Origin of the sequence: Pseudomonas sp. CH235 (assembly GCF_004368175.1) — a bacterium.
GTDB lineage: Bacteria > Pseudomonadota > Gammaproteobacteria > Pseudomonadales > Pseudomonadaceae > Aquipseudomonas > Aquipseudomonas paraglycinae.
On the sequence record NZ_RRZJ01000006.1, the window covers coordinates 57,276 to 114,946 of the forward strand.

Annotated in this window: 47 protein-coding genes (2 of these 47 cut by a window edge); 29 read left to right on the plus strand and 18 right to left on the minus strand. The window is 61.6% G+C overall.

Annotated elements, in window-relative coordinates; translation table 11 throughout:
* The 7 genes from aspA to EIY71_RS08805 form a co-directional block, all read left to right on the plus strand.
* On the plus strand, window positions 1-117 hold the 3' end of the coding sequence (aspA, locus tag EIY71_RS08775) for an aspartate ammonia-lyase (protein WP_039765095.1). The gene continues 1,308 nt to the left of window position 1, outside the view; the window shows 117 of its 1,425 coding nt (coding positions 1,309-1,425); the start codon falls outside the window, past its left edge; the stop codon is at window positions 115-117.
* 442 nt (window positions 118-559) lie between these two features.
* Window positions 560-2,005, plus strand: a complete 1,446-nt coding sequence (locus tag EIY71_RS08780) for a sodium:alanine symporter family protein (RefSeq protein WP_085747953.1) — start codon at window positions 560-562, stop codon at window positions 2,003-2,005.
* A gap of 99 nt (window positions 2,006-2,104) precedes the next feature.
* The gene (locus tag EIY71_RS08785; protein WP_134021388.1) at window positions 2,105-3,109 is read left to right on the plus strand and encodes an asparaginase; all 1,005 of its coding nucleotides are present in this window, start codon (window positions 2,105-2,107) and stop codon (window positions 3,107-3,109) included.
* An 88-nt stretch (window positions 3,110-3,197) separates the two neighbouring features.
* On the plus strand, window positions 3,198-4,196 hold the full coding sequence (locus EIY71_RS08790; RefSeq protein WP_134021391.1) for an AraC family transcriptional regulator: 999 nt from the start codon (window positions 3,198-3,200) through the stop codon (window positions 4,194-4,196).
* A 131-nt stretch (window positions 4,197-4,327) separates the two neighbouring features.
* Window positions 4,328-5,353, plus strand: a complete 1,026-nt coding sequence (locus tag EIY71_RS08795) for a histone deacetylase family protein (RefSeq protein ID WP_134021394.1) — start codon at window positions 4,328-4,330, stop codon at window positions 5,351-5,353.
* Window positions 5,350-6,453 carry a polyamine ABC transporter substrate-binding protein gene (locus EIY71_RS08800; protein ID WP_129972441.1) on the plus strand — a complete coding sequence of 368 codons (1,104 nt, stop codon included), beginning with the start codon at window positions 5,350-5,352 and terminating at the stop codon, window positions 6,451-6,453. Before EIY71_RS08795 ends, EIY71_RS08800 begins: the two co-directional genes overlap by 4 nt.
* A gap of 117 nt (window positions 6,454-6,570) precedes the next feature.
* A complete protein-coding gene (locus EIY71_RS08805) occupies window positions 6,571-11,184 on the plus strand; it encodes a dermonecrotic toxin domain-containing protein (protein ID WP_134021397.1) in 4,614 nt (1,537 codons plus the stop codon).
* On the opposite strand, the gene EIY71_RS08810 is transcribed toward EIY71_RS08805, so the two are convergent.
* Entirely contained in the window at window positions 11,181-12,734 is a 1,554-nt protein-coding gene (locus tag EIY71_RS08810; protein ID WP_134021400.1) for a PLP-dependent aminotransferase family protein, read from the minus strand. The two genes, EIY71_RS08805 and EIY71_RS08810, sit on opposite strands and share 4 nt — an antisense overlap.
* 92 nt (window positions 12,735-12,826) lie before the next feature.
* On the opposite strand from EIY71_RS08810, the gene EIY71_RS08815 reads away from it, so the two are divergent.
* From EIY71_RS08815 to EIY71_RS08835, 5 genes are all read left to right on the plus strand, one after another.
* Complete coding sequence (locus EIY71_RS08815; RefSeq protein WP_134021403.1) at window positions 12,827-13,450, plus strand: FMN-binding negative transcriptional regulator; 624 nt, start codon at window positions 12,827-12,829, stop codon at window positions 13,448-13,450.
* A gap of 10 nt (window positions 13,451-13,460) precedes the next feature.
* The gene (locus EIY71_RS08820; protein WP_085747959.1) at window positions 13,461-13,907 is read left to right on the plus strand and encodes a GNAT family N-acetyltransferase; all 447 of its coding nucleotides are present in this window, start codon (window positions 13,461-13,463) and stop codon (window positions 13,905-13,907) included.
* A 12-nt stretch (window positions 13,908-13,919) separates the two neighbouring features.
* The gene (locus EIY71_RS08825; protein WP_102688441.1) at window positions 13,920-14,591 is read left to right on the plus strand and encodes a GNAT family N-acetyltransferase; all 672 of its coding nucleotides are present in this window, start codon (window positions 13,920-13,922) and stop codon (window positions 14,589-14,591) included.
* 221 nt (window positions 14,592-14,812) lie between these two features.
* Window positions 14,813-17,770, plus strand: coding sequence for an autotransporter domain-containing protein (locus EIY71_RS08830; protein ID WP_134021406.1), 2,958 nt, complete (start codon window positions 14,813-14,815; stop codon window positions 17,768-17,770).
* Between the two features lie 200 nt (window positions 17,771-17,970).
* Window positions 17,971-19,437 (plus strand): autotransporter domain-containing protein, encoded by a 1,467-nt coding sequence (locus tag EIY71_RS08835; protein ID WP_134021409.1) that lies wholly within the window; start codon window positions 17,971-17,973, stop codon window positions 19,435-19,437.
* A gap of 104 nt (window positions 19,438-19,541) precedes the next feature.
* Here the strand turns inward: EIY71_RS08835 and oadA are convergent, their stop codons facing one another.
* Together oadA and EIY71_RS08845 are read right to left on the minus strand one after the other, a co-directional pair.
* Window positions 19,542-21,350: a sodium-extruding oxaloacetate decarboxylase subunit alpha gene (gene oadA, locus EIY71_RS08840; RefSeq protein WP_011336637.1), complete on the minus strand. Its 1,809-nt coding sequence runs from the start codon at window positions 21,348-21,350 to the stop codon at window positions 19,542-19,544.
* An 11-nt stretch (window positions 21,351-21,361) separates the two neighbouring features.
* Window positions 21,362-22,777, minus strand: a complete 1,416-nt coding sequence (locus tag EIY71_RS08845; protein ID WP_007954255.1) for an acetyl-CoA carboxylase biotin carboxylase subunit — start codon at window positions 22,775-22,777, stop codon at window positions 21,362-21,364.
* A gap of 190 nt (window positions 22,778-22,967) precedes the next feature.
* Between EIY71_RS08845 and EIY71_RS08850 the strand changes: the two genes are divergently transcribed.
* Window positions 22,968-23,930: a LysR family transcriptional regulator gene (locus EIY71_RS08850; RefSeq protein ID WP_039765068.1), complete on the plus strand. Its 963-nt coding sequence runs from the start codon at window positions 22,968-22,970 to the stop codon at window positions 23,928-23,930.
* Here the strand turns inward: EIY71_RS08850 and EIY71_RS08855 are convergent.
* The 3 genes from EIY71_RS08855 to EIY71_RS08865 form a co-directional block, all read right to left on the minus strand.
* Window positions 23,872-24,078 carry a PA3496 family putative envelope integrity protein gene (locus EIY71_RS08855; RefSeq protein WP_007954251.1) on the minus strand — a complete coding sequence of 69 codons (207 nt, stop codon included), beginning with the start codon at window positions 24,076-24,078 and terminating at the stop codon, window positions 23,872-23,874. The two genes, EIY71_RS08850 and EIY71_RS08855, sit on opposite strands and share 59 nt — an antisense overlap.
* A 108-nt stretch (window positions 24,079-24,186) precedes the next feature.
* Complete coding sequence (hexR, locus tag EIY71_RS08860; RefSeq protein WP_007954250.1) at window positions 24,187-25,053, minus strand: transcriptional regulator HexR; 867 nt, start codon at window positions 25,051-25,053, stop codon at window positions 24,187-24,189.
* Window positions 25,054-25,203: 150 nt separating this feature from the next.
* Window positions 25,204-28,077, minus strand: a complete 2,874-nt coding sequence (locus tag EIY71_RS08865; RefSeq protein ID WP_102687944.1) for a bifunctional diguanylate cyclase/phosphodiesterase — start codon at window positions 28,075-28,077, stop codon at window positions 25,204-25,206.
* Between the two features lie 259 nt (window positions 28,078-28,336).
* On the opposite strand from EIY71_RS08865, the gene uvrD reads away from it, so the two are divergent.
* The 4 genes from uvrD to EIY71_RS08885 all read left to right on the plus strand — a co-directional run bounded on the left by uvrD (window position 28,337) and on the right by EIY71_RS08885 (window position 32,614).
* The gene (gene uvrD / locus EIY71_RS08870; protein ID WP_007954248.1) at window positions 28,337-30,520 is read left to right on the plus strand and encodes a DNA helicase II; all 2,184 of its coding nucleotides are present in this window, start codon (window positions 28,337-28,339) and stop codon (window positions 30,518-30,520) included.
* A gap of 53 nt (window positions 30,521-30,573) precedes the next feature.
* Window positions 30,574-31,014: an EamA family transporter gene (locus EIY71_RS08875; protein ID WP_064379739.1), complete on the plus strand. Its 441-nt coding sequence runs from the start codon at window positions 30,574-30,576 to the stop codon at window positions 31,012-31,014.
* A 175-nt stretch (window positions 31,015-31,189) separates the two neighbouring features.
* The gene (locus tag EIY71_RS08880) at window positions 31,190-32,068 is read left to right on the plus strand and encodes a Tim44 domain-containing protein (protein WP_085653924.1); all 879 of its coding nucleotides are present in this window, start codon (window positions 31,190-31,192) and stop codon (window positions 32,066-32,068) included.
* Between the two features lie 138 nt (window positions 32,069-32,206).
* Window positions 32,207-32,614 (plus strand): SMI1/KNR4 family protein, encoded by a 408-nt coding sequence (locus EIY71_RS08885; protein ID WP_007954245.1) that lies wholly within the window; start codon window positions 32,207-32,209, stop codon window positions 32,612-32,614.
* 21 nt (window positions 32,615-32,635) lie between these two features.
* Here EIY71_RS08885 and EIY71_RS08890 read toward each other — a convergent pair whose 3' ends face one another.
* Window positions 32,636-34,399, minus strand: a complete 1,764-nt coding sequence (locus EIY71_RS08890; protein ID WP_134021412.1) for a cation:proton antiporter — start codon at window positions 34,397-34,399, stop codon at window positions 32,636-32,638.
* 282 nt (window positions 34,400-34,681) lie between these two features.
* Here EIY71_RS08890 and EIY71_RS08895 point away from each other — a divergent pair, with 282 nt between their 5' ends.
* Window positions 34,682-35,164: an acyl-CoA thioesterase gene (locus tag EIY71_RS08895; RefSeq protein ID WP_003229693.1), complete on the plus strand. Its 483-nt coding sequence runs from the start codon at window positions 34,682-34,684 to the stop codon at window positions 35,162-35,164.
* A 102-nt stretch (window positions 35,165-35,266) separates the two neighbouring features.
* Here the strand turns inward: EIY71_RS08895 and pdxY are convergent, their stop codons facing one another.
* Window positions 35,267-36,139, minus strand: a complete 873-nt coding sequence (pdxY, locus tag EIY71_RS08900) for a pyridoxal kinase PdxY (protein WP_134021415.1) — start codon at window positions 36,137-36,139, stop codon at window positions 35,267-35,269.
* Between the two features lie 117 nt (window positions 36,140-36,256).
* Here pdxY and EIY71_RS08905 point away from each other — a divergent pair, with 117 nt between their 5' ends.
* Window positions 36,257-36,670, plus strand: coding sequence for a DUF3301 domain-containing protein (locus EIY71_RS08905; protein ID WP_007954242.1), 414 nt, complete (start codon window positions 36,257-36,259; stop codon window positions 36,668-36,670).
* A 1-nt stretch (window position 36,671) separates the two neighbouring features.
* On the opposite strand, the gene EIY71_RS08910 is transcribed toward EIY71_RS08905, so the two are convergent.
* A complete protein-coding gene (locus tag EIY71_RS08910) occupies window positions 36,672-37,643 on the minus strand; it encodes a GTP-binding protein (RefSeq protein WP_129972448.1) in 972 nt (323 codons plus the stop codon).
* A gap of 25 nt (window positions 37,644-37,668) precedes the next feature.
* On the opposite strand from EIY71_RS08910, the gene EIY71_RS08915 reads away from it, so the two are divergent.
* Window positions 37,669-38,025 carry an NADH:ubiquinone oxidoreductase gene (locus EIY71_RS08915; RefSeq protein WP_129972449.1) on the plus strand — a complete coding sequence of 119 codons (357 nt, stop codon included), beginning with the start codon at window positions 37,669-37,671 and terminating at the stop codon, window positions 38,023-38,025.
* A 4-nt stretch (window positions 38,026-38,029) separates the two neighbouring features.
* Here the strand turns inward: EIY71_RS08915 and EIY71_RS08920 are convergent, their stop codons facing one another.
* Window positions 38,030-38,680, minus strand: coding sequence for a DUF1826 domain-containing protein (locus EIY71_RS08920; RefSeq protein WP_134021418.1), 651 nt, complete (start codon window positions 38,678-38,680; stop codon window positions 38,030-38,032).
* A complete protein-coding gene (gene zigA / locus EIY71_RS08925; protein ID WP_134021421.1) occupies window positions 38,680-39,885 on the minus strand; it encodes a zinc metallochaperone GTPase ZigA in 1,206 nt (401 codons plus the stop codon). The genes EIY71_RS08920 and zigA overlap by 1 nt, the downstream gene beginning before the upstream one ends.
* A gap of 224 nt (window positions 39,886-40,109) precedes the next feature.
* Between zigA and EIY71_RS08930 the strand changes: the two genes are divergently transcribed.
* Complete coding sequence (locus EIY71_RS08930; RefSeq protein ID WP_134021424.1) at window positions 40,110-40,484, plus strand: glutamine synthetase; 375 nt, start codon at window positions 40,110-40,112, stop codon at window positions 40,482-40,484.
* Here the strand turns inward: EIY71_RS08930 and EIY71_RS08935 are convergent.
* Window positions 40,481-41,680, minus strand: coding sequence for an N-acetylmuramoyl-L-alanine amidase (locus tag EIY71_RS08935; protein WP_134021427.1), 1,200 nt, complete (start codon window positions 41,678-41,680; stop codon window positions 40,481-40,483). The two genes, EIY71_RS08930 and EIY71_RS08935, sit on opposite strands and share 4 nt — an antisense overlap.
* Before the next feature lie 84 nt (window positions 41,681-41,764).
* Here EIY71_RS08935 and folE2 point away from each other — a divergent pair, with 84 nt between their 5' ends.
* Genes folE2 through EIY71_RS08965 form a run of 6 tightly spaced genes read left to right on the plus strand, consistent with a single transcriptional unit; the run spans window position 41,765 to window position 46,977 of the window.
* The gene (gene folE2 / locus EIY71_RS08940; protein WP_134021430.1) at window positions 41,765-42,661 is read left to right on the plus strand and encodes a GTP cyclohydrolase FolE2; all 897 of its coding nucleotides are present in this window, start codon (window positions 41,765-41,767) and stop codon (window positions 42,659-42,661) included.
* Window positions 42,658-43,326 (plus strand): metal ABC transporter ATP-binding protein, encoded by a 669-nt coding sequence (locus tag EIY71_RS08945; protein ID WP_134021433.1) that lies wholly within the window; start codon window positions 42,658-42,660, stop codon window positions 43,324-43,326. Before folE2 ends, EIY71_RS08945 begins: the two co-directional genes overlap by 4 nt.
* Window positions 43,326-44,192, plus strand: a complete 867-nt coding sequence (locus EIY71_RS08950) for a metal ABC transporter permease (protein WP_129972453.1) — start codon at window positions 43,326-43,328, stop codon at window positions 44,190-44,192. Before EIY71_RS08945 ends, EIY71_RS08950 begins: the two co-directional genes overlap by 1 nt.
* Before the next feature lie 11 nt (window positions 44,193-44,203).
* Window positions 44,204-45,079, plus strand: a complete 876-nt coding sequence (locus tag EIY71_RS08955; protein ID WP_134021436.1) for a metal ABC transporter substrate-binding protein — start codon at window positions 44,204-44,206, stop codon at window positions 45,077-45,079.
* On the plus strand, window positions 45,076-45,636 hold the full coding sequence (locus EIY71_RS08960) for a carbonate dehydratase (RefSeq protein WP_011336655.1): 561 nt from the start codon (window positions 45,076-45,078) through the stop codon (window positions 45,634-45,636). The genes EIY71_RS08955 and EIY71_RS08960 overlap by 4 nt, the downstream gene beginning before the upstream one ends.
* Window positions 45,637-45,639: 3 nt before the next feature.
* Window positions 45,640-46,977: a dihydroorotase gene (locus EIY71_RS08965; RefSeq protein ID WP_134021439.1), complete on the plus strand. Its 1,338-nt coding sequence runs from the start codon at window positions 45,640-45,642 to the stop codon at window positions 46,975-46,977.
* 45 nt (window positions 46,978-47,022) lie between these two features.
* On the opposite strand, the gene EIY71_RS08970 is transcribed toward EIY71_RS08965, so the two are convergent.
* On the minus strand, window positions 47,023-47,541 hold the full coding sequence (locus tag EIY71_RS08970) for a DUF3617 domain-containing protein (protein ID WP_007954220.1): 519 nt from the start codon (window positions 47,539-47,541) through the stop codon (window positions 47,023-47,025).
* A 146-nt stretch (window positions 47,542-47,687) separates the two neighbouring features.
* On the opposite strand from EIY71_RS08970, the gene cls reads away from it, so the two are divergent.
* The gene (gene cls, locus EIY71_RS08975; protein ID WP_011336657.1) at window positions 47,688-49,127 is read left to right on the plus strand and encodes a cardiolipin synthase; all 1,440 of its coding nucleotides are present in this window, start codon (window positions 47,688-47,690) and stop codon (window positions 49,125-49,127) included.
* Between the two features lie 2 nt (window positions 49,128-49,129).
* Here the strand turns inward: cls and cfaB are convergent, their stop codons facing one another.
* The 5 genes from cfaB to hflK (EIY71_RS09000) all read right to left on the minus strand — a co-directional run bounded on the left by cfaB (window position 49,130) and on the right by hflK (EIY71_RS09000) (window position 56,442).
* Window positions 49,130-50,317, minus strand: a complete 1,188-nt coding sequence (gene cfaB / locus EIY71_RS08980) for a C17 cyclopropane fatty acid synthase CfaB (RefSeq protein WP_085747978.1) — start codon at window positions 50,315-50,317, stop codon at window positions 49,130-49,132.
* Between the two features lie 191 nt (window positions 50,318-50,508).
* On the minus strand, window positions 50,509-52,401 hold the full coding sequence (locus EIY71_RS08985) for a heavy metal translocating P-type ATPase (protein ID WP_134021442.1): 1,893 nt from the start codon (window positions 52,399-52,401) through the stop codon (window positions 50,509-50,511).
* On the minus strand, window positions 52,398-53,456 hold the full coding sequence (hflK, locus tag EIY71_RS08990; protein WP_064600576.1) for a protease modulator HflK: 1,059 nt from the start codon (window positions 53,454-53,456) through the stop codon (window positions 52,398-52,400). Before hflK (EIY71_RS08990) ends, EIY71_RS08985 begins: the two co-directional genes overlap by 4 nt.
* Window positions 53,453-54,499 carry a protease modulator HflC gene (gene hflC / locus EIY71_RS08995; protein ID WP_134021445.1) on the minus strand — a complete coding sequence of 349 codons (1,047 nt, stop codon included), beginning with the start codon at window positions 54,497-54,499 and terminating at the stop codon, window positions 53,453-53,455. Before hflC ends, hflK (EIY71_RS08990) begins: the two co-directional genes overlap by 4 nt.
* Window positions 54,496-56,442 (minus strand): protease modulator HflK, encoded by a 1,947-nt coding sequence (gene hflK, locus EIY71_RS09000; RefSeq protein WP_134021448.1) that lies wholly within the window; start codon window positions 56,440-56,442, stop codon window positions 54,496-54,498. The genes hflC and hflK (EIY71_RS09000) overlap by 4 nt, the downstream gene beginning before the upstream one ends.
* A 209-nt stretch (window positions 56,443-56,651) precedes the next feature.
* On the opposite strand from hflK (EIY71_RS09000), the gene lpdA reads away from it, so the two are divergent.
* Window positions 56,652-57,671: the 5' portion of a dihydrolipoyl dehydrogenase gene (gene lpdA, locus EIY71_RS09005; RefSeq protein ID WP_085747982.1), read on the plus strand. Its footprint extends 381 nt past the window's final position; the window shows 1,020 of its 1,401 coding nt (coding positions 1-1,020); the start codon lies at window positions 56,652-56,654; its stop codon lies off the right edge, out of view.

The window sequence follows — 57,671 nt, forward strand, 5'->3', positions numbered from 1 at the left end:
GGCCGCGGCGTGCTGGAACTGGTGCGCGAAGAAGGTCTGCTCGACGAAGCCATGCTCGCCGACATCCTGCGCCCGGAAAACATGATTGCTCCGCGTCTGGTGCCTCTGAAGGCCTGATTCGACGCGTTACTTGTAGCACCGCTCACCAGGTCGAGGGACTAGACACCTCTCACCTTTTGAGGGCTTGGGGAGCATTCCCCGAGCCCTTTTTTTTAACTGTTTGAACCTGAGAACCGTATGTATGGAAGCTGGCTGCAAACCGGCTCCCAGACAAGCCCGACGCCGGTAACGTCGGGTGTTTCAAAGCTTCGTTTCGTCGCTTGCACCACAACCGTGCAGACGGGCGCCGCACTGATCGGTATAGTGCCGCCCCTCTTCGCGTGAGCGGTCGTCGGTAACGAGGCCATAACCCATGCGAAACCCGAACTAATAACAAACCCGCGATATGGATCCGGGACGAAACCCTCGCCTCGCCCGTTGTGCCGCACGCACACCGGTGTAACGCGATGTTTCCGACCATCCAGCATTTGCTTACACAATAAACAGCGAGGAAAAATCCATGCTCGAAGTCATCAACGACTTCCTCTCAGGGAAAGTACTGATCGTGCTCATTGTCGGGCTCGGTAGCTACTTCACGATTCGCTCGCGTTTCGTTCAATTGCGCCACTTCTTCCACATGTTCGCGGTGTTCCGCGACAGCCTCAAAGGCAGCGCCGGGCAACTCAGCTCGTTCCAGGCCCTGATGCTCAGCCTCGCCGGCCGCGTCGGTGCAGGCAACATCGCCGGTGTCGGCATCGCCGTGACTCTCGGTGGTCCGGGTGCGGTGTTCTGGATGTGGGTGACCGCTCTGGTCGGCATGTCCAGCAGCTTCTTCGAATGTACGCTGGCCCAGGTCTACAAGCGCGCCGATGGCGATGGCCTGTACCGTGGCGGTCCGGCTTACTACATCCAGCACGGCCTGAAACTCAAAGGCATGGCGGTGGTGTTCTCGATTCTGCTGCTGGTCACTTACGGATTCGCCTTCATCGGCCTGCAGTCCTACACCGTGACCCACTCGCTGCAAAACGCCTTTGCCTTTGATCCGCAACACACCGGTATCGTCCTGGCAGTGCTGCTGGCCATTACCTTCATCGGTGGCATCAAGCGCATCGCTTCGGTGTCCGACCTGCTGGTACCGATCAAGACCCTGGCCTACATCGGCGTGACCCTGTACGTGATCGGCACCCAGATCGAACACGTACCAGCCATGCTGGAAACCATCTTCAAGAGCGCCTTCGGTCTCGACCCGGCCTTCGGCGGCCTGCTCGGCAGCGCAATCGTGATGGGCGTGAAACGTGGCGTGTTCGCCAACGAAGCGGGCCTGGGCAGTGCGCCGAACGTCGCCGCCGTGGCCGCCGTGAAGCATCCTGGCGCTCAAGGCGTGGTTCAGGCGTTCAGCGTGTTCCTCGACACCTTCGTGATCTGCACCTGCACCGCGCTGCTGATCCTGCTGTCGGGCTTCTACACCCCGGGCTTCGAAGGTGACGGCATCGTCCTGACCCAGAACTCGCTGGCCGCCGTGGTGGGTGACTGGGGCCGCATGTTCGTCAGCGTCGCGCTGTCGCTGTTCGTCTTCACTTGCATCCTCTACAACTACTACCTGGGCGAAAACAGCCTGCAGTTCCTCACCCGCAACCGCGCGGCGCTGATGACGTTCCGCGGCCTGGTGCTGGCGCTGGTGGTCTGGGGTTCGATGCAGGATCTGTCGACCGTGTTCGCCTTCGCCGACATCACCATGACCTGCCTGGCCTTCGTCAACCTGGTGGCCCTGGCCATGCTGTTCAAGGTCGGCATGCGCGTGATGCGCGACTACGATGCGCAGCGTCGCGCCGGCGTCGACCAGCCGGTGTTCGACTCCAGCAAGTTCAGCGACCTGGATCTGGACCTGAAGGCCTGGCCTGCCAATCCGTCGGCCGACACCCAGGCCGACGCTCAGCCGCAAGGCATCCCTGCAGCGCAACGCTGATCGGGTAAAAACCGGGCGCAGGTCTTGCGCCCGGCGTGACACAGGCGGCGGTCGGCGTCATGCTCGACCGCATGCTGTCCTCGTTCAGGAGAACTCCCCATGAATTCCTCGACCTACCCTGCCGCCCAGCACGTCATGGTGCTGTACACCGGCGGCACCATCGGCATGCAGGCCAGCGCCAATGGCCTGGCCCCGGCGTCCGGTTTCGAAGCGCGGATGCGCGACTACCTGCACAGCCAGCCTGAGCTGGTCGTACCGCAGTGGCGCTTTCGCGAGATGTCGCCGCTGATCGACAGCGCCAACATGACCCCGGCCTACTGGCAGCAACTGCGTGAAGCCGTCGTCGATGCCGTCGATGTGCAAGGTTGCGACAGCGTGCTGATCCTGCACGGCACCGACACCCTGGCCTACAGCGCCGCCGCCATGAGCTTCCAGTTGCTCGGCCTGCATGCCCGCGTGTGCTTCACCGGTTCGATGCTGCCGGCCGGCGTCACCGACAGCGACGCCTGGGAAAACCTCAGCGGCGCACTGGTCGCCCTCGGCCACGGCCTGGCGCCGGGCGTGCATCTGTATTTCCACGGCGAACTGCTGGCGCCGACCCGTTGCGCGAAAGTGCGCAGCTTCGGCCGTCATCCGTTCAAACGCCTGGAGCGTCAGGGCGGCGGCTTGAAGGCCACGTCCCTGCCGGCAGCGCTGAACTACAACCAGCCCAAGCAACTGGCCAAGGTGGCGGTATTGCCGCTGTTCCCGGGCATCGGCGCCGAGATCATCGACGGCCTGCTCGACAGCGGCATTCAGGGTCTGGTGCTGGAGTGCTACGGCAGCGGCACCGGGCCAAGCGACAACCCGCAATTCCTCGCCAGCCTTGGTCGGGCGCGGGACAACGGCGTAGTCGTGGTTGCGGTCACGCAGTGCCATGAAGGCGGTGTTGAGCTGGATGTCTACGAAGCGGGCAGCCGCTTGCGTGGCGTTGGCGTGCTGTCCGGTGGCGGCATGACCCGTGAGGCGGCGTTCGGCAAGTTGAACGGATTGCTTGGTGCGGGTCTTGAGAGAGCTGAAGTGCGGCGACTGGTCGAACTCGACTTGTGCGGCGAGCTCATCTGATCGCAACAAGCTGTGGGAGCACCTCTGCTCCCACAGCCCGGCATGCAACTTGCTGCCGTTTCCAGCATCCCAAGGCTGGAAGTTCGCGATGCTCCACTCCCACCTCACCACCCTCAACGCCGTCTCCCTGGTGCTCAACACCTTCAGGGATCAGGGCCTGTCCAGCGAAGCGCTGCTGGCCGGCAGCGGCATCAGCGCGGCGGATCTGAGCCGGGCCGACACCCGCATCACCACCAATCAGGAGATGCAGGTCTGCGCCAACGCGGTCGCGCTCAAACACGACATCGGTCTGGAGCTGGGCCGGCGCATGCATGTTTCCTGCTACGGCATCCTCGGTTACGCGCTGCTGACCTGTGCCACCTTCGGTGACGCTTTGCGCCTGGCGATCCGTTATCCGGCGCTGCTGGGAACACTTTTCGAGCTGAGCCTGGAAGATGACGGCGAGCGCGTCTGGTTTGTCGCCGCCGATTATCGCGAGAGCCCGGCGATGGCGGTGTTCAACGCCGAGTTCTGTCTGGTGTCGCTGAAAGTCATCTGCGATGACTTGCTCGGCCATCCGCTGCCATTGCTGGCCGCGCGCTTCGAACACGCCGCGCCGGATTACCGCGACAGCTACGCCGAACACTTCAAGGCGCCCCTGCACTTCGGCGCCAAGGACAACGCCTTCGCCTTCGACCGGCGCTGGCTCGACCAGCCGCTGCCGCTGGCCGACATCATCACCCACCAGGCCATGGCCGAGCGTTGCCGCAAACAGAACACCGAGTTCACCGGCCGCCAGGCGTGGCTGGGGCGGATCCGCCAGTTGCTCAGTGCGCAACTCAATGCCGCACCGGGGCTGGAAGGTCTGGCGCAGCAGATGAACTGCTCGCCGCGCACCTTGCGCCGACATCTGAAGGACATGGGCTGCAGCTATCAGGAACTGCTCGACGAACTGCGTTTCGAGCGGGCCAAGCAGATGCTTTGCGAGGATCAGTTGCCGATTTATCGCATCGCCGAAACCCTCGGCTTCAGCGAGACCGCAAGCTTCCGCCATGCCTTCGTGCGCTGGAGCGGTGTGGCACCCAGTCAGTTCCGACCACACGGTTAAACCGTCGAGGGGCGATATCAGGTCAGTATTTTTGGCCACATCGATCCCCTTTTGGCCTTTCTGGCCGTTCTCCGATTCGACCCACGCCGCAACACTGTGATCAACCGAATCAGCCCCTGCGGAGAACAACAATGCTGACGATCTACTCTGACGATCACCACCTGCACCATGGCCGCTGCGAATTGATCGACGGGCAACTCAAGCCTTGCTTCGAGATGCCGTCGCGCGCCGACCACGTGCTGCAACGGGTGAAAAATCAAAACCTCGGCCCGGTCGAGGCGCCGAAGGATTTCGGCCTCGGGCCGATCGAGCGCATTCACAGCCGCGACTACCTCGACTTCTTCAAAGGCGCCTGGGCGCGCTGGACCGAATTCAACACCGACGGTGACTTGCTGCCCTACACTTGGCCGGCGCGCACCTTGCGTCAGGTCAAACCGACCAGCCTGCACGGCCAGCTCGGCTATTACAGCTTCGACGGCGGCGCACCGATCACCGCCGGCACCTGGCAAGCGGCGTACAGCGCGGCGCAAGTGGCACTGACCGCACAAGCGGAAATCCAGCGTGGCGCCCGTGGTGCCTTCGCCCTGTGCCGTCCACCGGGACACCACGCTGCCGGTGATTTGATGGGCGGTTATTGCTACCTCAACAATGCCGCCATCGCCGCGCAAGCGTTCCTCGATCAGGGCCACAAGAAGGTCGCAATCCTCGACGTCGACTACCACCACGGCAACGGCACCCAATCGATTTTCTACGAGCGCAGTGAAGTGCTGTTCACTTCGATCCACGGCCATCCGGAAGCGGAATTCCCGTTCTTCCTCGGCTACGAAGACGAACGCGGCGAAGGCGCCGGTGAAGGCTTCAACTTCAACTATCCGCTGCCGGCCGGTTCCGGCTGGGACGTCTGGAGCGCGGCACTGGATCAGGCCTGCCAGGAGATCGACAACTACGGCGCCGACATCATCGTCGTGTCGCTGGGTGTGGACACCTTCAAGGACGATCCGATCTCGCAGTTCAAGCTCGACAGTCCGGATTACCTGGCGATGGGCAAACGCATCGCGGCCCTCGGCAAACCGACCCTGTTCGTCATGGAAGGTGGCTACGCGGTGGAAGAAATCGGCATCAACGCGGTGAACGTGCTTGAAGGTTTCGAACAATGAGCAGACTCAAGCACTTCATCGCGCCGGCGTTGTGCGCGGCGCTGCTGAGCAGCGGCGGCGCTCATGCGGAAGAACGTACCCTGCGCGTCTACAACTGGTTCGACTACATCACTCCCAAGGCACTGGAAGATTTCAAGGCGCAGAACAGCCAGACCAAACTGGTCTACGACATCTTCGACACCAACGAAGCGCTGGAGGCCAAGCTGCTGACCGGCAACTCCGGTTATGACGTGGTAGTGCCGTCCAACGTGTTCCTCGCCAAGCAGATCGAGGCCGGGGTGTTCCAGCCGCTGGATCGCAGCCAGTTGCCGAACTGGAACCACCTCGACCCGAAACTGATGAAGCTGATCGAGGCCAACGACCCTGGCAACCAGTTCGCCGTGCCGTATATGTACGGCACTATCCTGATCGGCTTCAACCCGGCCAAGGTCAAGGCCGCGTTGGGTAACAACGCGCCGGTGGACAGCTGGGACCTGATCTTCAAGGAAGAGAACATCAGCAAGCTCAAGCAGTGCGGCGTGGCCCTGCTCGACTCGCCATCGGAGATTCTGCCGCTGGCCCTGCAACACCTCGGTCTGGATCCCAACAGCAAGAACCCGGCGGACTACGCCAAGGCTGAAGCGCTGTTGATGAAGATTCGCCCGTACGTGACCTACTTCCACTCGTCCAAGTACATGGCCGACATCGCCAACGGCGACATCTGCGTTGCCGTCGGCTATTCGGGCAGCTTCTCGCAAGCGGCCAACCGCGCCAAGGAAGCGAAGAATGGCGTGGTGGTGGACATGCGTCTGCCGAAAGAAGGCGCGCCGATCTGGTTCGACATGCTTGCCATCCCGAAAGGTGCGAAGAATCCGCAGGATGCCTACACCTTCATCAACTACCTGCTGCAACCTCAGGTGATTGCGCCGGTCAGCGATTTTGTCGGTTATCCGAACCCGAACAAGGACGCCACCGAACTTGTCGACCCGGCGATTCGCAACAACCCGAATCTGTACCCGACCGATGCGGCGATGAACACGCTCTACACCCTGCAACCGTTGCCGCGTGATGCGGAACGGGCGCGCACCCGGGCCTGGACCAAGATCAAGTCCGGCACCTGAAGCGCTGCGACCCAACCAGACCCGCAGCCGCGGGTCTTTTTTTGCCTGCAAGATCTATGTACCGCATCGCAGCGCGGCCAGGATTTTAGTGTCCGATTTTTCCCCGTGGACATGAACATGACTGAACCTGCCGCCGCCCCAGACGTTTCCCCTCCTTTGCTGAAACAGAGCCGGCTGGTCGAACTGACCGGCCAGGGCTACTCGCTGCATCAAGTCGCCTCGACGTTGTTGCGCGAAGGACTGAACAAAAGCTATCCCGACCAACACATCGATCCGGATCACTGCATGCTCGCGACACCTCTGCGCGAGACCGACACTTCACAGAGCACCGCCAGGGTCTTCGCCTTCGAGTCGCTGACCCATGCCTTCATCCAGCACTGCCTGCACAAGACCACAGCCGATTACATCGAAGGCGAGCACTTCCTGACCCGAACACCCAATGCAGTCCCTCCCACGCTTCTGCCGGTGAGCATGGACGACATCACTGCGCTGATGAACGACCTTGCACCTTTTCTGTTCCTCGAATATCAGCAGCGCCAGCTCGATTACTGGAACGAGTCCGCCAATGGCCAGCCACGCTGGCAAGAGCTGTCCGATCAGTTGTGCTCGGCGGCAAATGTGCAGTCCGCCAGCGGCTGGGACGCCGACGAGTGCGCATTCGCACGATTTGTCGCGCAGCATCCGGACCGGAGTGAGCGCTCGCCCGCAGCCAACGATTTCGTCGGACTGAAAGCCTGCCTGATGGACATCGAACTCGTCGACGGTGAGGACAGCACACACCTGCTTGTCGCCGGCGCTCTCGTGCTGACCGCCACCGTCAAAAAACGAAACCGGATCCTGATGTACACCGTTGCCGATGGCTATGAATCATTCGACTCGCTGACCGCGCTGGGAGAAACATTGCCGCAGCGACTCGATCCCCGGCTGTCCGATCGCTCCTTGAAATGGCGCCTGATCGAGCCCGAAGGAAACATCTTCGATGCCGTCGCCCAGGCGCAGATCAGCAACCAGCTCGGCGCGATCGAGGCACTGGATCCCGCCAGCCGGTCGATCAGTGCCCACGCCGGCTCCGGGCAGCAGCGCCGCAGTCGGTTCAGCCCACTTGAGCGGGCTCGACTCGACCAGCTGGAAGAGGCCATTCCCGACTGGTTACTCGATGGATCGGCGCATGACCTGCAGGACTACAGTCGCTACGTTGCCGAGCTCGGCACGTTGCGCAACGAAGCCGGGAATGGCGCGTTCAGGGAAGACGACATTCCCCTGATCAAACCCTACGCCGAACGCCGGATGCGTGAAGCGATCATTGCCGACGAAAGCGCTGAAGGCGCCGCCGACCTGCCTCTGGAACAGCTGCGAATCACGGTGACGAACAGCCTCGAAACCGGCGGCTTCACGCTGCCCAATCCATTTGATCAGGTACACGAAACCCTGGGTGAATTTGCCCTGCAAAACGCCACGCCCTACCAGGCCACGATCGCCTTCGACGATGGCCGAGCCGTACCTGACTGGTTGACGGTGGATTTTCTGACCGCCGTCGCGGAAAAGGTCGACATCGGTGGTCACTATCCGCAACTGATCAAACGCGCGCTGATCGATGATCCGATCCGTTCGACCGCGCACCGGACTCGCTATCTGCGCCAGCTGCCGACGCTTCTGCCGATGCTCGCGCTGGAGTGCAAACTCAGACGCCAGGGTGCAATCGATGAGCGTGGCTATAACTATGTCTGCCAGTTGATGGATGCCATCAACCGCAAACTGCCGGCGGCCGAACATCCGGTGACCATCCGGCCTCTGGCGTTCGTCCCGCGCCGCCGCTTGAGCCGGCGCTCGGACGTGGTCGCCAACATGTTCATCATTTGTCCGCGAGATCACGCACACGGTCCCTGTCTTTTGTACCGACCGCTGCTGGACACCCCATTGATGCAGTTCGCTTCGTTGCAGAACCTGATGTATGCGCTGTATCAGGCGGGCGAACTGCGCAATTCGGTACTCGCCTGGATGGGCAGCGCGGCCCTGAGTTTCGAGTACTCGCAATACGCCTTCCCGGTGGGTCTACCCTCGCCGTGGATCGTCACTCAACTGGCCACGGAACCGTTCATGCATCTGGACCTGACCGGCCCGATCGAACTGGAAAATGCGCCGCTCGACGGCGACATCCTCGCTGCGCTGTACACGGCGAACAGTCAGGCACTGGTCGAGCTTGCGAACCGTCAGTCACAGTCCAACCGTGAGCGTCGCTGGGCACTTCTGGCGGACAGCGGCTGGGCCATTTTCAGTGTCGCCGCAAATTTCATGAGCGGCGCAGCCGGCACCGCTGTCTGGGTCTGGCAGACCATCACGCAGATCCAGCAGGCGATTGATGCCCATGAACGCGACGACAATCTGGTGGCCTGGCAATCCACCGCCGATGTTCTGCTCACCCTCGGCATCATCATGACTCAGCACGCCGTGGTACGACGCAACCGCTCCTGGTCGCCGCGCCGGAGTAAATCGTACGAGTTCGAGCAAGGAACGCCGGAGAGCGTGGCGCCCGCGAGAACGCCGCAACCTGCGCCAGCGGTCGCGCCATCGGTCGTCCTCGATCCGCTGGTTGTCACCGGCGAAGTCCCTGCCGATCATTTCACTCAACTCGAACAGGGGACGCTGTTGCGACCTGGCACCAGCGCACGCTTCATCGCGATGCTCGACCGTTTCAGGATCGCCGCACCTGACTTGAGCGGCAAACGAGCCTCGTCGGTCACTCACCTCTACACCCTCGACGGCAAGACGTGTGTCCAGGTCGGCACGCGCTGGTTTGAAGTGATCGCCCGGCCAGGCGAGCCGGTTCACATCGTTGACCCGGCCGACCCACAGCGTATCGGCATGGCCCTGAAATACGACGAGACGGCCGGACAATGGCACTGGGACCCGAAACTGCGCTTGCGCGGCGGCATGCCGAAAAGCCGGATCGAGGCATTCCGTCGATCCAAAAAACAGATCATGGATGCAGCGTGGACTGAGCTGGAACAATTTGAAGCAGGCGAAACCGAAGCGAAAACACTGCTGCTGCGAGCACTGGTCGCCCTTCCACGGGATATCAGCGAAGCCGGATTCGAGCACTCCGCGTCCATTTATCTGGACCGCGCCACGAAGCTGGGCAATGACTACACCAAGGCCCTGGACCAACTCGAGATCTGGCGCGAGGCAGGGGGCGGCGGCTCGGTACACCAGGCCAAACTGATGAGCCTTACTCTGGGTCAGCACCGCTGTTTTGGCTCGTGGCTGCGAGTGAAGATGCGGACTTATGCCAAGACCACGCAAATATTCGTTGACAGCGCAATCAACCAGACAGCGATATCGCGAAACAAGCAGATCGAAATAGCCACCGTCGCCACCGCGATGAGCGACGAAATGATTGCCACCCTGCAGACCCTGGATCGTTCGCTGCACGTCTTGAACAGCCACTCGGCCAAGGCCAGAGAAGTGGCCACACGACTGGAATTGCTGCTGCCGGACTTCAGCCCGCTCGATCTCAAGGCCAATGAAATCGGCATGTCCTACGAACGCTGTGTCGTGGATCAACCGGGGGCCGCCATGAATGCCGCCCGTGTTGCCATCGGGATCATTACGGCCGCTGCCGCCGACGCCAGCCATGAGCTGATCCTGTTGAGCAAAACAGCGGTGACCGCAGACGGACAGCCAGCGCGTCTTGAACGCCTGTCGCAATGGAACGACCTCTTCGCCAGCCTCGGTGAACGCGTCGAACAGCTGCCTGCCGACCATCCCGGCCAGTTCGTCCAGGACAGACTCGACAGGGTTCGCGAGCTGATCGGCGAGTTCCACCTGCTGGCTCGCAATCGACTGACCACGGAACTGCCTGAACCTGAGGAACGACCGGCACCCGTCAAGTCCAGAGCGCAGCCCTCCACATCGCAGTCCAAAGTGAAGGTCTCCAAGAGCCGCCCCCGCCCAGAGGTGGACGAGCAGGCTTCCACTGCCCCGGACGGCGACTCCAGCGCAGAGGTCCCGTTCGTCAAACTGTCCACTCGACGACCTGACCCGAAGATGCCCAAAGATGACGAGGACCTTCTTTCATCGGCCATCCAGCTTGAAGCGGACATCGACCGATTCAACAGGAAGACCCGCGAGGATGCCAAGCGACCAGGGCGCATTCCCGCCGACATCCGCGACATGTTCGAACAGCAAGTCGAGCGGCTCAAGCAAGCGGCCAATGACGTCGAAAGCGCTATCACCCGAAGAAAAAACGCCAGGAAGGATCCGTGGCCCGTCACCTCCCTCATCCCGAACCTGCGCGCGGGTGCCATCCGCACACAGGCCGAAGGCATAGCGGTCTATGCGACCATGCTTAAACACCGCAAACCTCGGGAAACCTATTTCCACTGGATGCACGACAACGGGCAGGTCAAGGTCAGCAAAGACCCTCGCGGGCGCATTCGTACCCGTTATCGCGGGGACTACTTTCAGGAGTATCGGATTCTCGACAGGAACAACGCTGACAAGCCGCTGTGGGTGGCGCACTTCCACTACGACCAGCTCGGGGATGCAGATGAGCTGTACACCACCGCCCACCTGAAACCGGCCGATGCCTATCTGCAGACGCTCGATGACAAAACGCGGCAGGCACTCAGCACCTTCGATGCCGTCGACAATGCACTACGGCGCATCGTCGATCCGCAGGTACGCGATCTGTTCCTGAAATCGCAGCCGCAGGCTCAACCGAAAGACGCTTAAGGGCGCCAGACTTCACGCAGACGGGCCAGAGCCGACTTGATCGCCGGCTCCGGCACCGCTGCAAAACCCAGCACCAGACCGGCACGCTGATCGAGCGGTGTCGTCGAGTCCGGCAGCCAATACTTGCTCAGGCCGTGGACTTCCACTTCCACGCTGGCGGCCTGCTCGATCAATTGTTGTTCGCGGGCCACGCTGTCGACCGCCACAGTGAGATGCAGTCCGGCCGACACCGCCGGCAGATCGCCAACACCCGCCAATCCGTGTGGCCAACCGTTGATGAGGGCGTTACGTCGACTCAGTGCTGCCCGACGCATCCGCCGGATGTGCCGTTGGAAATGCCCGGCTGCCATGAATTCGGCCATCACCGCTTGAGTGCTGACTTCCGAATGCCGGACATCCACCGCGCGCCGCTGCGCAAAGGCTTCCACCAGCCCCGGCGGCAACACCAGATAACCCAGGCGCAACGCCGGGAACGCGACCTTGCCGAAAGTGCCGACGTACAACACGCGACCCTGGCGGTCGAGCGCAGCCAGCGGGGCCAAGGGTGCGCCGGTGTAGCGATACTCGCCATCGTAGTCGTCCTCGACGATCCAGCCGCCGGTGCGCTCGGCCCAGGCTAGCAGTTCCAGGCGTCGCGCCAGGCTCATCACCACCCCGGTCGGGTATTGATGAGACGGCGTGACATACGCCACCCGGCAATCTTCGGCGGCCGCCAGTGCCGCGCAGTCGATGCCCTCTTCGTCCACGGCAATACCGTGCAATCGACCACCGGCCAGTGCGAACGCATGACCCGCTGCGCGATAGCCGGGATTCTCGATGCCTACGCCGGCGCCCGGCTCCACCAGCAACTGTGCACAAAGGCTGATTCCCTGTTGCGCGCCACTGGTGATCACAATTTGCTCAGCCGAGCACTGCATGCCGCGCGAACTGCGCAAATAAGCGGCGATCAGACCGCGCAGGCGCGCATCGCCCGCCGGGTCGCCGTAGCACAGTTGCTGCAAATCGGGTTTGCGCCAGAACGCCGCGTTCAGCTTGGCCCAGACGTCGAACGGAAACAGATCAAACGCCGGAACACCGACCCGGAATGCTCGCGGCGGACCGCTCGGTGGCGTCGGTAAATGGTTCTGCTCAAGCCGCTGCAATGCACCACTGTGGATAACTTTGCTGGATAAATCCCCAGTGGAATTGACCGAAATTGTGGATAAGGTTGTGGGTAAGCCTGTTGAAAACCCTGTGGATACTTTTGTGGATAATTTTTTCGCGGGCGCCACCGATTGCGGTAACTGCGCCACATAAGTGCCGTCCCCGACCCGGCCTTCAATGAAACCTTCGGCATACAGCTGATCGTAGGCGCGCACCACGCTGTTGCGGGAAATCCCCAGCGCCGCTGCCAGATCGCGGCTGGCCGGCAGGCGCGTGCCGCTGGCCAGACGTCCGTCGAGCACCCGCAGGCGCAAGGCCTGATAGAGCTGACGGCTCAGCCCTTTGCGGCGGTCGAGCTCGATACCGGCAGGGTTGAACGGCAGTGACAGCGTGGTCGAATCGGGCATGACAATGGACCTATGAAATTGGTCATCAATGGCTCTTACAACAGACCAATAGCCTGCCTACGATGCAGCCATTCGCCAAGGAAATTTTCTCCATGTACACGCCCCGCGCCTTTGCCATCGACGACCTGTCCCAACTGCACGAACTGATCCTCGCCACCCGCCTCGCCATTCTGGTGACCCATGGCGAACAAGGCTTGCAGGCCAGCCACGTGCCGGTGCTGCTGCATCGCGAACAAGGTCCGAACGGTACGCTGTACGGGCATCTGGCCAAGGCCAATCCGCAGTGGAAAGACCTGCGCGACGGCGCCGAAGCGATGCTGATTTTTCCCGGTGCCGATGCCTACGTCAGCCCGGGTTTTTACCCGAGCAAGGCCGAGCACGGCAAAGTCGTGCCGACCTGGAACTACGTTGCCGTGCACGCCTACGGTCACGCCGAAACCTTCAGCGACGGTGGTCGCCTGCTGGACATCGTCAGCACCCTCACCAACCGCCATGAGGCCGGCCGCGCCCAGCCCTGGTCGGTTGACGATGCCCCGGCCGATTACATCGACGGCATGCTCAAGGCCATCGTCGGGTTCGCCATTCCGATCGATCGCCTCGAAGGCAAGCGCAAGCTCAGCCAGAACCGCAGCGCCGAAGACATCGCCGGCGTGCGCGAAGGCCTGGCTGCCAGCTCCGACATCAACGATCAAACCCTCGCTCACTTGATGCGTTAAGGAAATCACCATGAGTCAGATCGACATCCGTCCGGTCAGCGCCGTCGATCACGCGGCCTGGCTGCCGCTGTGGCAGGCCTACCTGCGCTTCTACAACACTGAATTGCCGGACGCCGTCAGCCAGAGCACCTGGCAGCGTTTTCTCGACCCGAACGAACCGACCCACGCCGCCCTCGCCTGGGCCGATGGCAAAGCGGTGGGCATGGTGCATTTCATCTACCATCGTTCGAACTGGAGCATCGAAAACTCCTGCTACCTGCAAGACCTGCTGGTGGAGCCGCAAACCCGTGGCACCGGCGTCGGTCGCCTGCTGATCGAACACGTGTACGCCACGGCCAAGGCCGACGGTTGCTGCAAGGTGCACTGGCTGACCCACGAAACCAACGCCACGGCGATCCAGCTCTACGAGCGCATCGCCGAGCGCCCGGGTTTCATCCAGTTTCGCAAAGCCATTTAAGGAGCCACGCGCATGACGATTTCTCTCGCTGACTGGAAAGGCGTGCCGCCACCCTCCACCACCCTGATCGAAGGCCGCTTCATCCGCCTGGAAAAACTCGACCCGGCACGCCACGGCGACGACCTGTTCAACGCCCTGCAAGGCCCCGGCGCCGACCCGAAACTCTGGGATTACTTGCCCTACGGCCCGTTCCCGGAACGCAGCGCCTTCAATGACTGGCTGAACAACCACGCCGCCCACAGCGACCCGTATTTTTTCAGCGTCATCGACCGCGCCAGCGGCCAGGTGCAAGGCATCCTCAGCCTGATGTCGATCGTCCCGGCACAGGGCCGCATCGAAATCGGCCACGTCACCTTCGGCGCCCCGATGCAGCGCTCGCCGAAAAGCACCGAGGCGGTCTACCTGCTGGCCAAAGAATCCTTCGCCCTCGGCTACCGCCGCCTCGAATGGAAATGCAACAACGGCAACGCCCGTTCCAAATACGCGGCCGAGCGTTTGGGCTTCAGCTTCGAAGGTGTGTTTCGCCAGCACATGGTTGTGAAAGGCCAGAACCGCGACACCGCGTGGTACTCGATTCTGGACTCGGAATGGCCGGCGATTGCGGCGGGGTTCGAGCGCTGGTTGAGCGATGAGAATCAGACGGCGGATGGGCAGGTGAAGGGGTTGGTTGAGTGCCGCGGTTGAACCAGTGAACGTAAAAGAGCGCAGCCTGTGTCATCTCGTTCAAGCGATGTCCAAGGCTGCGATTTCGACTCTTCGCCACCGTCGGATCTGCAATGAATTGCAGATGAACGTCCAAATCTGAGGCCTGAACTGCAAAAGAATGCACATAGTCCGTACATCATTCTGTAAAAACCCTCCGCTATACAGGACGCCCCGCTTATAACAAAAAGGACGCCCGCCCCATGCCCTTGCCGCCCCTGCGCCTGTCGTTTGCCATTGCCCTGTTGATCGCAACCAGCGCCGCCCACGGCAAGACCGTGCAGATCGACACCGCCACCACTGCAGCGCAGACACTGGGCGGCAGCGATACGCTGACCATTTCGGCGCCGGGCAGCATCACCAACAGTGGCAAGGCAGTGAGCCTGAAGGACAAGACCAGCGGGGCCGGTGTGATCATCGACAACGCCGGCAAGATCATCTCCTCCGGTGGCCGTGCCATCGACAGCAGCGGCGACCTGACCCAGGCGCGAAACTACGCCATCTATAACCGCAGCGGCGGGCAGATTCTCGGCTCCAACGACGCGATTCGCATCGACAGCAACTTCGTCAGCGGCAGCCTGCTGATCGACAACAGCGGCACCATTCGCTCGACCACAGGCCAAGGCCTGGATCTGGATGCGTTGCGCAGCGACGGGGTCAAAACCACGATCATCAACCGCGCGGGCGGGCTGATTCGTGGCGACGCCAGCGACGGCATGAAAACCGGCGCCAACGCGACCATCAGCAACTACGGCGAGATCTCCACCGGTGACTCGCACAACGCCGACCAGAAGTTCGACGGCATCGATATCGACACCGCGACCGGTGTCAGCGTGACCAACTACGGCGTGATTTCGGGCGGGCGCCATGGCATCACCACCGACCTGGGAGCGACGCTGGTCAACTACGGGCAAATCACCGGGCGCAACGGCTCCGGTTTCGGTTCCGATGGCGACGGCACGGTGATCAACCACGGCACCATCACTGGCGCCTATTCCGGGTTGCAAGCCAATGGCGACGGCGACGGCGTGGACATCGACAAGATTGCCCACATCGAAAACTACGGCACCATTCAGGGCGTCGGCGCCGGTGGTGTGGACAAGGGTGGTTTCGCCAATGGCAGCGAAGGCATTGCGCTCGGCGGCGGGTACATTCTTAACGCCAAGGACGCGCTGATCAGCGGCGCCAACAGCGCGATTCTGGTGGACGACGGCAGCGGCGGTTCAGGACTGGCGGCCACCACGCTGGAGAACTACGGCACCATCCAGGGTCTCGACGGTTTCGGCGTGAAGTTCGTCGGTGAGTTCGCCGACAACGTGATCAACGGCGGCACCATCAGCGGCAGCAACGGGCTGGCGCTGGATCTGGGCGGCGGCAATGACAGCCTGACCCTGCGCAACGGCAGCCGCTTTGTCGGCGTGGTCGATGGCGGCAGCGGTTATGACCGCGTGGTGATGGACGATGCGGCGGGCGGCAGCTTCGGTGCGAGCCGCAACCTTGAATGGCTGGAAGTCAAACAAGGTGCCTGGACGCTCACCGGCAGCGGCGACTTCAGCGACGGTGGTGCCGTGCGCAACGGCGCCACGCTGATCAACCAGGGCGGTATCGCCGGCAACCTGACCGTGGACGTCGGTGGTGTGTATGCGGGTGGCGGTTCGGTAGGCAACCTCAACGTCAATGGCACGTTGCGCACCGACACCCGCCTCGGCACCGCGGCCATCGTGCACGACTTGAACATGGGCAGCGCATCCACCCTCGCTTATGGCGTCAATGCCGATGGCAGCAGCGCGCCGGTCCAGGTCGGCGGCACGGCCAACCTCAACGGCGCAACGCTGGCGGTCAATCCCGGCAGCGGCACTTATCCGTGGCAGAGCCATTACACAGTGCTGCAGGCAGCGCGGGTCAACGGCACGTTCGGCGCGGTCACCAGCGACTACGCGTTCCTCACGCCGACCCTCGCTTACACGCCAACGCAGGTCGACCTGACTTACACCCGCAATGACGTGGCGTTCAATGAATTCGCCGCCACCGGCAACGGCAGCAATGCCGCCAACAGCCTGGCCTCGATCGGCAAGAACAATGCGCTGTACAACGCCCTGCTCAACACCACGCAATCCAGCGCGGGCGCAGCCATCGAGCAACTGGCCGGCGCCAGCAACGCCAATCTGACCAGCGCCACCCTCGGCGCCAGCAGCCAGGTCGGCAGCAGCATGCTCTCGGCGATGCAGCAAATGGGCGGCAGCCCAGGCTTGATGGTCGGCCTCGATCAGCGTGATACGCCGATCCTCGCCGCCAACGGCGTACCGTCCGAAGCACGAAACCTGAACGATCCGAACGCCCGGGGCCGGCTCTGGCTGCAGGCCATTGGCGGCTACGGCAAGCTAGATGGCGAACACGGCAGCAGCGGTCTGGAACAACGCACCAAGGGCAGCGTGCTCGGTGCCGACTGGTCACTGAATCCACAATGGCGTCTGGGCGTGCTCGGCGGCTATTCGAAGACTGACCTGGACGCCACCGGCTTCGACGGCAATGTCGAGAGCTGGCACGCCGGCGTTTATGCGCTGCATCAAAACGGTCCGATCGCCTTGCGCTTGGGCGCGGCGTACAGCGGTCATCAGGGCGAAAGCAAACGCACCATCGCGTTCAATGGTTTCAGCGATCGCCCCAAGGGTGATTACGACGCCGACAGCCAGCAAGCGTTCGCCGAACTCGGCTACGCCATGGGCAGCGGCCGACTCAGCGCCGAACCGTTCGCCAGCCTCGGCTACCAGCGCTATCACCGCGACCGCTATCAGGAAAAGGGTGGCGCCGCGGCCTTGCAGGTCGACAGTCAGACCCAGGACAACTTCAGCAGCACCTTCGGCCTGCGCTTGGCGCACCTCAGCTCGCTGGACAATGGCATGAGCCTGACCCCGCGGATGGCCGCCGGCTGGAAGCACACCTACGGCGATGTCAGCAGCTCGACCCGTCAGGCATTTGTGGTCGGTGGCACGGCGTTCAGCGTCGATGGCAGCTCGCTGGATCGCGACAGCCTCGTACTCGAAGCAGGGCTGGATCTTGGCATTTCCGCGCGGCATACGCTGGGGCTGGGATACAGCGGCGAGATTGGTAGCAACAGCCGTAATCACGGGTTGATCGGGCAGTGGCAGATGAGTTTTTGAGATTTCGCCAATCCGGATTTCAGCGGGAGTTGTAGGTAAAGGCGTCTGGTCGATCGGGTAATCATGGCGGGTTCATTACCTGCCAGCGCCCGGGCTACAAAAGCAGACGCCATCACCTGCATCCGACTCGGAATTGCCCGGCATCGGTGGACCGGCATCGACTTTTACAGTTTGGCCTCATTTCACATGAGACGAACTGAATGCCCATTCAATGCAAATACAAGCTTCAACATCTTGTGCTGGCGGTTGCGCTGGCAGTCGGTTGCGTGGAATTTTCTCTGGCGGAGCAGTCGGAGCCCGATGCGCCCGTCATGGACGAAGTGAAACCCAAGCCTGCGCGCAAGAAGAAAGAAAAACCTGCTCCGCCCAGTCTCGCTCCAGAGCCACTGCTTGCAGAAAGTATCGCTCCGACGCCAGAAACATTTCCGGTCAGCACTGAGATTCCAGCGGCACCCCTTCCTGCACCCGATGACATTCCCTCCGAGAAGGTCGCCACGACGCAAAGCGGCAGCGCACTCAAAGAAAGCCTGGAAAAACCAGCGCCCTTACCGGAATCGGTTCTGGCCGAAACGTCCGCATCTCAACAAACCCAAGTGGTAGACCAGCCGCCGTCAACGGATTCCCCTCTACCTCCGGGAAACGCAGCCATCGAAGCCCTGCTCGCTGCCGACGAAACTACGGCCGCCCTCGCCTACGATCAACTGGCCGGCGGCAGCAACGCCAACCTCGCCAAGGCCACCTTGAGCAGCGTCACACCGGTCAGCGCCAGCCTGCTGTCGGCCATGCACCAGCTCGATAACCTGCATGAAAACCAGCCAAACGCACCGCGCCACGCGGCCGGAAACGCCGAGAGTGGCAGGGTCTGGCTGCAGGCCCTCGGCCACAGCGGGAAACTGGATCGCGATGTGGAGCCCATGCAGCATTCCACCAAAGGACTGCTGCTCGGTGCGGACTGGCGGCTCGACGAAGAATGGCGACTGGGCTTGATGGGCGGCACCTCTGGCACGCGCATGGACAGCAAGGAGCTGGACGGCGATCTCGACAGTTGGCACCTCGGCGCCTACGCCTTGCGCCAGACCGGCCCGCTGTCACTTCGGTTAGGCGCAGCCTGGAGCAACCATGAAGGCAGTACCCGCCGCAAAGTCGCGTTCGGCCGTTTCCATGACCGACTCAAAGGCGACTACCAAGCCAGCACCCAGCAAGCGTTTATCGAGTCGGGACACAACCTGGGTCGGGCCAACGTCAGCATCGAGCCATTTGCCAGCCTCGGTTACCAACGCTACCAGCGCGACGGCTACACCGAGAAAGGCGGAGCGGCGGCGCTCAAGGTTCACGCTCAATCCCAAGGCAACTTCAACACCACCGTCGGCCTGCGCATGGCGAAAGTCAGCACGCTGGATAACGGCATGCGCCTCACGCCACGACTCAGCGCGGGGTGGAAACACGTTTATGGCGAGACCTACACCAGCACCCGGCAACGTCTGGTCACCGGCGGCCATGACTACACCGTCTACGGCGCGGAGCTGGATCGCAACAGCCTGACGCTCGACACCGGGCTGGATCTGGCCGTCTCGTCCAGCCACACACTCGGTGTTGGCTTGTCGGGTGAGATCGGTAGCGACAGCCGAAACCACGGCGTATCGGGGCAGTGGCGAATGGCGTTCTAAGTCCGGACGGGTTGCTGCCGCACGGTGCGGCAGCACTTTGAAAGCAAAAAAAAGGGGAGCACATGCCCCCCCGAGGTTTAAAGCGTTGTATCGATGCTGTTATCTCAGCCTTCGATCTCGATCAGGATTTCGCCCGGGTTCACCCGGTCGCCCTTGGCGACATGAATGGCGGTGACCTTGCCGGCAATCGCCGCCTGGACTTCGGTCTCCATCTTCATCGCTTCGGTGATCAGCACAGCCTGGCCCGCCTTGACGGTGTCGCCTTCCTTGACCAGCACATCGACGATGTTGCCCGGCATGGTGGTGCTGACGTGGCCCGGGGCCGAAGCCTGCTTGCGCTTGCTGCTGCCGCCGCCGACGAATTCGTTGAGCGGCTCGAACACCACTTCTTCCGGCATGCCGTCGATGGACAGGTAGAAGTGACGCTTGCCCTCAGCCTTGACGCCGACACCGGTGATGTCCACGCGGTAGGTTTCGCCATGCACGTCGATGACGAACTCGGTCGGTACGCCTTCGCCGCCGGCCGAAGCCACCTTGCCCGCTTCCGGGATCGGCAGCAGCACTTCCGGAGTGAGGGTGCCGGCGGCACGCTCTTCGAGGAACTTGCGACCGATGTCCGGGAACATGGCGAATGTCAGCACGTCTTCTTCGGACTTGGCCAGTGCGCCGATATCGGCACGCAGCTTGGTCATTTCCGGCTTGAGCAGATCGGCCGGACGTACGTCGATCACCTCTTCGCTGCCGATGGCCTGGCGACGCAGCTTCTCGTTCACGGTGCCCGGCGCCTTGCCGTAGCCGCCTTGCAGGTAGAGCTTCACCTCGTTGGTAATGGTCTTGTAGCGCTCGCCGGCCAGCACGTTGAAGAACGCCTGGGTGCCGACGATCTGCGAAGTCGGGGTCACCAGCGGCGGGAAGCCAAGGTCTTCACGCACGCGCGGAATCTCCGCCAGCACTTCGCCCATGCGGTTCAGAGCGCCCTGCTCTTTCAACTGGTTGGCCAGGTTGGAAATCATCCCGCCCGGCACCTGGTTCACTTGAACACGGGTATCGACGGCGGTGAATTCGCTTTCAAACTGGTGGTACTTCTTGCGCACGGCGTAGAAGTACAGGCCGATTTCCTGCAACAGCTCCAGGTTCAGACCGGTATCGAACTCGGTGCCTTTGAGTGCAGCGACCATCGATTCGGTGCCAGGGTGGCTGGTGCCCGAAGCGAAGCTGGAGATGGCGGTGTCGATGTGGTCGGCACCGTTTTCAATTGCCTTGAGCTGGCACATGGCTGCCAGGCCGGCGGTGTCGTGGGAGTGGATAAACACTGGCAGCGACTGCTCGGCTTTCAGTGCACGCACCAGCTCACCGGTCGCGTATGGGGTCAGCAGACCGGCCATGTCCTTGATCGCCACCGAGTCGCAACCCATGGCTTCCATTTGCTTGGCCTGGGCGACGAACGCGTCGATGGTATGCACCGGGCTGGTGGTGTAGGCGATGGTGCCCTGGGCGTGTTTGCCGGCAGCCTTCACCGCTTCGATCGCCACGCGCAGGTTACGCACGTCGTTCATCGCGTCGAAGATGCGGAACACGTCGATGCCGTTGACTGCGGCCTTGGCGACGAACGCTTTGACCACGTCATCGCTGTAGTGGCGGTAGCCCAGCAGGTTCTGGCCGCGCAGGAGCATTTGCAGGCGGGTGTTGGGCAACGCAGCGCGCAGTTGGCGCAGACGCTCCCACGGGTCTTCTTTCAGGAAACGCACGCAAGCGTCGAAGGTCGCGCCGCCCCAGCATTCCAGCGACCAGTAGCCGACTTTGTCGAGCTTGTCGCAGATCGGCAGCATGTCTTCGGTGCGCATGCGGGTGGCGAGCAGCGATTGGTGAGCGTCGCGCAGGATGGTGTCGGTTACGAAAATCTTTTTAGTCATTGTTCTATTCCTCACAGGCCTGCGTGGGCGGCGATGGCGGCGGCGATGGCCAGGGCCAGCTCTTCGGGTTTGCGCTTGATCGAGTAGTTGGTCAGTTCAGGGTGGCTTTCAACGAAGCTGGTATTGAACTGGCCGCTACGGAATTCCGGGTTGCGCAGGATTTCCTGGTAATACGCGGCGGTGGTCTTCACGCCTTGCAGACGCATGTCGTCGAGGGCGCGCAGGCCACGGTCCATCGCCTCTTCCCAAGTCAGCGCCCACACCACTAATTTCAGGCACATCGAGTCGTAGAACGGCGGGATGGTGTAGCCGGTGTAGATCGCCGTGTCGGTACGCACTCCAGGGCCGCCGGGGGCGTAGTAGCGCGTGATCTTGCCGAAGCTCGGCAGGAAGTTGTTTTTCGGGTCTTCGGCGTTGATCCGGAATTGCAGGGCAAAACCGCGGTGCTGGATGTCCTCCTGCTTCACCGACAGCGGCAGGCCGGAGGCGATGCGGATCTGTTCGCGGACGATGTCGATCCCGGTGATTTCTTCGGTGATGGTGTGTTCCACCTGCACCCGAGTGTTCATCTCCATGAAGTACACCTCGCCCTCGGCGAGCAGGAACTCCACGGTGCCGGCGTTCTCGTAGCCCACGGCCTTGGCTGCACGCACCGACAGGTCGCCGATGTAGGCGCGCTGTTCCGGGGTCAGTTGCGGGCTCGGGGCGATTTCGATCAGCTTCTGGTTGCGGCGCTGGATCGAGCAGTCACGTTCGAACAGATGCACGACGTTGCCGAAGCTGTCGCCGAGGATCTGCGCTTCGATGTGCTTCGGATTGACGATGCATTTTTCCAGGAACACTTCCGCCGAACCGAAGGCCTTGGTGGCTTCGGAAATGACCCGGGGGAAATTCTGTTCGAGTTCTTCGCGGCTGTTGCAGCGACGGATACCGCGACCGCCACCACCGGAAGTGGCCTTGAGCATCACCGGGTAACCGATGCGGTCGCCCTCGCTCAATGCTTCCTCGATGCCCGAAACGTTGCCTTCGGTGCCCGGCGTGACCGGTACGCCGGCCTTGATCATGCTGCGGCGCGCTTCGGTCTTGTCGCCCATGCGGCGGATGACTTCCGCCGACGGGCCGATGAATTTGATTCCGCGTTCGGCGCAGATGTCTGCCAGCTCGGCGTTTTCCGAGAGGAAACCGTAGCCGGGGTGCAGCGCATCGCAGCCGGTTTCCACGGCCAGGTTCACCAGCTTGCGCGGGTTCAGGTAACCGGCCAGCGGCTCGGCACCAATGCTGTGGGCCTCGTCCGCACGCTTCACATGCAAGGCATGCCGGTCGGCGTCGGAATAGATCGCGACCGAACGGATGCCCATCTCGGCGCAGGCACGCACGATTCGTACGGCAATCTCACCACGGTTGGCGATCAGGATCTTTGTTATCACTTGGAGGTTCCCTTGAGCCGGTGGCACCACGACCTGCTAGACCCAGGTCGGCACGTGACCAAATGTTTCAATCTGGTCTCGGCTCCACACTAGCGCTGACAAGGGATTAACAAAAATGAATAAAAATTGGGTCAGGCATAAGTAAAGACTTATAGTCAGTGCATCAGCCAATGGCCAGAGTCAGTAGAAAATGCGTAAGTCCCTGATGCGTATGACATTGCGTCAATTGCAGATCTTCAACGAAGTGTGCGATTTGCGCTCCTACAGCCGTGCCGCCGAGGAAATGTCGCTCACACAACCGGCCGTCAGCCTACAGATTCGTCAGCTCGAAGAGCTGATCGGCCAGCCATTATTCGATTACGTGGGCAAAAAACTCTACATGACCGAAGCGGCCGAAGCACTTCAGCGCGCCAGCCGGGATATCTTCGGCCGGTTGGAAAACCTCGACATGCAGCTCTCGGACATGCAGGGCTCGCTGCAGGGCCAGTTGAAGCTGGCGGTGGAATCCAGCGCCAAATACTTCGTGCCGCATCTGTTCGCGGCGTTCAAGCGTCAGCATCCGGAAGTAAATCTGCAACTGACGGTGGTCAACCGTGGCCAGGTGATTCGCCGCCTCTCCGACAACCGCGACGATCTGGTGATCATGTCGATGGTGCCGCAGGACATGGGTCTGGAATTCCTGCCGTTCCTCAACAACCCGATCGTCGCCGTGGCGCGGCCGGATCATCCGCTGGCACACATGGGTCCGCTGCGTTTGCAGGACCTTGAGCCGTACACCCTGCTGATCCGCGAACCCGGCTCGGGCACGCGACTGGCCTGCGAGGAGTATTTCAAGGAGAAGCGCGTGCACTTCACCCAGACCCAGGAAGTGGCGTCGGCCGAAGCCCAGCGTGAATGCGTGGTAGCGGGTCTGGGCCTGGCGCTGTTGACGCGCCACGCCCTGAACCTGGAGCTGGCGACCGGCGGCCTGGTCGAGCTGCCGGTCGAAGAATTGCCGCTGTTTCGCAGCTGGTGCCTGGTGCAAGCCAAAGCCAAGCGGCTGTCACCGGTGGCGCACGCCTTCCTGGCGTTTATCCGCAGCGAACGGGTGCAGATCAGCGCGCTGGTTGAGCGCTTCGACGGGAAGCTGCCGGCGCTGCCTGCCAGTGATTGATGTCCTCGGGAAAATCGCCGATTTCGGCCTGAAGCTGGCGAAGTTCGAAGCGATCTTCGATGGCGCGGCGAAACTCCATGCGGCGCTGGTCTTCCTGCTGACGACGGGTTTTCGCGGCGCTGTTGCGTTCTTCGTAAGGCTGAGCCATTTCGAGTCTCCCAAGGCGTTTACGGGAGTTTCACGATAGGCGCGGTGGATGACGATTTGGCTGCGTCGGGGTTACAGGCAGATGAAGATTGCCATCACCCCACGACAATCAGTCATCCAGCGCTTTCACCGATTTTGGCGACAGCCGCAAGCTGCGCAGGCTGCGCTTGACGCTCTTGAGGTGGTTGACCAGGCTCGGCCCGCGCGCCATGGCCACGCCCATCGCCAGTACGTCGATCACCACCAGGTGAGCGATACGCGAGGTCAGCGGCGTGTAGATTTCGGTGTCTTCGTGAACGTCGATCGCCAGGTTGACGGTCGACAGCTCGGCCAGCGGTGTCTGGCTCGGGCACAAGGTGATCAGCGACGCACCGCTCTCGCGAACGAGGTTGGCGGTGATCAGCAAGTCTTTGGAACGGCCGGACTGGGAAATGCAGATCGCCACGTCTGTCGGCTTCAGCGTCACCGCCGACATCGCCTGCATATGCGGGTCGGAATACGCCGCGGCGGTCAGCAGCAGACGGAAGAACTTGTGCTGCGCATCCGCCGCCACCGCGCCCGACGCACCGAAACCGTAGAACTCGACGCGCTGGGCCTGGGACATCAGCGTCACCGCGCGTTGCAGCTCCAGAGGATCGAGCTTCTCGCGAACCTCCATCAGCGTGTGCAACGTGGTGTCGAAAATCTTCAGGCTGTAGTCGGCGACGGAGTCGTCTTCATGGATCGCGAACTGACCGAAGCTGGCGCCGGCCGCGAGGCTTTGCGCGAGCTTGAGTTTCAGATCCTGAAAACCGGAACAACCGATGGCCCGGCAGAAGCGCACGATGGTCGGCTCGCTGATGCCGACGCTGTGAGCCAGGTCGGCCATGGAACTGTGCATCACTGCCGCAGGGTCAAGCAGCACGTGGTCGGCGACCTTGAGCTCCGACTTGCGTAACAGGTGACGTGACTGGGCGATGTGTTGCAGCAGATTCAAGGGGCTGGACTCTTGTTATGGAAAGATGTGCTTTGGCCAGATGCCGGGGATGTAGCAAGTTTGTAGTTATACTACATGAATCGGCTTTTTGCCTGCTCAATGCGTAACTCGATCCCCCCGGATCAGGCGACATGCGCTGCATGTAGCCCTTTACAGCGGTTTTTCCTGTTCACGCAGCAACGCGGCAAGGCCGACCGCCTCCACCGGACGGCTGATCAGATAGCCCTGCACCTCGTCGCAACCTTCAGCTTTCAGAAACGCCAGCTGCTCGGATCGCTCGACACCTTCGGCGACAACTTTCAGTGACAGCCCGTGAGCCATCGCAATGATCGCCCGGGTGATCGCCGCGTCCTCGCTGCCCTCGCCCAACCCGCGAATAAAGGCCTGATCGATCTTCACGTAGTCCACCGGAATCCGCTTCAGATAGCTCAGCGATGAATAGCCGGTGCCGAAATCGTCGATCGCCAGTTTCACCCCCAGATCCCGCAACTGCTGGAACGTGGCGATGATGTGTTCGACGCTGTCGAGCAGCTGGCTTTCGGTCAGTTCCAGTTCGAGGTAGTGCGGTGCCAGGCCGGTTTCCTCCAGCACCTGACGCACCAGACTGACCAGTTTGCCCTGGCGCAGTTGATGCACCGACAGGTTCACCGAAACCCGGATCGGCGCCAGCCCCTGACGCTGCCATTCACACGCCTGCCAGCAGGCCTGACGCAGGACGAATTCGCCGATCGGCCCGATCAGCCCTGTTTCTTCGGCCAGACCGATGAAATCCCCCGGCGGTACCCGGCCCATGGTCGGGTGATCCCAGCGCACCAGCGCTTCCGCCGCGTTGAGACGCCCGGTCGCCAGGCACAGTTTCGGTTGATAGAAGACGTTGAGCTGCTTTTCCTCGATGGCTTTGCGCAGCTGGTTTTCCAGTTGCAGGCGCTCCAGCGTGCTGGCCTGCAGACTGTCGGTGTAGAACTGGAAGTTGTTGCCACCCAGGTGTTTGGCATGTTGCATGGCCATATTCGACTGGCTGACCAGCGCGGAAATCTCCCGGGCGTTGTCCGGCAGCATGCTGATGCCCATCGAGGCGCTGACTACCAGCTCATGCCCTTCCACGGTCAACGGCAGGCGCAGCTTGCTCGACAGTCGCGTGGCGACCCGCGCCAGGCTCGACAGGTTGCCGTAGGCGTCGAACAGTACCGCGAACTCATCGCCGGACAGCCGGGCGATGGTGTCGGCTTCCGGCAGAGCATTGACCAGCCGCCGCGACATCTTTTGCAGCAACTGGTCGGCGATCTCATGACCGAGGCTGTCGTTGAGCAGCTTGAAGCGATCCAGATTGATATGCAGCAGCGCCAGACTCCGGCGCCCGCCCTGCCGCACGCGCTGATGGGCTTCGTGCAGGCGTTCGCGGAACAGCGAGCGGTTGGCCAGACCCGTGAGTTCGTCGTAGTGGGTCAGGTAGCGCATGCGCTCTTCGGATTCGCGGCGCGCCGACAGATCGGCGAAGAAGCCGACGATATGACTGACATTTCCCCGACTGTCGCGCACGGCATTCAATTGCAGCCATTGCGGATACAGCTCGCCGTTCTTGCGGGTTTCCACCAATTCGCCCTGCCAACTGCCGTGCTGCTCCAGCGCGTGGCGGATCGCGACGTAGTGTCGACGGGCGTCGCGGCTGCACGGCAGTTCGACGACGTTGCGCCCGAGCATGTCGTCGATGTCATACCCGGTGACCCGGCTGAAGGCCTGGTTGATGGCGATCAGCGAATAATTCGGGTCGAGAATCACGATGCCTTCGCTGGCGGCCTCGAACACCGTCGCCGCCAATTGCTGTTGGGCTTCCAGGCTTTTGCTGACGCTGATGTCACGGCGGGTGCCGACCATGCGGATGACCCGCCCGTTGTCGTCGCGCTCCACCGCTCGCCCACGGTCTTCGATCCAGACCCAGTGGCCGTCGCCGTGGCGCACGCGGTACTCGATCTGATAATCCTCGGTGCGCCCCTTCAAGTGCTCAATCAGTGCTCGTTTGAGCGGTGGCACATCTTCCGGGTGCAGGCGTGGCCGCAGATGCCTGAGCAGCCCGGTGACGTATTCCGGGTCAAGGCCAAACAATTCCTGAATCTGCGTGTGGTGAACTTCGTCGGTCTGCAGGTTCCAGTCCCACAGCCCCAGCTCACTGGCTTTCAACGCCAGGGCCAGGCGCGCCTCGCTTTTGCTCAAAGCCTGGTTGGCGACGTCCAGTTCCCGGCTGCGCTGGGCGACCCGGTCCTCCAGTTCAACTTGGGCTTCACGCAGTTTGCCCTCGGCGCAGCGCCGGTGTTCGATTTCCTTCGCCAGCTCCTGATTGAGCTGTTCGCTGCGGGTTTGCGCTTGTTGCAGGTGTTCGATCAGGTGCTGGTTCTGGAAGCGCCGCAGCAAACCGCGATCGATCAGCCGATTGACCTGCCACGCCACCACGCTCAGGGAGCCGAGCAGAATCAGCCCGAGCCAGCCCCAGCCGCGCGCCAGTTCGTCACCGCCCCAGAACAGATAACCGATGGCCGGCAGCAGGCACGGCAAGGTAAAGGAGAGAAAGGCCGGAATGCTCACGGCGTAGGCCACGCTGGCCGACAGGGTCGCGGCACCGATCAGGCCGAACACCCAGGCTTGCTGCATGAAGTTGTCGGCGGGGACCAACGCGATGCCGGCACCGGCCAGGGTCAGGCCGGTCATGGTCGAGCCGAGCAGGAACATCCGCCCCCAGATCGGCTGGGCCTGGCGATCGGGAATCGCCGAATCGAAGGCCGCGACCTGAATCACCCGCAACGCCACCAGCGACAGCAGCCACACCAGCCAGACGCTGACCACGAAGTAACGCTGCGGACTCCAGAGCAGACCGGCGCAGACCAGACCATTGATCAACATGAACAGGGTTGGCAACAGCGAACCCTGATAAAGAAGGCGCGTGCGCTCGACCGCCATCTGGGTGGCGTAAAGCTTGCGGATCACCCGAGGCTCCACGGAGGGGCCCGACAGGTCGAAGCTGAGGGTCATAGGCAACGTTCTTGTTCTTATAAGTGTGAGCATGCGCCCGGAAACGTGGACGGAGCATACACAAGCCGAACCACTTGCCAAACTGCCCCAGATCATAATTTCACCGAAACTTTTCAGCCTCCCGACACCCGCAAAAGCCCCCAAGCGAGGCGGGCCAACGCCTGTAGCCGGTGACCGACCGGTCGTCATCGGCAGGACTTTCATCGGCTAATGCAAAGCTCGGTTTGCCCGGGCCTGCGGCGCACCCTAGAATGCCCCGATGCGCGATGATCTCTCCCTTCTGCTGAACTCCCTCAACGATGCCCAACGCCAGGCCGTAGCGGCTCCCGTTGGTCGTCAATTGGTCCTGGCCGGTGCCGGCTCCGGCAAAACCCGAGTGCTGGTGCACCGTATCGCCTGGTTGATCCAGGTCGAAAACGCCTCGCCCCACTCGATTCTGTCGGTGACCTTCACCAATAAAGCCGCTGCCGAGATGCGTCACCGCATCGAGCAATTGCTGGGCATCAACCCGGCCGGCATGTGGGTTGGTACCTTCCACGGCCTGGCGCACCGCCTGTTGCGGGCGCACTGGCAGGAAGCCGGGCTGAGCCAGACCTTTCAGATTCTCGACAGCGACGACCAGCAACGACTGGTCAAGCGGGTGATCCGCGAGCTGGGGCTGGACGAGCAACGCTGGCCGGCCCGTCAGGCCCAGTGGTTCATCAACGGGCAGAAAGACGAAGGTCTGCGTCCGCAACACATTCAGGCCAGCGGCGATCTGTTCCTTGCCACCATGCGCGGCATTTATGAGGCTTACGAGGCGGCGTGCCAGCGTGCCGGCGTCATCGACTTCTCCGAGCTGCTGCTGCGCGCCCTCGATCTGTGGCGCGACCATCCGGGCCTGCTGGCGCACTACCAGAAGCGTTTCCGACACATTCTGGTGGACGAATTCCAGGACACCAACGCCGTGCAGTACGCCTGGTTGCGTCTGCTGGGCAAGGGCGGCGACAGCCTGATGGTGGTCGGCGACGACGACCAGTCGATCTACGGCTGGCGCGGCGCGAAAATCGAGAACATCCACCAGTACTCTTCTGACTTTCCGGATTCGGTGACCATCCGTCTGGAGCAGAACTACCGCTCCACGGCCGGCATCCTGAAGGCCGCCAACGCCCTGATCGCCAACAACACCGGACGTCTCGGCAAAGAGCTGTGGACCGACGGCGGCGATGGCGAAGCGATCAATCTTTACGCCGCCTTCAACGAACACGATGAAGCACGCTACGTTGTCGAAACCATCGAAAGCGCGCTGAAAACCGGCCTGGCTCGCAGCGATATCGCGATTCTCTACCGCTCCAACGCCCAATCGCGCGTTCTGGAAGAAGCCTTGCTGCGCGAACGCATTCCGTACCGCATCTATGGCGGCCAGCGCTTCTTCGAACGGGCGGAAATCAAGAACGCCATGGCTTACCTGCGTTTGCTGGAAGGTCGCGGCAACGATGCGGCCCTGGAGCGGGTGATCAACGTCCCGGCTCGCGGCATCGGCGAGAAAACCGTCGAAGCGATCCGCGACCATGCCCGTCACAGCGATGTGTCGATGTGGGAAGCCATGCGCCAGCTGGTGGCCAACAAGGGTCTGACCGGTCGCGCCGCCGGTGCGCTGGGCGCGTTTATCGAGCTGATCGAAAATCTCGCCGCCAAGTGCGCCGAGATGCCGTTGCACCTGATGACCCAGACCGTTATCGAGCAATCCGGACTGATCGCCTACCACGAAGCGGAAAAAGGCGAGAAAGGCCAGGCCCGGGTGGAAAACCTTGAGGAACTGGTCAGCGCCGCGCGCAACTTCGAGAACACCGAAGAAGACGAAGAGCTGACGCCGCTGGCGGCGTTCCTCGGTCACGCTTCGCTGGAGGCCGGCGACACCCAGGCCGACGAGCACGAAGACAGCATTCAGTTGATGACCCTGCACAGCGCCAAGGGCCTGGAATTCCCTTACGTGTTCCTGGTGGGCATGGAAGAAGGCCTGTTCCCGCACAAGATGAGCCTGGAAGAACCGGGGCGCCTTGAGGAGGAGCGGCGACTGGCCTATGTCGGCATTACCCGGGCGATGCAGAATCTGGTGATGACCTACGCTGAAACCCGACGCCTGTACGGCAGCGAAACCTATAACAAGGTGTCGCGTTTCGTACGGGAAGTACCGAAAGGCCTGATTCAGGAAGTACGCCTGTCCAACAGCGTCAGCCGACCGTTCGGCGGCAACCAGTCGATGGGCGGCAGCAACCTGTTCAGCGGCAGCGAGATTCCGGAAACCGGCCTGAGCCTTGGCCAGGCTGTCCGTCACTCGATCTTCGGCGACGGCGTGATCCTCAATTTCGAGGGCGCCGGCGCCCAGGCGCGGGTGCAGGTGAACTTCGCCGAAGGCAGCAAGTGGCTGATGCTCGGGTACGCGAAGCTGGAAGCCATATAAGTCACCGTTCGTTTCCGCGCCCAACGCGGGAACGGGCACTGGAGGCAACATCGATGGGCTCGGGCTTCTTTTCTTCCTGGACGTTCTGGGCCCTGCTCTCGGCGACTTTCGCCGCGCTGACGGCCATCTTCGCCAAGATCGGCATCGAAAACGTCAACTCCGACTTCGCTACCCTACTGCGCACAATCGTCGTATTGGTCAGTCTGGCCTTGATTTTGTACGCCACGGGCCAATATCAGTCCTTGGGATCGATCTCCGCCAAGAGCTACCTGTTCCTGCTGTTGTCGGGCCTGGGAACCGGCGCTTCGTGGCTGTGCTACTTCCGGGCGTTGAAAGTCGGACCGGCATCGCTGGTCGCCCCGGTGGACAAGCTCAGCGTGGTCTTCGTGGCGGTGCTCGGTGTGATCCTGCTGGGCGAGAAACTCGACCTGCGCCAGTGGGGCGGCATCGGTCTGATCACCGCCGGTGTGGTGATGCTGGCCTTGCGGCGCTGATCCATTTCCTGCTGAACCTATCTCCTTTTCCTACAGACAAAAGTACATGGCCTTATTGCCCTGACCGAGCTGAACGTAACCTGTCAGGCAAAAGCCCGAAACACTCTCTCGCTAGCCAGTAACACTTCAGCTGTGCAACATGGCGCGCGTGTCTCCACAAACGGGAATTCCCTTTATGAAACGTTTTCTTAGCATCGCCATGGCGTTGTGCATCGGCCTGACGATGAGCCTCGACGCCAACGCCAAGCGCTTTGGTGGTGGCAAAAGCGCCGGCGCTGCGCCGACGCACCAGACCAGCCAGATGGCTCCTTCTTCCCCAGGCATGGGCGGCGCTGCGGCGACCGCTGGTGCTGCCGGTGCCGCGGGCGCTGCGGCCAAGGCCGGCGGTGCTTCGAAATGGCTCGGCCCTCTGGCCGGCATCGCGGCCGGTGGCCTGCTCGCTTCCATGTTCATGGGCGGTGGCTTCGAAGGCATGCAGTTCTTCGATATCCTGATCATGGCCGTGATCGCGTTCGTGATCTTCCGCTTCATCGCCGCCCGTCGTCGCAAGCAGCAGGAGCAGTTCGCTCCGGCCGGCGCGCCGATGCAGCGTGAAGTGTTTGAACAGAAACCAGCAGCCATGGGTTCGATCTTCGGTGGTTCGGCCGCGCCTGCTGCCGCCCGTCCGGTGATCAACGCGCCGGCCTGGTTCAACGAACAGCGCTTCCTTGAAGCCGCCCGCAGCCACTTCCAGGCGCTGCAGCAGCACTGGGACGCCAACGAAATGGACAAGATCGCCGAGTTCGTGACTCCGCAGATGTTCGAGTTCCTCAAGCGCGAGCGTGCGGAACTGGGTGATGCGTTCCAGTCCACCTACATCGACAATCTCCAGGTGCAACTGGATGGCGTGGATGACCGTGCGGACAAGACCATTGCCACGCTGACCTTCAGCGGCGTGTCGAAGACTTCGCGTTTCGACCAGCAGGGCGAAGTGTTCAGCGAAAGCTGGAACATGGAACGTCCACAGGGCGACAACCAGCCTTGGCTGGTCGCCGGTATCCGCCAGAACGGCTGATCACCTCCGACGTTTTACCCGCAGTAATGAAAACCCCGGCCTCGGCCGGGGTTTTCTATTTCGCGGTTGCATCTATAGCGAGCTACTGTATAAACCGCCCCATATAAACCGCGCCATTCAAGCAAGAGGATCCCGGACGTGGAAGAAATCATCGAACAACTGCGCGAAGCCAACGAACCCGTACCGGTTCCCCTGGAGTTGCCCGACGAAGACCAGTTGGTGGAAATCGAAGAAGAGCTCTTCATCAACATCCCGTTCGTCTTCAAAGAGTTTTTGCTGACCGTCAGCGACGTGGTTTACGGCAGCCTGGAGCCGGTGACCGTCACCGACCCGCAATCCCACACCTACCTGCCGGACGTTGCCGCCAACGCCTGGGATGCCGGCGTGCCGCGCGACCTGATTCCGATCTGCCAGGACGGTGATGACTACTACTGCGTCGAAGAAGACGGCACCGTGGTGCTGTGGTCGGGCGAAGAAGAACTGATCACCGAAGAGTCCTGGGAATCGGTCTGGCACTGGGCTCGGGACGTCTGGCTGGAAAGCTGAAACGCCCCTCCCCATGGGTGGTCAGTGCCCCGACGGCTCCTTGTGGTTGTCGAGGGTTTCCAGCAAGGCCACCTGCATCCGCGTGTGCACCCGGATGAACCAGCGCCAGAGCAGCGCCGCCACGGCGGCCGCGACCACGGCGATCAGCACCAGCAACTTGTTGGTCGGCAAGATACTGGCCGACAAGGCTGCCAACAGCAGGAAAATCACCAGCAGCGAGATGATCGGGATCACTTCGGCGATCACCCGGCGCACTCGCTGCGTGTGACGCCCGGCCATTTCCGGCTTCACGCCCATCTCCGCCAGCAGCATCGACAGCGCCTTGAGCTTGCGATAGGCCGCGATCAGGAACGGCAACGACACCAGCAACGCCCCGCCCCAGATCAACGCCTTCTGCCAGCTAGGATCGCTGATCCAGTCCTGCATCCAGATCGAGAGGCGCCCGGCAAAGAAAGCGCCGGCAAAGAAGATCGCAATCACCAGCGCCAGATTGATCCCGACCTGCAGCAGGATCCGCCGGATCATCGACGCCAGCATCGCGCCCTCACCCTGCGGCTGAATGCTGCGCAGCCATTCGCCGTACATTCCGAACACTCGACCGAGGCGCTGCGGCATCGCGGCTGACAGCTTGATCGACAGCGGATCGGCAGCCCGGATCAGGTACGGCGTCAGCAACGTGGTAATCACCGAAACCGCCACGGCCACCGGATACAGGAAGTTGCTGGTGACCTGCAGGGTCATCCCCAGCGCCGCGATGATGAAAGAAAATTCGCCAATCTGCGAAAGCCCCATCCCGACCCGCAGTGAGGTGCGTCCGTCATTGCCGGCGATAAACGCCCCGAGGCCGCAGGACAGCATCTTGCCCAGCACCACGGCCACAGTGATCACCGCGATCGGCCACGCGTACTGCAGAAGAATCATCGGGTCGAGCATCAGTCCGATGGCGACGAAGAAGATCGCGCTGAACAGGTCGCGTACCGGCTCGATCAGTCGCTCGATTTTCAGCAGTTGCCGCGACTCGGCCATGATCGCGCCGATCAGGAACGCCCCGAGCACCATGCTGTACTCGAGTTTGACCACCAGCAGGCAGAAGCCGAAGCACAGCCCGAGCACGGTGATCAGCAGCATCTCGTTGCTTTCGAATTTCGCCACGTAGGCCAACAGTCGCGGCACCAGCAGAATGCCGATTACCAGCGCGACGATCATGAACAGCGAGAGCTTGCCGACCGTGGAAAACACTTCGCCGGAGCTCACCGTGCCGCTGACCGCGATGCTCGACAGCAAGGCGATGATGCCGATGCCGAGAATGTCCTCGACGATCAGCACGCCGAAGATCAGCTGCGCGAAGCGCTCATTTTTCATCTTCAGATCGTTGAGCGCCTTGACGATGATGGTGGTCGAGGAAATCGCCAGAATCGCGCCGAGGAACAGCGAATCCATGGTGTTCCAGTCGAACCAGCGGCCGATTTCGTAGCCGATCCAGATCATCAGCACGATTTCGAGAAACGCTGCGATGAAGGCCGTCGCGCCGACCTTGAACAGCTTGCGCAGGCTGAACTCCAGGCCCAGGCAGAACATCAGGAAAATCACCCCCAGCTCGGCGAGGGTCTTGATGGTTTCTTCGTCGTGGATCAGGCCGAATGGCGGTGTGTGCGGGCCGATGATGAAACCGGCGACGATGTAGCCGAGTACTACCGGCTGCTTGAAGCGGTGGAACAGCACGGTCACCACACCTGCGACCAACATGATCACCGCCAGATCCTGAATAAAGCTGATGGCATGCATGGTGTGGGCTCCTTGAATGACGAGGCTCACGCAGGCATGGGAAATGTCTGGGCGAGCTGAGTAAAAATCCGCTTTGGGTGTAGGAATCGCCCTTGGGGAGGCGCTTTTGCAGGGTAACACCGCGACTTCCGGCTGAAAGGCGGTGCAATATATGGAAACAGATCGCTTCGGGCGTGACGGCGGCCAGTTGCCTGGCGTCCCGATAACGGTGCTTTTGAAAAGCGACCAGGCACCCGCAGAGGTGTTTTTTCCAGCAACCCTGCCTTGACCCGTGAGAACGTTATGGAACCCGGAAACGCCCAGCTGTCGATGACGGTACTGATGACCCCCGACATGGCCAACTTCTCTGGCAATGTCCATGGCGGCACCCTGCTCAAATACCTCGACGAAGTGGCCTACGCCTGCGCCAGCCGTTATGCCGGCCGCTACGTGGTGACCCTGTCGGTGGATCAGGTGATTTTCCGCGAGCCGATCCATGTCGGCGAACTGGTGACCTTCCTGGCGTCGGTCAACTACACCGGCAACACTTCGATGGAAGTCGGCATCAAAGTGGTGACCGAGAACATCCGCGAGCGCTCGGTACGCCACACCAACAGCTGCTTCTTCACCATGGTCGCGGTAGACGATCAGCGCAAACCCGCCGCCGTACCGCCGCTGCAACCGCAGAACAGCGAAGACAAGCGCCGCTACATGCAGGCGCAACAACGCCGGCAGATCCGTCAGGAGCTGGAAAAGCGCTATCAGGAAATCAAGGGCGACGCCTGAGATTTTAGCGATCTGACGACCGCTATCGCGAGCAGGCTCGCTCCCACAGGTGATGTTTTATCCGTGGGAGCGAGCCTGCTCGCGATTGAAGCCGACGCGGCATCAGAGGCTGATCGGCGTGGCCTCGAATTTCACCCGCGGATGCGCAATCCGGTCCTGCGCTCGCACCAGCTGCAGCTCGTAACTGGCGCAGGCCTGGGTTTCCAGCAGCACTTCATGCACCGCTGCTGCGGTGAATTCAAACGCCGCCACCAGGCTATCCCCGAGCAGCACGCGCGCCAGAAACAGTCCGGACGTCAGATCGCCCACTCCCACCGGCTGACGCGGAAACGCCAGCAGCGAACGCCGCAGATGCCAGCTGCCCTCGGCGGTCACCAGCAACATTTCAAAGCCATCCGCCGGTTTGCCCGGATAATCCAGATGTTTGACCAGCACCGCTTTCGGCCCACGAGCCAGCAGCGCCCGCGCCATCGCCAGGCAATCGAACAGCGACTGCGGTTTGCGTCCGGAGAAGCTGTCCAGCTCCAACTGGTTCGGGCACATGAAGTCCGCAACGGCAGCGGCTTCTTCCAGCAGGAAATCACTGACTTCAGCAGGAACGCTGCAGCCCTTTTCCGGATGCCCCATCACCGGGTCGCACAGATAAAGGGCTTTCGGGTTGGCCGCCTTGATCCGCTCGATGCCACTGAGAATCGCCCGCCCCTGCGCCGCACTGCCGAGATAGCCGGAAAGCACGGCGTCGCAATTGCCCAGCTCACCGATCGCGGCGATGCCTTCGACCAGTTCGGGGATCCGCTGCGGCGCCAGCACTTCGCCGGCCCACTGGCCGTACTGTGTGTGGTTGGAGAACTGCACCGTATTGAGCGGCCAGACATTTACCCCGACCCGCTGCATCGGAAAAACCGCAGCGCTGTTGCCGGCGTGGCCGAACACCACATGGGACTGGATGGCGAGCAGATGAGGCGTACGTTTCATTCGGGTTTTTCCGTAAAACGATTGAAATTCAAGCCGCGCAGTATGCGACGAAACGCAGCCTGTACGACAGACCGGCGACGCAGTTAAGCTGACGCCATCATTTGGAGTTTCGTGTTGATGCTCACCCTGGAAAACATTTTCGTGCTGATGCTGTTCGCCGTCGCCGGTGCGTGGCTCTGGCACAACCACGGCTTGCGCGAGCGGGCGCTGGAGCGGGTCAAACAGCATTGCGTGAATGTCGGCGTCGAGTTGCTCGACGGTAACGTGGCACTGAAGAAGATCGGCCTGATCAAGGACGCCAGCGGTCGGCGACGTCTGGCCCGGGTCTACAATTTCGAATTTACCGTGACCGGCGAAACCCGACACAACGGCACCATCACTCAATTCGGCGCGCACAGCGCGCAGATTGAACTGGCGCCCTACCCGGCACCATTTGATGACACGCCGCCCGTAGTGGAAGTGACCAAGCCGCGTGGTGAAGTGATCGAGCTGAGCCAGTGGCGTCAGGAACACACCAAGTGGAAGCCTTGAATCAGCTCGCCTGAAGCCGACACCGGGCCAGTCCGGCCTGTAATTCACCGACCGCTTGCGGTTCGTCGAAAATTAGCTCGATTCGGGAATCCTTGCGCCATTCACTGGGCAGCCAGCGGAGCTCGGCATTGTCCAGCGCATTGGCTGACTGCCAGCCGTCCAGGCTGTGAATTACCAGTTTGGCCCGCCGACAGTTCAGGCTTTTTAACCATTGGGTTATCCCCGACACATCGAATACCTGGCTCGGATGCCAGCGCCAACCGATGCTCCAACCACTCTCCTGCGCCTGGCTCAGGCAGATCGGCAACGCCGGATCGCTCCAGATGGCCGGCATCTGCGCCAGCCCTTGGGGCACGATCAACTTATCCACACCTGCTTGCGCCTGCACCTCCAGACCTGGCAACTCGCTCAGCGGCAACATCGCCTGCTGCGTCCAGATCAATCGTACAGACGGCAACTGTCTGGTGATTAGTTCACGCGAGGGCTCGTCGAGGCATTCTGCTTTGTTCAACAGCAGCAAGCCTGCGCTGGACAAGGTTTCCTGCTGCGCGTCCGGCAGCGGTTTGCCCGCGACGAGGGCCTGGGCGTCCAGCACCAGCACGCAAGGTTGTACGGCGAGAACGCCTTGCCACGGTGCCTCGTTCAGCTGCTTCAGCAACTGCGCCGGATGCCCGAGCCCCGAGGGCTCGATGAACAGGCGATCCGGCCGCGCTTTGCGCAACAAACGCCCCAGGCCAATCTGGAACGGCGCACCGTTCACGCAACACAAACAGCCCCCGGCCACTTCGCCCAGTGCGATACCATCGGCGTCGCGGGTCAACAGCGCAGCGTCGAGCCCGATCTGGCCGAACTCGTTGATCAGCACCGCCCAGCGCTCGCCCGCCGGTCGCTGGGCCATGAGATGGCGGATCAGGCTGGTCTTGCCCGCGCCCAAGGGGCCGGCGATGACGTGGGTGGGAATGTTCTGCAACATGATCAAGGTTTTCTGGAGGTCGAAGATGCGGTGGATGGGATGGTGGTTGCTGCTGACGCTGGTGTCGGGCAAGGCGTTGGCCCAGGCCTGCGTGGTGCACAGTCAGGCGGAGCGGCTCGACGTGAAAGTCTGCCAGCAGAACCGCAACATCCCGGAAAAACTGTTCAACGACGGCTTCTGCCAGCCGACCCTGGCCGGGCAGAAAGTCGAGGTTCAATACGTCGGCCAGTGCCCCGCCGGCGCATTCGGCGTGTGCAGCAACGCGCAAGTCGCCAATATGCCTTATCGCCAGGATATCCACTATTACGGCGTGGCCACCGATGCGGCGTATTTGCAGCCCTATTGCGAGGCCCAGGGCCAGGGGAAATGGCTCAAGCCCTGAGGCGCTATCCGAGCCAGTCGAGGGTCAGCATCAGCCGCCGCTCTCCCGGCGCCGGTTGCGGCGAGCGATGGATCAGCCCGAAACCTTCGTTGCCGTGCCATTTCTCGCCCTTGAGCAATGCCACTTCGCCCCGATTCAATTGCTGAATCCGTGACGCTTCCTGCGGCTCGGCTTGCGGCTTTCCCAGTTGCCGACGATCCATCTCTCCTTCCCTTAGCCATTCACTGCCGACACCGGCGTATGTCGTGATCAACCGCACTGGCACATGATCGACGTGAAAACGCGGACACATGGCCTTGTCCAATACCCGCAGGCGCAAGCCGATCCGCCGCGCGCCCAGCAGGCAGGCGAAGGCACTGACCAGCCATTTCAGGTCGGCGATAAACCCTTCGTAGCCTTCCAGATCGCGAAAGCCGCTGGCCAGTCCCGTGAGATCCGGTTCTGCGTCTTCGTCCGGCAATTCCAGGCACAGTGCCTCGGCGTAAGGTTCGTTCAGAGACAGCAACAAGTCCGCAAATTCGGCAATGTGCAGCGGAAGCTGGCGTTGCCAGACCGCGAGGTTGATTTCATCGTCGAGTATGTTTGCCAGCGCCTGAGGGGTCTGGCCGAGCGATTGATGACGTGTACTGCCTGGCAGCGGTTTCAGGGCGAGCATCAGGCCACCTCGTCGTGCCAGGAGCCAAAAGGATCGCGCAGTTGTAGCCAGCCTTGAGTACCGAGCGCCATTTCGGCGTCGGTCAGCAGGCAATCATCGAGTTCCGACGATAGCTGTGCGAAATCGATGTTCTGCCCAATAAACACCAGCTCCTGACGACAATCGCCTACGCTGGCGATCCAGTTTTCCATGATCGCGGCGGTACTTTCCTGATCCTGCGGCCACTGTTCTTTTGGCACGAAGCGCCACCAGCGCCCGGCGAAACCGTGGCGCATCAGGCCACCTGCCTGGGACCAGCTGCCGGCGTCGGTGGGTTTGCTGGCCAGCCAGAAGAAGCCTTTGGAGCGCAGCAGTTTGCCGTTTACCCAAGGGCGATCGATGAAGTCGAAGAAACGCTGCGGATGAAAGGGCCGGCGTGCCCGATAAGCCGTGGATGCGATGCCGTACTCCTCGGTTTCTGGCACATGTTCGCCACGCAGTTCCTGTAGCCAGCCCGGGGCCTGGGCGGCCTTTTCGAAGTCGAAACGACCGGTATTGAGAATCTTCGCCAGCGGTACTTCACCCATGACCATCGGGATGATCTCAGCCTGAGCGTTGAGGCGTCTGAGAATGGCCATCAACTCCTCCCGCTCGCGGCTGCTGATCAAGTCGATCTTGCTGATCAACAGGACGTCGGCGAACTCGATCTGTTCGATCAGCAGATCGGTGATCGAGCGCTCATCTTCTTCACCGAGGAATTCGCCACGGGAGGCGAGGTTTTCGGCGGCCTGGTAGTCCGGCAGGAAGTTCATGCCATCGACTACAGTGACCATGGTGTCGAGGCGAGCGATGTCGGCGAGGCTTTGTCCCTGCTCATCACGGAAGGTGAATGTCTCGGCCACGGGTAACGGCTCGGAGATTCCAGTGGATTCGATCAGCAGGTAATCGAAGCGGCCTTCACGAGCCAACTGGCTGACCTCTTCAAGCAGGTCTTCACGTAACGTACAGCAGATACAGCCATTGCTCATCTGCACGAGCTTCTCTTCTGCACGATTCAGGCTGACATCACGCTGGACTTCGCCGCCATCGATGTTGATCTCGCTCATATCGTTAACGATAACGGCCACGCGCAGATCGTCTCTGTTACGTAGTACGTAATTCAAAAGTGTACTTTTTCCGGCGCCGAGAAAGCCGGACAAAACGGTCACGGGAAGTCGGGAAGACATTGGATAAACCTCATCAGACGGTCGCTAAACAGCGCTGGAGGCTCTCAGGGGCCTGCGTTCTTGGACTTCGATGAGATCACCAGGGAAGCGGACGCTTGAAATGGAAGCCACGGAAAGCCTTGTCCGATTAATGTTATAGCATAACAACAAAATCAATCCACTCTCTTCTTGCCCAAAGTGACAAAGGGCCCGAAGCTGTAATCAGGTCGTCGCCGAGTTATGTCATGAAAACCGCGTTGAAATACTCGTTTATCTGCCTGGCATTGCTGACGCTGAATGCCGAAGCACAAGTGCCGGGGCTCGCCAATTGCACGCGCAGCGCAAATCTATTGGCGTGCATCGATGGCAACGGCAACGCCTATAGCGTCAACACCGTCGGCAGCACGATTTACCTTCGTGGATTCGAGAAGGCGGGCAAACGCTACTGGGCACAAACCAACAGCCGCTACGGGCAACTGACGTTCTTCACCGGCATCGCTTCCGATGGGGAAGCCTGGGTTGGCTACAACCGGCGAGTGGGCTGGACGACGATCAATCGGTTCTCCAGCTCAGGCGGCAGCAGTGTGAAGTTCACCTGCAGCCGGATCACTGGCTGCTAAACCTGCGATCCTTTCTGCTCTTGTTGCCAGGCCATGTAGCTGTCGACAGGCGGATTCTTCTGGAAGTAGCGCTGCAAGCCCTCAAACAAACCGTCTGCCACGGCCTGCTGATGACGCGCCGTCACCAGGCGCTGACTGTCCCGTGCGTTGGAAATGAACCCGGTTTCCACCAGGATTGACGGCACATCCGGCGATTTCAGTACGGCAAATCCAGCCTGTTCCACGCGCTTTTGGTGCAGCGTGGTGATGCCGGCCAAGCTACCCAGCACTGTGCTTCCGAGTTGCAAACTGGCGGCGATGGTTGCGTTCATCGACATGTCGAGGATCACGCCAGCGAGCATCGGATCCTTGTCCTTGAGATTGAGCAGGCTGGTCGCGCCGAGCAGATCCACACCGTTCTCACGCTGCGCCATGAACCGCGCGGTGGCGGATGTAGCGCCGCCCTCGGACAGACAATACACCGACGCCCCAGAAGCCGTCAGACGCGGTGCAGCATCGGCGTGCACCGAGATGAACATATCGGCCTTGTGCTGACGCGCAATCTCCACACGCTTGCGCAACGGGACGAAGAAATCGTCGTTACGAACCAGCTTCACATCAAATCCTTTCTCTCGTTTAAGCCGACGTGCGAGTAGTTGTGCAATAGACAAAACCACATCCTTTTCCCGCTCGCCTTTGGCGCCGATTGCACCCGGATCTTTTCCGCCATGACCAGGGTCGACCACCACCATGATGTCGCGCTTGGGGTGGGATTTTTCCTGGGGTGTTTCACGTGGAACGCTCGGAGGCAGCCCCGATGATGCGCTCATCAAGTCCAAAACCAGGCGATGTCCTTGCCCATCTTGAGGCGCCAACAAAAATGAGTTGAGCTGAACCGGGCTGCTTAGATCCAGCACGATCCGGGTGTTCCCTTGGCCAAAATGGCCGGAGCGGATCGAATGAATAGGGGTGCCGGATAACGCCAACTGGCTGAAATCCCCACTCAGGCTGGCGCCGCTCAAATCGATGATCAACCGCTCCGGCGCACTCAAGGTGAAGGTCTTGTAGCTCACAGGACCACTCAGATCGAACACCAGCCGAAGCTTGTCATCCGAACGCCAAAGCCGCGCATTGCGTATCTGCGTGGCGGACACCGAAAAAGGCAAAACAAAGGCCGCGCTGGCCAGCATCAGGTTGAGCAAGTGGCGTCTGTGCATATGAAAGCCTGTTCATGAAAAAGGCATCGTGGTTTGAATTGTTATAATGTAACATCAAATTCAATCACCATGATGGAACTGCTCATGAACGCGCTGACTTTGCCGGATGTCGCGGCTCAAGCCGCCCGCCAGGCCCTGCCTCTCGAATGGGTGGGGATGTGCGGCATCGCATTACCTGTATTTATCGAAGGCCAACGCTTGGCTGCCAAAGCGGATGCAGGCGTCAGCCTGGATGATGGAGACGCACGCGGCATTCACATGTCACGGCTCTATCTTGGGCTGGAAGCGCTGGAGCAGCAGAACCTTTCTCCTGCTGTTTTACGCCAGGTCCTACAGCGTTTCCTCGACAGCCACGAAGATCTGTCCGAAACCGCTTATCTGAATATCCAAACTGATTTGTTGCTGAGAAGGTCGGCATTGGTCAGTCCTTTGGCGGGGTGGAAAACCTATCCCGTCACCGTTTCAGCCCAGCTAAAAAACAAAGTGTTCCACGTGGAACTGAAAATCGACGTCGCGTATTCCTCAACTTGCCCCTGTTCCGCAGCATTGGCGAGGCAGTTGATCCAGCAACAATTTGTCGACGACTTTGCCAACAAACCACTGCAACACGCCGATGTGTTGGCGTGGTTAGGCTCGACCCAAGGCATCGTGGCCACACCTCACAGCCAGCGAAGTACTGCCCAGCTACATTTGCACCTGGATGAATTCGTCGACGAACTACCGCTGACATCCATCATCAACGACGCCGAAGCAGCCCTCGGCACCGCCGTACAAACCGCCGTAAAGCGCGCCGACGAACAAGCCTTCGCCCTCGCCAATGGCCAGAACCTGATGTTCTGCGAAGACGCCGCCCGACGCCTGAACCTGGCACTGCGCCGCTCACCCGGTGTCAGCGAATTCCACGTACGAGTCATCCACGCCGAAAGCCTTCATGCTCACGACGCCGTCGCCGAGAGTCATTGGCGCCGGGAGCAGCCATGATTCGCTGCCACAACCTGAGCTGGGGAATACCCGGCCAACCGCTCACTGCACCGCTCAACCTGAGGTTGGAAAGCGGCAGCCTGACGGCAATCATCGGCGTCAACGGCAGCGGCAAAAGCAGCCTGCTTAAAGTCATCGCCGGTCTACAGCGACCGCTGGCCGGCAAGGTCGAGTTGGGTGTTCCACGCCAAAGCGGTTTGTCCTTCCTGCCTCAGCAACAGCATCTGGATCGACAGTTCCCGATCAGTCTTCAAGAGTTGGTGGCCGCCGGTTTCTGGGGACGTCGACTGTCCTCGCAACTGAGAGCCCAACGTCTCGAATCCGCACTGGAAGACTGGCACCTGAGCGGACTGGAACATCGCCCCCTGATGGCCCTCTCCGGCGGGGAACTGCAACGCGCCCTGCTCGCCCGATTGAGTCTGGCAGACACACCGTTGCTGCTGCTCGACGAACCACACGCCGCACTCGACGAACTGGGTCAGACATTGTTGTGGCAACACCTTCACGCCTGGCATGAACAAGGACGCACCTTGCTCGTGGTTTGCCATGACCTTGCCGCCGTGCGCCAACACATTCCACAGACCTTGCTGATCAAACAGAGCGGCTGCGCATTCGGCAGCAGCGTCGATCTCATCCAGCAAACACCTCACACGCAGGTGGCCTGATGCTGACGCTCAGCCATTTATGGCAACCGTTCCACGAGTTCGTTTTCATGCGCCGGGCCCTGCTCGGCGGTCTGGTCCTGGCGTGCAGCACGGCACCACTGGGCGTGTTTCTGATCCTGCGCCGAATGAGCCTGATTGGTGACGCCGTTGCCCACGGCATCCTCCCCGGCGCCGCGTTGGGGTTCTGGTTCGCCGGGCTGAGTCTGCCGGCGCTGACACTCGGCGGACTCGGTGCCGGCCTGAGCATGGCCGGACTCGCCGCGTGGATTACCCGACGCACCGGCCTGCGCGAAGACGCCAGCCTCGCGGCCATCTATCCCATCTCGCTGGCCAGCGGCGTGCTGATTCTGGGGATCGCCGGCAAGCGACTCGATTTGCTGCACCTGCTATTCGGCTCCGCACTGGCGGTTGACGGCCCGACCCTCCACGGCATGTTGTGGGTATCGGCGCTCAGCCTGATGGCCATGGCGCTGATCTATAAACCGTTGCTGCTCGACACGCTCGATCCGTTTTTCCTGCGCACGGTCAGCCGGCTTGGCCCCGTCGCCCACGGCGTGTTCCTCACGCTGGTGGTGCTCAATCTGGTGATCGGTTTCCAGGCCATCGGCGCCTTGATGGTGGTCGGACTGATGATGCTGCCCGCCGCCGCTTCACGCTTCTGGAGCCGACGCCTGCCGATCCTGATTGCCATCGCCGCGCTCATCGGTTGCGCATCGGTATGGCTCGGCCTGTTGCTGTCGTTCTACTACTCGCTGCCCAGCGGCCCGGCCATCGTGTTGGTCGCCGGTGGCGGTTACCTGTTATCCGTGGTGTTCGGACCGGTTCACGGTCTGTTGCGCCGCCCGCCTTTGCTCACATCCCAATGAGGTGTTTTCCGATGCGCGTTCTACTCGTGCTGTTCAGCCTGATGCTGTCGATGTCGTTATCGGCGGCGGAAAAACTGCCGGTGGTCACCAGTTTCAGCATCCTTGCCGACATGGTGCATCAGGTGGGCGGCGAGCATATCCAGATCACCAACATGGTCGGCCCTGACGCCGATGCCCACACTTACGAACCGACGCCGGATGACGCCAAGGCACTGCTCAAGGCAAAGCTGATCATCAAAAACGGGTTGGGTTTCGAACCCTGGCTGGATCGGCTGGTCGCCAGCACCGAGACCAGAGCCCCGGTGATCAGCGCCAGTCGCGGCGTGATTCCGCGCTCGCTGGATGAGGACGGCGAAACCGTCCCCGACCCACACGCCTGGCACAATCTGGCGAACGCCGAGCTGTACGTCGCCAACATCACCAAGGCGCTGATCGCCGCCGACCCGGCAAACAAAGCCGACTACGAGCGTAACAGCCAGGCCTACCTGAAACAGATCTACGCCCTCCTCGCCCAAGCGAAAGCCAAGCTCGGTTCATTGCCGCCGGGCAACCGCAAGATCGTTACCAGCCACGACGCCTTCGGTTATCTCGGGCAGGCGTACGGCATAGACTTCATGGCGCCACAAGGTCTGTCCACCGAACGCGAACCCTCCGCTGCCGAAGTCGCCGCGCTGATCACCCAGATTCGCCAGGCCAAAGTCAAAGCGGTGTTCATGGAAAACATCAAGGACGCGCGCCTGCTGAAACAGATTGCCGACGAAAGCGGCGCACACATCGGCGGCACGCTGTACTCCGACGCCCTCGCCGCCAGCGGCCCGGCCAGCACCTTCACCGGGCTGTTCGAATACAACCTCAACACTCTTTACCAAGCCCTGAGCCAACCATGATCCGTAAAAATCCTTCCGGTGATTTGCCGCAGATTGCCGAGTCTGCCTACGTCGATAAAACCGCGATCATCTGCGGCAAAGTGGTGATCGGCGAAAACGTGTTCGTCGGCCCGTACGCGGTGATCCGCGCTGATGAAGTGGACGCCACGGGCGAGATGGAACCGATCACCATCGGCGCCAATTCGAACATCCAGGACGGCGTGGTGATCCACTCCAAATCCGGCGCGGCGGTGACCATCGGCGAATTCAGCTCCATCGCCCACCGCTCGATCGTGCACGGTCCGTGCACGGTCGGCGACCGGGTGTTCATCGGTTTCAACAGCGTGCTCTTCAACTGTGTGGTCGGCAACGGTTGCGTAGTGCGGCACAACTCGGTGGTCGACGGCCGAGATCTGCCGGACGCGTTCTACGTGCCCTCCACCACCCGCATCGGCCCGGGCACCGACCTCTCACAATTCCCGCCAGTGAGCGTCAGCGCTTCGGAGTTTTCCGAAGACGTGGCGCGCACCAACGTCGACCTGGTGCGCGGCTACAAAGCCCTGCAGAACGAGTTCTGAACCATGAGCAGTGTGGTGATTCGCAATGCGCGGCTGGTGAACGAGGGGCGTGAGTTCGACGCCGATCTGTTGGTCAGCAACGGGCGCATCGTCAAGATCGCCGGCAGCATCGAAGGTGAAAACGCGACCCGTGAAATCGACGCCAACGGCCAATGGCTGCTGCCGGGGATGATTGACGACCAGGTGCATTTCCGTGAGCCGGGTGCGCCGGCCAAAGGCAGCATCCACACCGAGTCCCGTGCAGCCGTGGCCGGGGGCATCACCAGTTTCATGGACATGCCGAACACCAACCCTGCCACCCTGACCCTTGACGCGCTGGCCGACAAAAAGCGCCGGGCAGCGATCAATTCGGTGGCCAACTACGGTTTTCACTTTGGTGTCAGTCACGACAATCTGGACATTGTCGCGGCGCTCAATCCGAGCGAAGTGGCCGGGGTCAAAGTGTTCATGGGCGCGTCCACCGGCAACATGCTGGTGGACGACCCCAACACCCTCGAGCGCCTGTTCGCAGAAGTGCCGACGATTCTGCTGGCCCACTGTGAGCACACGCCGAGCATCGAAACGAATGCCGCAAACCTTCGCGAACGCTTCGGCAACCAACTGCCACCCGACGCCCATGCGCTGATCCGCAATGCCAACGCCTGCTTTCGCTCATCGTCTCTGGCGGTGGATCTGGCCCGACGTTACGGCACTCGTCTGCACGTCCTGCACCTGACCACGGCGTGCGAGCTGGCCCTGTTCGAAGACAAACCGCTGACGCAAAAACGCATCACTGCCGAAGTCTGCCTGCATCACTTGCTGTTTGATGACCGTGACTATCCGAACCTCGGCAACCTGATCAAATGCAATCCGGCGATCAAGTCCCAGAGCGATCGTGACGCCCTGCGCCAGGCGCTGCTGAGCAATCGACTGGACGTGATCGGCAGCGATCACGCGCCGCACACCTGGGCGGAAAAACAGCAAGCGTATGAACAGGCACCGTCAGGACTGCCACTGGTGCAACACGCGCTGCCGGCGTTATTGGAACTGGTGGCGGATGGCGTGTTGCCGATCACCACGCTGGTGGCGAAGACCAGCCACCGGGTGGCGGATCTGTTTGCCATTCCGGATCGCGGTTATTTGCGTGAGGGATATTGGGCGGATCTGGTGTTGATTCAACCGGAGCCCAAGGGTGTCGCTGTGTCACGTCAGCCGGTTCTGTCGCAATGCGGCTGGACGCCCTTCGCTCAGCGCAGCTTTCGGCATCGGGTCAGCACGACGATGGTGTCTGGGCAGATCGCGTGGCATGACCATCGGATCCATGACAACTGCCAGGGATTGCCGCTGCGGTTCATGCGCTGAAAAAAACCGCCTCCACTCGATGTGGAGGCGGTTTCGATGGTGACGTTACGCTCGCGGTTTGACCGTGCCGCAATCCTGACCCAGCCAGACTGCCCGGGTTTCCAGACTGCCCTTCTGGTTGATCCCGATGGCATTGAAGGTGCCATTGGCGACGGTGGTGAACTCACGGTCACTGAGGAACGTCGCGACGCCAGTGCCCTGGGCTTTCGGGCAACTGAAGCGGAATTTCCACTGGTTGCCGACACGCTCGGTGATCTGCTGTTTGCAGCCCGACTGCGGGTCCGCCAGCGGAATATCGTTGGTCGCCACCTGCTGCGGCGTCAGGCAGGCGCGGATGCCCTTGCCACCGATGTTGATCCCCTGCTTCTCCAGTTCCGCCCGCTGTTGCGGGGTGATCTGGCCTTGAATCTGACCGAGGATCGATTGCACATCCATCACCTGATCGTCGACCTTCACATTGCTCGACGTCATTTCCCATAACCCCGGCTGCAGCATTTGCGCCTGAGCAACCACCGGCAAGGCCAAACCCAGGCCCAGCGCCAAACCCAGCAGACGAACGTTCATTGAAAAACTCCTGATCAGTAGTGGCCGTTAGACGCCGGCCGCCTGTTTCGGTTCATGGCGGGCGCTGGCGGCTTGAAAACAAATAGCGACAATCGCCATGGAACATGGTCTGTTAAGCATTGAATCTTCAGGAGCAAGGTTGCCCCATGGATTATTTCGGACCGCACATTTTCGGTTATCTGATCGCCCTGATACACACCCTCGGCTCGATCGCCGCGATCCATGCCGTATTGACCGTACGCACCGCCCAAGGCTCGATCGCCTGGGCGCTGTCGTTGATCTTCATTCCCTATCTCACCCTCATCCCGTATCTGGTGTTCGGCCGCAGCACCTTCGATGGCTACATCAAGGCCCGCCGCCAGGCCAACGAACAGATGCGCCAGGCGATTTCCGAACTCAACTGGCGCCCGTGGGTGGAAGAAGCCCTGACCGCCCGCGCCTCGAATGCCTATGACTCGTTGCGCGCGATGCCAAAGCTGGGACGCATGCCGTGCCTGGCGAACAATGAAGTGCGATTGCTGATCAACGGCGCGGCCACCTTTGAGGCGATTTTCCACGCAATCGACCAGGCACGGGAAGCGGTGCTGATCCAGTTTTTCATCATTCACGACGATCGTCTCGGTCAACGCCTGCGTGACCTGCTGCTGAAGAAAGCGGCCGAAGGCGTGGTGATTCATTTGCTCTACGACCGCATCGGCAGCCACGCCCTGCCCCACAGTTATGTGCAGGCGCTGCGCGACGGCGGTGTCGAGGTAAAAGCATTCGCCACCCGCAGCGGCTGGCTCAATCGGTTCCAGGTGAATTTCCGCAACCACCGCAAGATCGTGGTGGTCGACGGGCTGATCGGGTTTGTCGGCGGGCATAACGTCGGCGACGAGTACATGGGTGAAAAACCACCGCTGGCGCCGTGGCGCGACACTCACGTCCAGGTGCGCGGCCCGGTGGTGGCGTGCATGCAGGAGTCATTTGCCGAAGACTGGTTCTGGGCCGCACGGTCATTGCCGCCGCTGATCCTGCCGGACGCATACCCGGAGGACGGCGTGCTTTGCCAATTGCTCGCCAGCGGCCCGGCGGATGCCTACGAGACCTGCTCGCTGTTCTTCGTCGAAGCCATCCACGCGGCCACCGAGCGCGTGTGGATCACCAGCCCCTACTTCATTCCCGACGAAGCCGTGTTCGCAGCATTACGCCTCGCGGTGCTGCGCGGGGTCGATGTGCGCCTGCTGCTGCCTTCGCGTCCCGACCACCGCATCGTCTACGCCGCTTCCAGCCTGTACGCGTTCGAAGCGGTGCGTGCCGGCGTGCGGGTATTCCGCTACGAACCGGGCTTCCTGCATCAGAAGGTGGTGTTGATCGACAGCGAAATCAGCGCGATCGGCAGCGCCAATCTGGACAACCGTTCGTTCCGGCTGAATTTCGAAGTGATGCTGCTGACCGTCGACAGCGAGTTCGCCGCCAGTGTGGAACAGATGCTCAACGATGACTTCGCCCAAGCCTATGAAGTCGCCAAAGAAGAAAGCCGGGAGATCCACCGCCTGCAACAGGTCGGCATGCGGATCGCCCGGCTGATTTCACCGATTCTCTAGATTCAAGGGTGGTAGATGTCGTCCCTCGTCCACGGCAGTTCATGGCTGCCGTCGGCATGGGCCTTCACGGCGAGGATCTGGTGCAGGTTGATCCAGCCGCGAGCGAATGCATAAGCGCAGCCTGCCAGGTACAGACGCCAGATACGCAGCGCCTGGTCCGGCACCAGTTTCGCGGCGGCTTCAAGGTTGTCCTCCAGCCGTTCGCTCCAGTGGTCCAGGGTGCGCGCGTAGTGCAGGCGCAGACTCTCGACGTCGACAATCTCCAGACCCGCTTCGCTGATCTCGGCCGAGATCATCGCCAGGTGCGGCAGTTCGCCGTTGGGGAACACGTACTTCTCGATGAAATCCCCGGCACCGCGTCCCACCGGACGGCCATCGGTGTGCTTGGCAGTGATGCCGTGGTTCATCACCAGACCGCCCTCTTTCACCGCGCCGAACAGGGTTTTGCAGTATTCGGCGAGGTTGGCGTGGCCGACGTGTTCGAACATGCCGACGCTGACCACTTTGTCGAAACGCCCGTCCTGGGGCAGATCGCGGTAATCGAGCAGTTGCAGTTCGATCTGATCCTCCAGACCTTCGGCTTTGACTCGCTCGCGGGCCAGGGCCAGTTGTTCTTTGCTCAGAGTAATACCGAAGACCTTGGCGCCAAATTCGCGGGCGGCATAACGCGCCAATCCGCCCCAGCCGCAACCGACGTCCAGCAGATAGTCGCCGGGCTGCAAACGCAGCTTGCGGCACAGGTGCCGGAACTTGGCTTGCTGGGCTTGCTCCAGGGATTCACTGCCGGTTTCGAAATACGCGCAGGAATACGCCATGTCGCTGTCCAGCCACAGCTGGTAGAACGCGTTCGATAGGTCATAGTGATAGGAGATGGCTTTGGCGTCGGTTTCCTTGTCGTGGAGCGTGCGCACCGGCTGACTGTCATCGTCTTCATCGAGCAGCGCGGAGCTCAGCTCATCGCACACCCGGATGACTTCGCTGATCGAGCCCTCCAGTTCGAGCTTGCCCTCGACGAACGCCGCCCCCAGCGCGTCGAGACTTGGATGGGTCAACTGGGACACCATCAATGGGTCCTTGACCACAATGGTGACGCTGGGCGTCGGGCCCAGATTGAATTCATGGCCGTCCCAGAGTCGCAGGCGAAGCGGAAGCTGCAGATTCTGTAAGGCCGGTGGAAGTTGCGCGAGCATGGAATATCCCCCTGGTTTCAGACGTCTGATCTGAGGGTAGACCATCCTTGAAAATTAGCAGGCTATCGATTTGATAGTCGCCGACTATCAGCCACATCGGCTGTCACCGCGCTGTCATCCCTGTTTCAGTGCGCCTTTTCAAATGACTGCGAGAGCGGCGCACAGTTCGAAAAATGATCAATCCGACGCTTTCAGCTCAGCAGTGGCTCTTGAAAACGGAGCAGGCGACCGGCATTGCCGAGCACCAGCAACGTGCTCAGGTTGTGCAGCAACGCAGCGATCATCGCCCCCGCTGCACCGAGCCAGCCGAAGGCCGCGAATACCACGATGGCCAGCGTCCAGCCCAGGCCGATGATCACGTTCACTTGCAAGGTGCGTCGGCACTGACGACTCAGGCGCACGCAGGTGCCGAGCCGACGCAGGTCGCTGCCGATCAGCACGATGTCGGCGGAGGCCAGCGCGATATCTGCACCGCCCGCTCCCATCGCGACGCCCACGACGCCCGCTTTAAGCGCCAGCGAATCGTTGATCCCGTCGCCGACCACCATCGGCCGGAAGCCGTTGTCGATTTCCTTGAGCACTCGGTTCAGTTTGTCTTCGGGCAACGCCTGGGCTTCGACTTCGTGCAGGCCGACATCCTTGGCCAGAGTTTGTGCGACGCTTTGCCGGTCACCGGTCAACAGCAGTTGCCGCCCCAGCCCGAGGTCACGCAGTTCACTCAGGGCAAATCGCGCTTCCGGTTTGACAGTGTCGGCCAGTAACAGCCAGGCGAGGAATTCGCCGTTCAACGCCAGCCCGGCAATCGGGCCGTCGTTTTCGGGGATCGCCGTGGTCGGGATGCCCAACTGCGCAAACAGCTCCGGGCGCCCGAGCGCGGCCTCGCCTTGCGCGGTCTTGGCCACAACGCCCAACCCCTGCCGCTCATGGATATCGGTCAGCACCAACACCTCTTCCGCGCTGACCAGTCCGGCCAGCGCGCGGCTGACCGGATGACTGCTCGCCGCCCCCAGGCTTGCAGCCAGCGCCATCACCAAACCGTGATCCGCTCGCGGGCTGTTGATCGACTGCAAGCGCAGCGTGCCGTAAGTCAGGGTGCCGGTCTTGTCGACGACCAGCGAGGTGAGATCGGCCAGCTCCTCAAGGAACGCCGAACTGCGGATCAGAATCCCGTGCCGCGCCGCCACCGCCACCCCGGCAATCGCCGTGGCCGGTGCCGACAACACCAGCGCGCATGGGCATGCCGCCACCAGCACCGCGAGCATCGCCTGTGCATCGTTGGTGATGAACCAGGTCACCGCCGCGAGCAACAAAACCAACACCATGTAACTGCCGGCATAGCGTTCGAGCAAACGAGTGATCGGTGGCTTGGAGCGTTCGGCGTTTTGCATCAGCGCGATGACTTTGCCGAGGGTGGATTCATCCCCGGTACGGGTCACTTCGATTCGCAGCAAACCGTCGAGGTTGATCGCACCGCCGAACACCGCCATGCCAACGCCCGCTTCCACCGGCACCGACTCACCGGTGATCGACGCCGTATCGAGGCTGGCCTGGCCGGACAAAACCCGACCGTCCGCCGGCACCCGATCACCGGCGCGCACTTCGACGTTGTCGCCGGCCTTGAGCGTGCCGTTGTCGACTTCGATGATCGAACCGTCCGCCTGCACTTTGCGTGCATGGCTGCGCGTGAGTTGGCCGAGGGCATGAATCGCTTCCTGGGAACCGATCACACTGCGCTCTTCCAGCACATGGCCAAAGATCATGATGATCGGCAACAACGCCGCGGTGAGCAGATCGCCCGTGGCCCAGGCCCCGATCATCGCCAGGGCGATCAACTGATCGGTGATGCCGTGCAGGCTCGGATAACGCAGGCTGAACCACGCCGAACGCATCACCGGCACCGCGACTAATAAAGAAGCGAATCCGAGCAACAGCTGACTGACGCCCGTCTGTTCCGGCATCAACCAGCGCCAGATCAGCCCCAGACCGAGCAAGCCGAGGGCGAGCATCGCCAGGGTCAACTGGCGGGCGGCGCGGCGTTGTTCGGCCGAGGACAACAGGCTCGGAGATGAGGTGGTAGCAGTCATTTGCTGGCTCCCTGAATGATCAGGCGTGAATCGTCTTTCGGATCGACCGTGGTCACCGAACCGGCCTGACCGAGAATCTTCGGCATGCGCTCGCGGTACAGACGCAACAGCATTTGCGGGTCAGTGCCCTGCTGTTGCGCCTTGGCCAGGCTCAACACCGTCGCCGTGTCGGCGGAGGCTTTGGCCAGGCGCTCACCCGCCTGGGCATGAGCGACTTGCAGCGTGCGGTCAGCCTGTTCATTGGCGGACTGGGTAAGTTTCTCGGCCTCGGTGCGGGCATTGGCGACCGCTTTGTCGGCTTGCTGGCTGGCAGTAAGGACGGCGTTGAACGCACTGACCGCCGGCTCCGGCAGACTCGATTGCACATCGACCCGAGCCACTTCGATGCCGATGCCCTGACCGCTCGCCTTCAACTCGGCCAGACGTCGGTTGATGCCTTGCACCAGATCGCCGCGCAACCGTTCACGACGTTCGGCGGCCTGATTATCAGCGCCGATCAACTCCGGCCGCGCCACCAGAATCGTGTCCAGATCCCGCGCCGCCGTCAGCGCCACCGCGCTTCGCGTCACTAATCGATCCAGCGCCGGCAACACATGCTCGCCCTGCAGTACGAAGTCATACGGGTCGGTGACCTTGTAGAACACCCGCACATCCAGTTGCACCACTCCGGCATCACCCGTGAGCAGATAGCCGGAGCCGGCCAGCGCATCACTCAGCGGCGTGGCGAAGGTCGCGACGCGATCCGCCTGCAAGGCCTGATCACTGCGCAGCAGATTTTCTACCCTGCGTTCGATGACACGATCTGCCGCCGGCAACAAAACCACCTGCTCGAACGGCTGCGGCCAGGCCAATAACAACCCGGCATTCTGAATGCGATCCAGCGCTCCGAAATGCAAAACCACCGCGCGATTTTGCGGGTCGATCTGCCGGACATTGGAAAACGCCCAGGCCAATGCTGCGAGCACGGTTACCGCATACAGCGCGAAAAACGCCAGACGTCCCGCTTGAATCCATGGACTGTTCAGCGAATGTGTTCCACGTGGAACTTCATTCATGGCTGCGGTCCGCTTTTGTTGTCGAGATTCGGCGGACCGTCGACCAACACCCGGAATGGCGCGGCGTCGGTGCGCAGGATCAGTTTGGTGTCCGGTGAAACAATGGTGCCGAGGGTGTCCAGCGAGCGCAGCAAGTTGTACAGCTGCGGCGAACCGGCATAAGCGCGTCCGTAAATCTGCGCCGCTTCCACCCGCGATTGAGCTTCGATATCGGCGGCTTTCACCGTGGCGTCGGCTTGCACGATTCGCGCATCGCGTTCGGCGGCGGAGCGGATTTGCGCTGCTTCACGTTTGCCAATGGCGGTGCGTTCGGTGGCGATGGTTTCACGCTCGGCGCGCATCCGGTCAACCGTTGCGGTGAGGGTCACCGATGGCAAGGTCAGCCGTTCGATGCCCACTTGCACCACGCGCACGCCGTAAGTGGCGAGCAACTGCTGATCGATTTGCTGACGCAACTGCGCTTCAAAATCGGCGATGCGAACCTGGCTGGCGTCGGTATTCACCAGATTGGCCAGATCGAAACTGCTAGCCGTGGTTTCCAGTGCCGAGCCGACAAACGTCCGAATCTGCCGCGCCGCTTCGTCCGGCTGGTTCTGCACGGCGCGCATAAAGCGCTGCACGTTGTCAGGATCGCCCTGCACCTGCCAGGCCACGTACGCCTGCACGATGATGCGCAGACCGTCGCGGGTGCCGACATCCTGCAAGCCGCTGGAGGTCGTGCGCAAACGCAGATCCACCGGAATCGCTGCTTCGAACGGCGCCGGCCAACGCCAGCTCAGTCCCGGTTCCAGCAACACGCGGGACGGGTTGCCGAACCGGGTGATGACCGTGGCTTCACCGGAGCGCACTTGCACCAGGCTCGCCGCCGCGATGGCGAACGCCACCAGCAATCCCGCCCAGCCCATGCGTTTCCACGGAAAAGGCCCCGCATCTTCCGGCGCACCGTGGTGATGGTGATGATGCCCGTGATGGTGATGATCGCCGCCGTGAGCATGATCGTGGCCGCTGTGGTCATGGTGATCGTGAGTGTGCGACTGGCTCAATGGGTGGCTCCTGGCTGAGCGGTGGTGCGCGCCGGATCTGCCGGCAGCGTGAACGTACGCAGGTCGATGGTCGGTGCGTTACTGCTGCCGCCCAGACGATGGTCGAGTACCAGCAGTTTGGCTTTGCTCAAACCCTGGCTGAGTTGGCTGAGGTATTGCTCCAGCACGAAGGCCTGGCCGGCACTGGCGTAGGCCTTTTGTTCGGCGCTGAATTTCAGATCCGCCGCTCGGGCGGTGGCGTTGATTTCATGGGCGTTGGCACTGGCCTGATCCCGAGCGAGGCTGGCCTGCAACTGTGCCTGGTTACTCGCTTCGGCGGCAGCGCCGCGCTCGCGGGAGATCAACGCCTGAGAGCCGATCTGCGCCGCTTGCACGCTGTGATAGGCATTGGCCGCCCCTGCCGGTGGGTGAATCGCTTCGACAACCGTGGCGAGAATTTCCACGCCGCTGTCGAGTTTCTGCAGATCGCTTTGTACGGCGCGGCCGATTTCTTCGGCGAGTCCGATCCTGTCCTCGCCAAGCAAACCGTCGAGTGTGCGCGAGGCAAAGTCATGCACCAGAATCCGGCTGGCGGTGCTGCGGATCAGCGTGGGCACATCGGCGCTGTTGTAAGTGGCGGCCAGCGCGGCTTGATCGCTCAGGCCGATGCGATAGACGAAGCGCACGTCCATGTTGACGATCTGAAAGCTCTGCTGATCGCCCCGGCTGCTGGCGATAACCTGGGATTTGTCATTGACGTGGCTGGCGTCCCACAAACGGTTGGCAGTAAATGGCGCCGGGCCTTCTGCCGGATCCAACTGCACGAGTGCCGGGTTCTCGCCGACACTGGTTGCCAGTTCATGCACCACGCCGTTTTCAACGTTCAGCACACGACCCAACGGCCAGGGCAAACCAGCGTGCAAACCCGGACCGAACACCTGCACCGGTTTGCCGAAGCGCTCGTAGATGCCACGGCTTTGCATCGGTATTTCGTGAAGGCCGGTGAGCAACCAGCCCACCGCTGCCACCAACACCAACACCGGCAAGAAGGCGCGGCGCATGTAACTGAAGGCCCAGATCTGACGCAGATCGATGCCGAAGCGGTTGTGCAATTCATGCTGTAACGCGAGCAAAGGTTGTGGCGGCCAGCGCAGCAGATCAGCGACAAAACTGCGCGCCAGCAGCACCGGTTCGAGTTGTTCGCGGCGCGGGCTGAACAACGACAGCAGCGCACGCAGCAGCAATTCCAGGGCAACCAGCCCCGGCAGAATGCCGATCAACACTGCCAGCCGCACCGGCCAGATTGCACTGTCACTGGCGAACAACAGGCACAACGCGCCCAGCACCAGACTGATGATTGCCACCCGCGTCAGCTGCGCCAGCGCTCCGGCCTCGGGCCATTGCGCCGGGTTTTCCTGCGCCAGTTGCCGCTCCAGCACCAGCAGAGCGAACGCCAGCAGCAACGCGATGGCCGCGCCGACCGTGGCGGACAACCCCACTCCCGCCGCCGGCAGCGTCAGGCTCCACATTTGCTCGATGCTTAACAGCACCAGCAACGACCACCCGCCCAGCCACAATGTGGCCGCGCCGATCTGCCCTAGCAGGTGCAGACTGCGTTGACTCATGCGATCCAGCAGTCGCTCGTACCAGCCATCCGGCGCAGGTTCTTCAGCAACCGTTACCGGCACCACGGGATTGATCACCCGCGCCCGCCATTGCGTCACCCACCACGCCGATTGCAGCCCCGTCACCAGCACCAGCAGCGCCGCGCTTTGATTGACCAGCAGCGCGGACCACAGCGATTGCGGCGCAAACAGCCCGACAAAAAATGCCAGCACCCACCCTGCACCGGCCAACGCAGCCAGACCGATCGCCAGGCGACGCAAGCGCCGGCCTTGCGCTGCCGCTTGCTGAAAGCGCGGCAACCCGGTGACCGGCGTGCCTTCATCCAGATCGACTTGCATATCCCCCAAAACCCTTGGCTCACTGCACATATCGTTACGATATAACGAAAGTCGTGAAATATTTGTACTCATTTGCATCATTCAAAGATGCGCAACCTGTCGCTTGCCTGAAGCCTTGACCGAAATGTCGGGAAACGCTCATATTACGTTCGTAATTTTTAGCACGAACTACTTTTACTGATCCGCATCCTTCAGCCAGGAGCAAGAGCATGAGCAACTATGACGTGGTGATTCTGGGCGGTGGCCCCGGCGGTTATAACGCAGCGATCCGCGCCGGCCAACTGGGTCTCAAGGCCGCGTGTGTCGAAGGCCGCGCCACGCTGGGTGGCACCTGCCTGAACGTCGGCTGCATGCCGTCCAAGGCGCTTTTGCATGCGTCCGAGCTGTACGAAGCGGCGTTGGGCGCGGAGTTCGCCAATCTGGGCATCGAGGTCAAACCCACGCTCAACCTTGCGCAAATGATGAAGCAGAAAGATGAAAGCGTGAGCGGCCTGACCAAAGGCATCGAGTTTCTGTTTCGCAAAAACAAGGTCGACTGGATCAAGGGCTGGGGCCACATCGACGGCCCTGGAAAAGTCAGCGTGACCGGCGATCAGGGCAGCCGGATCGAACTGACTGCCAAGGACATCGTCATCGCCACCGGCTCCGAGCCCACTCCCCTGCCCGGCGTGGAAATAGACAATAAGCGCATCCTCGACTCGACCGGTGCGCTGTCCTTGAGCGAAGTACCCAAGCATCTTGTTGTGATCGGTGCGGGCGTGATCGGTCTCGAACTCGGCTCGGTCTGGCGCCGGCTCGGCGCGCAGGTGACCGTGGTGGAATACCTCGATCGCATCTGCCCCGGCGTCGACGGCGAAGCCGGTAAGACTCTGCAACGTTCGCTGAGCAAACAGGGCATCAGCTTCAAGCTGAGCTCGAAAGTGACCAGTGCCACTTCTTCGGCCACTGGCGTACAGCTCAGCGTCGAACCCGCCGCTGGCGGCAGCGCAGAAATCCTTGAAGCCGATTACGTACTGGTGGCCATCGGACGTCGTCCGTACACCCAAGGCCTGGGCCTGGAAAACGTCGGCCTGAGCACCGACAAACGCGGCATGCTCGCCAACAAACAGCATCGCACCGAGGCGCCCGGCGTGTGGGTGATCGGCGACGTCACGTCCGGGCCGATGCTCGCGCACAAGGCCGAAGACGAAGCCATGGCCTGCATCGAACAGATCGTCGGCAAGGCCGGC

Bases quoted from the DNA above. Each gene is read 5' to 3' on its own strand.
- EIY71_RS08780 (WP_085747953.1), top strand. From the start codon at position 560: ATGCTCGAAGTCATCAACGACTTCCTCTCAGGGAAAGTACTGATCGTG.
- EIY71_RS08785 (WP_134021388.1), top strand. From the start codon at position 2,105: ATGAATTCCTCGACCTACCCTGCCGCCCAGCACGTCATGGTGCTGTAC.
- EIY71_RS08790 (WP_134021391.1), top strand. From the start codon at position 3,198: ATGCTCCACTCCCACCTCACCACCCTCAACGCCGTCTCCCTGGTGCTC.
- EIY71_RS08795 (WP_134021394.1), top strand. From the start codon at position 4,328: ATGCTGACGATCTACTCTGACGATCACCACCTGCACCATGGCCGCTGC.
- EIY71_RS08800 (WP_129972441.1), top strand. From the start codon at position 5,350: ATGAGCAGACTCAAGCACTTCATCGCGCCGGCGTTGTGCGCGGCGCTG.
- EIY71_RS08805 (WP_134021397.1), top strand. From the start codon at position 6,571: ATGACTGAACCTGCCGCCGCCCCAGACGTTTCCCCTCCTTTGCTGAAA.
- EIY71_RS08810 (WP_134021400.1), bottom strand. From the start codon at position 12,734: ATGCCCGATTCGACCACGCTGTCACTGCCGTTCAACCCTGCCGGTATC.
- EIY71_RS08815 (WP_134021403.1), top strand. From the start codon at position 12,827: ATGTACACGCCCCGCGCCTTTGCCATCGACGACCTGTCCCAACTGCAC.
- EIY71_RS08820 (WP_085747959.1), top strand. From the start codon at position 13,461: ATGAGTCAGATCGACATCCGTCCGGTCAGCGCCGTCGATCACGCGGCC.
- EIY71_RS08825 (WP_102688441.1), top strand. From the start codon at position 13,920: ATGACGATTTCTCTCGCTGACTGGAAAGGCGTGCCGCCACCCTCCACC.
- EIY71_RS08830 (WP_134021406.1), top strand. From the start codon at position 14,813: ATGCCCTTGCCGCCCCTGCGCCTGTCGTTTGCCATTGCCCTGTTGATC.
- EIY71_RS08835 (WP_134021409.1), top strand. From the start codon at position 17,971: ATGCCCATTCAATGCAAATACAAGCTTCAACATCTTGTGCTGGCGGTT.
- oadA (WP_011336637.1), bottom strand. From the start codon at position 21,350: ATGACTAAAAAGATTTTCGTAACCGACACCATCCTGCGCGACGCTCAC.
- EIY71_RS08850 (WP_039765068.1), top strand. From the start codon at position 22,968: ATGCGTAAGTCCCTGATGCGTATGACATTGCGTCAATTGCAGATCTTC.
- EIY71_RS08855 (WP_007954251.1), bottom strand. From the start codon at position 24,078: ATGGCTCAGCCTTACGAAGAACGCAACAGCGCCGCGAAAACCCGTCGT.
- EIY71_RS08865 (WP_102687944.1), bottom strand. From the start codon at position 28,077: ATGACCCTCAGCTTCGACCTGTCGGGCCCCTCCGTGGAGCCTCGGGTG.
- uvrD (WP_007954248.1), top strand. From the start codon at position 28,337: ATGCGCGATGATCTCTCCCTTCTGCTGAACTCCCTCAACGATGCCCAA.
- EIY71_RS08875 (WP_064379739.1), top strand. From the start codon at position 30,574: ATGGGCTCGGGCTTCTTTTCTTCCTGGACGTTCTGGGCCCTGCTCTCG.
- EIY71_RS08880 (WP_085653924.1), top strand. From the start codon at position 31,190: ATGAAACGTTTTCTTAGCATCGCCATGGCGTTGTGCATCGGCCTGACG.
- EIY71_RS08890 (WP_134021412.1), bottom strand. From the start codon at position 34,399: ATGCATGCCATCAGCTTTATTCAGGATCTGGCGGTGATCATGTTGGTC.
- EIY71_RS08895 (WP_003229693.1), top strand. From the start codon at position 34,682: ATGGAACCCGGAAACGCCCAGCTGTCGATGACGGTACTGATGACCCCC.
- pdxY (WP_134021415.1), bottom strand. From the start codon at position 36,139: ATGAAACGTACGCCTCATCTGCTCGCCATCCAGTCCCATGTGGTGTTC.
- EIY71_RS08905 (WP_007954242.1), top strand. From the start codon at position 36,257: ATGCTCACCCTGGAAAACATTTTCGTGCTGATGCTGTTCGCCGTCGCC.
- EIY71_RS08910 (WP_129972448.1), bottom strand. From the start codon at position 37,643: ATGTTGCAGAACATTCCCACCCACGTCATCGCCGGCCCCTTGGGCGCG.
- EIY71_RS08915 (WP_129972449.1), top strand. From the start codon at position 37,669: ATGCGGTGGATGGGATGGTGGTTGCTGCTGACGCTGGTGTCGGGCAAG.
- EIY71_RS08920 (WP_134021418.1), bottom strand. From the start codon at position 38,680: ATGCTCGCCCTGAAACCGCTGCCAGGCAGTACACGTCATCAATCGCTC.
- zigA (WP_134021421.1), bottom strand. From the start codon at position 39,885: ATGTCTTCCCGACTTCCCGTGACCGTTTTGTCCGGCTTTCTCGGCGCC.
- EIY71_RS08930 (WP_134021424.1), top strand. From the start codon at position 40,110: ATGAAAACCGCGTTGAAATACTCGTTTATCTGCCTGGCATTGCTGACG.
- EIY71_RS08935 (WP_134021427.1), bottom strand. From the start codon at position 41,680: ATGCACAGACGCCACTTGCTCAACCTGATGCTGGCCAGCGCGGCCTTT.
- folE2 (WP_134021430.1), top strand. From the start codon at position 41,765: ATGAACGCGCTGACTTTGCCGGATGTCGCGGCTCAAGCCGCCCGCCAG.
- EIY71_RS08945 (WP_134021433.1), top strand. From the start codon at position 42,658: ATGATTCGCTGCCACAACCTGAGCTGGGGAATACCCGGCCAACCGCTC.
- EIY71_RS08950 (WP_129972453.1), top strand. From the start codon at position 43,326: ATGCTGACGCTCAGCCATTTATGGCAACCGTTCCACGAGTTCGTTTTC.
- EIY71_RS08955 (WP_134021436.1), top strand. From the start codon at position 44,204: ATGCGCGTTCTACTCGTGCTGTTCAGCCTGATGCTGTCGATGTCGTTA.
- EIY71_RS08960 (WP_011336655.1), top strand. From the start codon at position 45,076: ATGATCCGTAAAAATCCTTCCGGTGATTTGCCGCAGATTGCCGAGTCT.
- EIY71_RS08965 (WP_134021439.1), top strand. From the start codon at position 45,640: ATGAGCAGTGTGGTGATTCGCAATGCGCGGCTGGTGAACGAGGGGCGT.
- EIY71_RS08970 (WP_007954220.1), bottom strand. From the start codon at position 47,541: ATGAACGTTCGTCTGCTGGGTTTGGCGCTGGGCCTGGGTTTGGCCTTG.
- cls (WP_011336657.1), top strand. From the start codon at position 47,688: ATGGATTATTTCGGACCGCACATTTTCGGTTATCTGATCGCCCTGATA.
- cfaB (WP_085747978.1), bottom strand. From the start codon at position 50,317: ATGCTCGCGCAACTTCCACCGGCCTTACAGAATCTGCAGCTTCCGCTT.
- EIY71_RS08985 (WP_134021442.1), bottom strand. From the start codon at position 52,401: ATGACTGCTACCACCTCATCTCCGAGCCTGTTGTCCTCGGCCGAACAA.
- hflK (WP_064600576.1), bottom strand. From the start codon at position 53,456: ATGAATGAAGTTCCACGTGGAACACATTCGCTGAACAGTCCATGGATT.
- hflK (WP_134021448.1), bottom strand. From the start codon at position 56,442: ATGCAAGTCGATCTGGATGAAGGCACGCCGGTCACCGGGTTGCCGCGC.